This window comes from Butyrivibrio sp. FCS006, assembly GCF_000424525.1.
Classification (GTDB): Bacteria; Bacillota; Clostridia; order Lachnospirales; family Lachnospiraceae; genus Butyrivibrio.
The window spans coordinates 392,468-449,549 of sequence record NZ_KE384203.1 but is presented as its reverse complement, the minus strand read 5'-3'; the positions used below and the strand labels follow the sequence as shown (position 1 = coordinate 449,549).

The following is a 57,082-nucleotide window of genomic DNA, read 5'->3' as shown; positions in this document are numbered from 1 at the left end:
TTAATATAGTAGACTACGAAGGCAAGAGGATTACCAACGCAGCCAAGCTTGAGACAAGGGCTAAGCTTTTGCAGGAAGCAATAGCGCTTACCCTTAGACAGGGCGATACCTTCTGCAAGTACTCGGCATCACAGTACTTACTTCTTCTGGTTGGAACCAACAAGGAGAGTTGCAAGACTGTATACAGAAGGCTGCTTAACAAGTTTAAGCTTATAGCAGGTCCAAGGACAGAGCTTGAGTATAGCGTTGTATCTTTGGCAGATCTGCCGGACAGACTGGCAGAGGCCAAGTAAACAATAGAAATATTGTGGTTTTTTATGAGGAGAAAATTCCGCGTGGCTTTTAGTCATGCGGTTTTTTCTTGAATTCTTAATAGTTCGTTCACATATAACCCGGCGGATTATTGTATAATTCATATTAGTGAAATACCAGAAAGGAAGTGGATGAAGTGACGGTAGATCACCAGAATAGCGGAGATTTAAAATATAAGCCTATACCCGGAAGCGCAGATCCTTTAGACGACGAAGTCACACAGATCGATATAGAGAAACTCCTCAGGAAAAGAGATCTTACAGATGATTTCAAGATCCTTATGATGAAGTACGACTGTGCGCTTACAGAAGTAAGGACAAGACTTGGAATACTCAACAAAGAGCTCTCCCTGAGAAATAAAAGAAACCCCTTTGAGTCCATCAAGATGAGACTCAAGACTCCGGTAAGTATCTTTTACAAGCTGGAGAATAAGGGTGCTGATTTCAACATCGAGAATATCAATAAGTACCTGTCGGATATTGCAGGAATCAGGGTTATCTGTTCCTTTGTAGATGACATCTATATGCTGGCCGACTGCCTTGAGAGACAGGATGATATCAGGATCCTTCAGCGCAAGGATTATATTGAGACTCCCAAGGATACAGGATACAGAAGTCTTCACCTTATCATTGAAGTTCCTATTTACCTCACAGAAGAGAAGGAATACATGAAGGTAGAGGTTCAGTTCAGAACAATAGCAATGGACTTCTGGGCAAGCCTTGAACATGAGATGAAGTATAAAAAAGACATCGAGAACGCCGAGGTCATAACCGAGGATCTTAAGTTCAGTGCAGACCTGATCAATCAGATCGATATGCGAATGCAGCAGATCAGAGATAAGATTGATGAGTCAAAGTAGTATAGAGTTTGTTCTATATAATAATGAAGGATGCGTGAGAAGTTCACGCATCCTTTTGTTATGGATCAGTTTATCTTGCTGTCCATCTTCCGCTGGCTCCGCAGGGGAGGATAAGACCATTGCTCTTTACAGGAAGGCCGATTTCTTCTGCCTCAACTTCACCCTTATGGATTGGATCAAGGACAGTGTGAAGCATATAGGAAAGAACTGCCGGCTGAAGCCCTGTTGTATATGAATTAATAAGGAAGAAGAGCGGATTGTCGGAAAGAAGCTGGGATGAGAGTTTGATAAAAGGGAATACGCTGCTCTCAATCTTCCATATCTCACCCTTTGGCCCTCTTCCATAGGAAGGAGGATCCATGATGATGGCATCGTACTTATTGCCTCTTCTTATTTCTCTTTCCACAAACTTGGTGCAGTCGTCCACCAGATATCTGATGGGTGCTTCTGCCAAACCTGATGAAGCTGCGTTCTCTTTTGCCCAGGCAACCATACCCTTGGAGGCATCAACGTGTGTAACGCTGGCGCCGGCCTTGGCAGCTGATACTGTGGCTCCTCCGGTGTAAGCAAAGAGGTTGAGAACCTTGATTGGACGATCTGCCTTCTTTATTAATGAAGAGAACCAATCCCAGTTGGCTGCCTGTTCAGGGAAAAGACCTGTGTGCTTGAAACTGAAGGGCTTTAAATTAAAAGTAAGATTTCTGTAGGTTATTGACCACTCCTCGGGAAGGTTATGAAACTCCCATTCACCGCCGCCCTTGTTGCTGCGGTGATAATGGCCGTTGGGTTTCTTCCAGCCGATATGTCTTTTGTCCGTATTCCAGATTACCTGGGGGTCGGGACGAACCAGAAAATAATCACCCCATCGCTCAAGCTTCTCACCTGTTGAGGTATCTATGACTTCATAGTCTTTCCAATTGTCTGCTATCCACATATTTTTTCTCCATAGAATAGTTCTTTTCTTTATTAAATATGATATACTAAATCGATTTTTGTGACAAATGCACGAAACATAATACATCTATATATGGTCAGAGGCTATACGGATAGGGTAATAGGTTAAAATACATCAAGAAAAACCGCTATAAAAGGCTGATTTTGTATTAAAAGTGATTAATTTTCAAAAACTTGTTGCATATGCACAAAAAATGTTTTATACTAACAAACGCTGTGACATGATAGCTATGAAGCGTGAGGTTGCTGCTTATCCAGTTGAGCAGGTTTTCCGTGGAGCGAATGTCTAGAGGCCGGAATAATGGCCAAACAAACTGACGACAAGTCACTGTACAGACAATTGTAAGTCTGCCTACTAACCCAAAGGCAGAAACGACGTGTAGATAGTTCCAAGGCCTTACTTTGTGATAAGGGTCAGGACACACACGGGAGAGTGTACAGTCACCGCTTGTCGTACTTAGATCAAAAAGTGCGAAAAGGAGGCGACTTTTTTTATGGCAAATCAGGTAATGAGAATTACTCTTAAGGCTTATGATCATCAGCTTGTTGATGCATCAGCCAAGAAGATCATCGAGACAGTCAAGAAGAACGGATCTCAGGTTAGTGGACCAGTGCCTCTTCCTACTAAGAAGGAAGTTGTTACAATCCTCAGAGCGGTTCACAAGTATAAGGATTCCAGAGAGCAGTTCGAGCAGAGAACTCACAAGAGACTTATCGATATCATCACACCTACATCAAAGACAGTTGAGGCTCTTCAGAGACTCGAGATGCCTGCAGGTGTAAACATCAACATCAAGATGAAATAATTCATCTTTGATAATAGAAACAATCAATTCACCTCTACTAGTATGATGCGAGACGCATGATGCCGTGAAAAACTGGAGAATTGTCAATCGTTGCAGACAATTAAAGCGACATTGCGAATGAAGTAAGCATCCGCTGTAGACGTAATAAGGAGGTAAAAAACATGAAGAAGGCTATTTTAGCTACTAAGGTCGGAATGACCCAGATCTTCAAAGAAGATGGTTCACTGGTTCCTGTAACTGTTCTTCAGGCAGGACCATGCGTAGTAACACAGATCAAGACAGTTGAGAACGATGGTTACAGCGCTGTTCAGGTTGGATTTGTTGACAAGAAAGAAAAGGTTGTTAACAAGGACAAGAACGGAAGCAAGACAATCTACCACCGTCACGGAGCAACAAAGGCTGAGCAGGGACATTTCAAGAAGGCTGGAGTTTCTTGCAAGAGATATGTAAGAGAGTTCAAGTTCGAGAATGCTGCTGATTATGCACTTGGTGCTGAGATCAAGGCTGATATCTTCGCAGAAGGCGACAAGATTGATGCAACAGCTGTTTCAAAGGGAAAAGGATTCCAGGGTGCTATTAAGAAGAACGGTCAGCACAGAGGACCTATGGCACACGGTTCCAAGTTCCACCGTCATCAGGGTTCTAATGGTTCCAGTTCAGATCCCAGCCGCGTATTTAAGGGCAAGGGAATGCCTGGTCACATGGGCAGCGTAAAGGTAACAGTTCAGAATCTTGAGGTTGTAAGAGTAGATGCAGACAAGAATCTTATTCTTGTAAAGGGCGCTATTCCTGGACCTAAGAAGGGACTTGTTGCTATCAAGGAAACCGTAAAGGCTGAAAATTAATTAAGCGCGAAAGGAGGACCATACAGATGGCTAATGTATCTGTTTACAATATGGAAGGCAAAGAAGTTGGCAAGATCGATTTAAACGATGCTATCTTCGGAGTTGAAGTAAATGAACATCTCGTACACATGGCAGTTCTTCAGCAGCTCGCTGACAAGCGCCAGGGTACACAGAAAGCAAAGACACGTTCTGAAGTTTCCGGAGGCGGAAGAAAGCCTTGGAGACAGAAGGGAACAGGTCACGCAAGACAGGGATCTATCAGAGCTCCTCAGTGGAAGGGCGGCGGAGTTGTATTCGCTCCAGTTCCAAGAGATTACTCTTTCAAGATGAACAAGAAGGAGAAGAGAGCTGCACTTAAGTCTGCACTTACAGACAAGGCTCAGAACAACAACCTTATCGTAGTTGACGAGCTTAAGTTCGATGAGATCAAGACTAAGAAGTTTGCAGAGGTTATGAACAACCTCAAGGCTACACGTAAGGCACTTGTAGTACTTGCTGACAACGATCAGAACGTAGTACTTTCAGCAAGAAACCTTGCAGAGGCAAACACAACACTTACAAACACACTTAATGTTTATGATATCGTAAACGCAAGAACACTCGTCCTTACAAAGGATGCAGTAGCAAAGATAGAGGAGGTGTATTGCTAATGGCAGCATTACAGTATTATGACGTAATCCTTAAGCCTGTTCTTACAGAGAAGAGTATGAACGCAATGGCAGATAAGAAGTACACTTTCCTTGTTAATCCTGAAGCTAACAAGACACAGATCAAGGAAGCTGTAGAGAAGATGTTCGAGGGAACAAAGGTTAAGAAGGTTAACACCCTCAACGCTGACGGCAAGATGAAGAGACGTGGCATGACAATTGGTTTCACAGCTAAGACTAAGAAAGCAATCGTTCAGCTCACAGAGGACAGCAAGGACATCGAGATCTTCCAGGGACTCTAATTTAAGAACTGATGAATATACGTGCGAATCCAATTTGAGTCCGGGATTCAGCGCACAGCGCCGGGCACGTGATAAAAACAAAAGGAGAAATAATCATGGGAATTAAGAAATACGGCCCATATACCCCATCCAGAAGAAACATGACTGGATCTGATTTTTCAGAGATCACAAAGAGCACTCCTGAGAAGTCACTCATTGTTTCAAAGAACAGCAAAGCTGGTCGTAACAATCAGGGTAAGATCACAGTAAGACATCGTGGATGCGGCGGCAGAGTTAAGTACAGAATCGTTGATTTCAAGAGAAACAAGGACGATATGCCTGCAAAGGTTATCGGAATTGAGTATGATCCTAACAGATCAGCAAATATCGCACTTATCCAGTACGAGGATGGCACAAAGGCTTATATCCTTGCACCTAACGGATTAACAGATGGCATGACAGTTATGAACGGTGCTAACGCAGAGATCCGTGTTGGTAACTGCCTCCCACTTTCACAGATTCCTGTCGGTGAAAACGTACACAACATCGAGCTTTATCCTGGAAAGGGCGGCCAGATGGTTCGTTCAGCAGGAAACGCTGCACAGCTCATGGCTAAAGAAGGTAAGTACGCAACACTTCGTCTTCCTTCAGGCGAGATGAGAATGGTTCCTATCGAGTGCAGAGCAACAATCGGTGTTGTAGGAAATGGTGATCACAACCTTATCAACTATGGTAAAGCCGGACGTATTCGTCACATGGGCATCCGTCCTACAGTTCGTGGTTCTGTTATGAACCCTAACGACCATCCACACGGTGGTGGAGAAGGAAGAGCTCCTATCGGACGTTCTGGCCCTAGCACACCTTGGGGTAAGCCAGCTCTTGGTTATAAGACACGTAAGGCTAAGAAGGCTTCCAACAAGCTCATCGTAAGAAGAAGAAACGGTAAAGCCATCAAATAAGGAGGAATAAAATGTCTAGATCACTTAAAAAGGGACCTTTTGCAGACGCAAGCCTGCTTAAGAAGATAGATGCTATGAACGCAGAGGGCCAGAAGCAGATTATCAAGACTTGGTCACGTCGTTCTACAATTTTCCCGTCTTTTGTTGGACACACTATCGCTGTTCATGACGGAAGAAAGCATATTCCTGTATATGTTACTGAAGATATGGTTGGACACAAGCTCGGTGAGTTCGTTCCTACCAGAACCTTCAAAGGACATGCTGGAAATTCTCCCGTTGAGAGAAAGAGCAGCATAAACTAATTAGTTATTCAATGAAAGGAGGTCTACTAACGTGGAAAAGGAAATTAAGCATAGATCACAAATTAAAAGAGCAAGAAATCGTGACAATAGAGAGACAAGACCTTTTGCTAAGTTATCTTACGCAAGAATACCAGTTCAGAAGGCATGCTTCGTAATGGACGCTATCAGAGGAAAGGATGTTGAGACTGCACTTGCAATCCTTGCATACAATCCAAGATATGCATCAAGCGTTATCTACAAGCTCCTTAACAGCGCTGTAGCAAACGCTGAGAACAACAAGGGTATGAACAGAGCTAATCTCTATGTTGCTGAGTGTACAGCAAGCAACGGCCCTATCATGAAGAGAATTCAGCCTAGAGCACAGGGCAGAGCTTACAGAATCAACAAGAGAATGAGTCATCTGACTGTTGTATTGGACGAGAGATAATTGAAAGGAGAACCAAGTAATGGGACAGAAAGTTAATCCTCATGGCCTCAGAGTTGGTGTTATCGCTGACTGGGATTCAAAGTGGTATGCTGAGTCATCAGATTTCGCTAACAATCTGGTTGAAGATTACAATATCAGAAAATTTCTGAAGAAGAAGTTATATGCTGCCGGTGTTTCTAAGATTGAGATCGAGAGAGCATCAGACAGAGTAAAGGTTATCGTATACACAGCTAAGCCCGGTGTTGTAATCGGTAAGGGCGGTGCTGAGATCGAAGTAACAAAGAAGGAGCTTTCAAAGCTCACAGACAAGAAAGTTCTTGTTGACATCAAAGAGATCAAGAAGCCTGATAAGGATGCACAGCTTGTTGCAGAGAACATTGCACAGCAGCTTGAGAACCGTGTATCTTTCAGAAGAGCTATGAAGTCTTGCATGAGCAGAACAATGAAGACAGATGCCCTTGGTATCAAGGCTTGCTGCTCAGGACGTCTTGGTGGCGCAGATATCGCTCGTTCAGAGTTCTACAGCGAGGGAACAATTCCTCTTCAGACACTCAGAGCAGATATCGACTATGGTTTTGCTGAGGCTGACACAACTTACGGAAAAGTTGGTGTTAAGGTATGGATCTACAAGGGTGAAGTACTTAAGTCAAAGGCAGTTGAGAATTCAGATAAGGAAGGGAGCGATAAATAATGTTAATGCCAAAGAGAGTTAAGCACCGCAAGCAGTTCCGCGGTTCAATGGCTCATAAAATCACTCGTGGTAACACAATCACTTATGGTGAGTACGGAATTGTTGCGCTTGAGCCTTGCTGGATCAATTCAAACCAGATCGAGGCAGCCCGTGTAGCTATGACACGTTTCATCAAGCGTGGTGGTCAGGTATGGATCAAGATTTTCCCTGACAAGCCAATCACTTTAAAGCCTCTTGGAACACGTATGGGTTCCGGTAAGGGTGCAACTGATAGATGGGTAGCTGTTGTTAAGCCTGGTCGTGTAATGTTCGAAATCGGTGGAGTTGCCGAGGCCGATGCGAGAGAAGCTCTTCGTCTTGCGACACACAAGCTTCCTTGCAAATGCAAGATCGTTTCAAAGGCTGATTTGGAAGGCGGTGTATCTAAATGAAGACAAATAAGTATGTAGAAGAGCTTCTGGCTAAGTCATCAGAAGAGCTCCAGACAGAGCTTGTAACAGCTAAGAAGGAACTTTTCAATCTGAAATTCCAGAACGCTACAAACCAGCTGGATAATACAGCAAGAATTAAAGAAGTAAGAAGAAATATTGCAAGAATCCAGACTGTAATCACACAGAATGCTAAGGCTGCTAACTAAGCCGGTGTTAGCCTAAATCTAAAAGGAGAAATTGATCGTGGAAAGAAATTTAAGAAAAACGCGTGTTGGTAAAGTAACAAGCGATAAGATGGACAAGACCATCACAGTTTCCATTGAGGACCATGTTAAGCACCCTCTTTACAAGAAGATCGTAAAGAGAACCTATAAGCTTAAGGCTCATGACGAGAACAACGAGTGCCGTATCGGTGACACAGTTAAGGTCATGGAGACAAAGCCAATCTCCAAGGATAAGAGATGGAGACTTGTATCCATTATTGAACGTGCAAAGTAATTCGAAAAAAGGAGAAATATCATGATTCAGCAGGAAAGTAGACTTAGAGTCGCTGATAACACAGGTGCTAAAGAGCTTCTTACAATCCGTGTTATGGGTGGATCTACAAGAAGATATGCGAGAATCGGCGACACAATCGTAGCTTCTGTTAAAGAAGCAACACCCGGCGGAGTTGTAAAGAAGGGTGATGTTGTAAAGGCTGTTGTCGTTCGTACTGTTAAAGAGACACGTCGTAAGGACGGTTCCTACATCAGATTTGATGAGAACGCTGCTGTTGTTATCAATGAAGATGGTACGCCTAAGGGAACACGTATTTTTGGACCAGTAGCTAGAGAGCTTCGTGAGAAGAAGTTCATGAAGATTCTTTCTCTTGCTCCTGAAGTATTATAAGGAGGCGCCTAGATGTCAACAAGTAAGATCAAGAAGGGCGATACTGTAAGAGTAATCGCTGGAAAAGAGCTCGGCAAGGAAGGCAAGGTTCTTTCTGTTGATGCTAAGAACGGAAGGGTAGTCGTTGAGGGCCTTAACAAGGCTACAATACACGAGAAGCCTTCAGCAAAGAATCCTAATGGCGGAGTGGTAGAAAGAGAAGCTGCTCTTGATATCTCAAACGTTGTTTATCTTCATAAGGGACAGCCTACCAAGATCGGATTCAAGGTTGAGAAGGACGAGAATGGTAAGGTTGTAAAGAAGAATCGTGTTGCTAAGAAGACTGGCGACATCATCGACTGATAAGGAAAGGAGGTAAATTACGTTGAGTAGATATAAGGATTTATACAAGAATGAGATCGTTGATGCTATGACAAAGAAGTTCGGTTACAAGAATGTAATGGAAGTTCCAAAGCTCGACAAGATCGTTATCAATATGGGTGTTGGAGAAGCAAAGGAGAATGCTAAGCTTCTTGAGAACGCTGCAAATGATATGACCATTATTTCCGGTCAGAAGCCTGTTATCACAAAGGCTAAGAAGTCAATCGCTAACTTCAAGTTAAGAGAGGGTATGCCTATCGGATGCAAGGTAACTCTTCGTGGTGATAAGATGTACGATTTCCTTGATCGTCTCGTAAACCTTGCACTTCCTCGTGTACGTGACTTCAGAGGAATCAATCCTAACTCTTTCGACGGAAGAGGTAACTATGCTCTTGGTATCAAGGAGCAGCTCATCTTCCCTGAGATCGAGTATGACAAGATTGATAAGACAAGAGGTATGGATATCATTTTCACAACAACTGCTAAGACAGACGAAGAGGCTAGAGAGCTTCTTACACTGTTCAATATGCCTTTTGCAAAGTAATTAAGGAGGAAATAAGACACAATGGCTAAATTATCCATGAAGTTGAAACAGCAGATGAAACCAAAGTTCTCTACACGTGCTTATAACCGTTGTAAGATCTGCGGTCGTCCTCATGCTTATCTTAGAAAGTACGGAATCTGCAGAATTTGCTTCCGTGAGCTTGCATATAAGGGCGAGATTCCTGGTGTAAGAAAAGCATCTTGGTAAGCTGCGTTCCGCAGCACTTATTGTGACTCTGGGATGGGAGTCACGTATATTAAAAATAGTATTACTCTTTGTGAAATGAGAAACACATAAGCGCGCATTGCGGCTTCGTGTCTCTGCTCAATTCGGGGAGTAGTAAGGCGAAGCAAAAATAATTAAGGAGGCAAATTTAAAATGGCAATGAACGATCCTATTGCAGATATGCTTACAAGAATTCGTAACGCAAATACTGCAAAGCATGACACAGTTGATGTTCCTTCTTCAAAGATGAAGCTTGCAATTGCAAACATTCTTCTTGAGGAGGGTTATATTAAGAAGCTTGATGTTGTTGAAGATGGCGCTTTCAAGAATCTTCACATCACTCTTAAGTACGGTGCTGACAGAAACGATAAGGTTATCACAGGTCTTAAGAGAATCTCAAAGCCTGGTCTTCGTGTATACGCAGGCAAGGATGAGCTTCCCAGAGTATTAGGTGGTCTTGGTATTGCAATCATTTCTACAAACCAGGGCGTTGTAACTGATAAAAAGGCAAGAGAGCTCCAGGTTGGCGGCGAAGTTCTTGCATTCATTTGGTAAATTGGAGGTACGGGCATGTCACGAATTGGAAAAATGCCAATCGCAGTTCCTGCTGGTGTAACAGTAGAAGTTGCAGAAAATAATAAGGTGACTGTAAAGGGACCTAAGGGAACCCTTACAAGAGTATTCCCTGCAGAGATTTCTTTCGAGCAGGAGAATGGACAGATCGAGGTTAAGAGACCAGACGATCAGAAGAAGACTAGAGCATTACATGGTCTTTCAAGAAGCCTTCTCAACAACATGGTTGTTGGTGTAACAGATGGTTTCGAGAAGAAGCTTGAGGTTAACGGTGTAGGTTACAGAGCTGCTAAAAACGGCAAGACACTCTCTCTGACACTTGGTTATTCACACCCTGTAGAGCTTGTTGATCCTGAAGGAGTTGAGACAGTTGTAGAGGGACAGACAATCACAGTTAAGGGAATTGACAAAGAGGCGGTTGGCCAGCACGCTGCTATCATCAGAGAAAAGAGAGCTCCAGAGCCTTATAAGGGCAAGGGAATCAAGTATGCTGATGAAGTTATCAGACGTAAAGTTGGTAAGACCGGTAAGAAATAATTAAGAAGGAGAGTGCACAATGGTTAGTAAGGAATCAAGATCAAAAGTACGTGCTAAAAAGCACATGAGAATCCGTAATCGTTTCAGCGGCAGTGCTGAGAGACCTAGACTCGCAGTATTCAGAAGCAATAACCACGTATATGCTCAGGTTATTGATGACGTAAATGGCACAACACTTGTATCTGCTTCAACTCTTGAAAAGGATATCAAGGCTGAGCTCAAGAATACAGACGACATCGAAGCAGCAACAAAGATCGGAGATGTTGTAGCAAAGAGAGCATTAGAGAAGGGTATCAAGGCCGTAGTTTTTGATAGAGGCGGTTATATCTATCATGGTAAGGTTAAGGCTCTTGCTGATGCAGCCAGAGAAGCTGGCCTGGAATTCTAAGAAGGGAGAAGTTTACAAATGAAGCGTAATATCGTTGATGCAAGTCAGCTGGAATTAACAGATAAAGTTGTAACCATCAAGCGTGTTACAAAGGTTGTTAAAGGTGGACGTAACATGAAGTTCACAGCCCTTGTAGTTGTTGGTGACAACAACGGACACGTTGGTGTTGGTCTGGGTAAGTCAACAGAAATCCCGGATGCTATCCGTAAGGGTAAGGAAGATGCTACTAAGAACCTTATTACTGTTCCTCTTGATGAGAACAACAGTATCACACATGATTTCATCGGTAAGTTCGGCTCAGCTGAAGTTTTACTGAAGAGATCACCTGAAGGTACCGGTATCATCGCTGGTGGTCCTGCTCGTTCTGTATGTGAGCTTGCAGGTATCAGAAACATCAGAACAAAGTCACTTGGTTCAAACAACAAGCAGAATGTTGTTTATGCTACAATCAATGGTCTTGCTCAGTTAAAGACACCTGAAGAGGTAGCAGCAAAGCGCGGTAAGTCTGTAGCAGAAGTTACTGCATAATAGGAGGAAAAATCAATGGCAAGCGAGAAGAAACTTAAGATCACATTGGTTAAGTCCACAATTGGCGCTGTACCTAAGCAGGTAGCAACAGTAAAATCAATGGGATTTAAGAAGCTTAACAGCAGTGTTGAGCTGCCTGACAACTCTGCAACAAGAGGTCAGATCCAGCAGATCAGACACCTTGTTAAGGTTGAAGAGATCTAATTAACATTACAATCATCCGAAACCGTATCACGATAGCGCGAGTGGCCTATGGCTGCGTATAGCGCTTGGGGTTTCGGCATTAATAAGGAGGAATATCATGGAATTATCCAACTTAAGACCCGCTGAGGGTTCTGTACAGAGCGATAATTTTAGAAGAGGCCGTGGTCATGGTTCAGGAAACGGCAAGACTGCCGGTAAGGGACACAAGGGTCAGAAGGCTCGTTCTGGAGCACCAAGACCTGGTTTCGAAGGTGGTCAGATGCCTCTGTTCAGAAGACTTCCTAAGAGAGGCTTCAAGAACATCAATCACAAGAATATCGTAGGAATCAACGTATGTGCTCTTGACGTATTTGAGGATGGTGCAGTTGTTGATGTACAGGCACTCAAGGATCAGGGTATAATCAAGAAAGAACTTGATGGCGTTAAGATTCTTGGAAACGGCGAGATTACTAAGAAGCTCACGGTTAAGGCTAATGCTTTCAGTGCAGTAGCTAAGCAGAAGATCGAGGCACTTGGTGGAACAACAGAGGTGATCTAATGTTTAAATCCCTAATGAATGCATTAAAGGTCAAAGAAATAAGAATGAAGATTCTTTTTACTTTCTTAATGCTCTGCGTAATCAGACTCGGATCAGCTATTCCCGTACCGGGAATGAACACAGCTGTTTTCCGTAACTGGTTTTCCGGACTTACAGAGAGTGACGCTTTTGGCTTTATGGATCGATTCACCGGTGGATCATTTGAGAACATGTCAATCCTGGCACTCAATATCACACCGTACATCACATCTTCCATTATCATTCAGCTTCTCACAATTGCTATTCCTAAGTTTGAGGAGTGGCAGAGAGACGGAGAGGACGGAAGAAAGAAACTTACAGCGCTTACAAGATACATCACTATCGCATTAGCGCTTATCGAGTCCATCGCAATGGCAATTGGTTTCTACAGGAACACAGGATTCCTCACAGAGCAGAATCCATTCCTCGTAGTTCAGATTGTAGCAGCTCTTACAGCTGGTAGTGCATTCCTGATGTGGGTTGGTGAGAGAATCACCGAGAATGGGGTTGGAAACGGAATTTCTATTGTCCTGACTATTAACATTCTTTCAAGAATGCCGTCAGACATCAGCTCATTATTTGAGCAGTTCGTAAGTGGAAAGCCTATTGCTAGGGGAGTAGTTTCAGCAATTATTATTTTAGCTGTTATTGTTGCAATGGTAGTATTGGTTGTTCTTCTTAACGGCGCTGAGCGCAGGATTCCTGTACAGTATGCCAAGAAGATCCAGGGTAGAAAGACCTATGGCGGACAGCGTTCAGAGATTCCTCTGAAAGTTAACACTGCAGGTGTTATGCCTATCATCTTTGCAATGTCACTCTTCCAGTTCCCAATCATTATCAGCCAGCTGGCTGGTTATCAGGGATCAGGTACCTGGGGTAAGATTCTTGCTTACCTTAACCAGAGTAACTGGTGCAATCCAAACCATTGGAATTATTCAATCGGACTTTTGGTTTATATTTTATTACTTATCTTCTTCGCGTATTTCTATACATCAATTACCTTCAATCCTATTGAGATTGCAGATAATATGAAGAAGCAGGGCGGATTTATACCCGGAATCAGACCCGGTAAGCCTACAAGTGACTACCTTACAGGTATTCTCAATTACATCATTTTCATTGGAGCATGCGGACTGACAATAATCGGTGTACTTCCAATCTTCTTTAATGGTGTATTTGGTGCAAGTGTTTCATTCGGAGGAACATCACTTATCATCGTAGTAAGTGTTATCCTTGAGACAATCAAGCAGATTGAATCACAGATGCTTGTTCGTAATTACAAAGGTTTCCTGGAAGATTAAGCTATGGTACAATAATAAGAGGCGTCAAGGTCTGCATAGTGCAGGTCTTGAAACCTCTTATCTTAATTTTTGAGAAGGGTGAATGAATATGAAAATTATTATGTTAGGTGCACCTGGTGCAGGAAAAGGAACACAGGCTAAGATGATCGCGGAGAAGTTTAACATTCCGCATATCTCAACAGGAGATATCTTCAGAGCCAACATCAAAAACGGTACTGAGCTTGGCAAAAAGGCCAAGGAGTACATGGACAAAGGACAGCTTGTTCCGGATGAGCTCACAGTTGAGATCCTTCTGGACAGAGTAGCTGCAGACGATTGCAAGAACGGATACGTTCTTGACGGATTCCCACGTACAATCCCACAGGCAGATGTTCTTGACAAAGAGCTTACAAAGCTCGGCGATAAGGTTGATTTCGCAATCAACGTTGATGTTCCCGATGAGAATATCGTTCGCAGAATGTCAGGCAGAAGAGCATGCCTTAAGTGTGGTGCAACCTATCATATTGAGCACATTCCTCCAAAGCAGGAGGGAATTTGCGATAAATGTGGAAGCGAGCTTGTTCAGAGAGACGATGATAAGCCTGAGACAGTTCAGAACAGATTATCAGTTTATCATGAGCAGACTCAGCCTCTTATCGACTACTACAACAAGAAGAATATCTTGAAGTCAGTAGACGGAACAAAGGACATGCAGGAAGTATTCAGTGATATTGTAAATATCTTAAACGCATAAGAATATGGCTATTACGATCAAAACTGATGAAGAAATAGAACTTATGCGACAGTCAGGGCATCTTTTAGCAAAGGTTCATGATGAACTACATGCTGCTCTAAGACCCGGAATCTCTACCTTTGAGCTGGATGAGATCGGCGAGAAGGCTATCCGTGCACTTGGTGGAATACCAAACTGCAAAGACTATGAGGGATTTCCTGCCTCTGTTTGCATATCTGTGAATGACGAGGTTGTTCACGGAATACCAAGTAAAGATAGGATCCTTAAGGAGGGCGACATAGTCACCTTCGATACAGGACTTATATATAAAGGCTTTCATTCTGACGCAGCAAGAACATGGGGCGTCGGCAAGATCAGTGACGAAGCTCAAAATCTTATTGATGTGGCCAGGGACAGCTTTTTTGAAGGAATCAAAAAGGCCAGAGCAGGACACAGACTACATGAGATATCAAGAGCGGTTGACAATTACGTTACAACTCACGGATATGGTGTTGTCAGAGAGCTCACAGGCCATGGAATAGGCAAAAGCCTCCATGAAGACCCGATAGTGCCGAACTACAAGAAGTTCTGGCCTGGGCCTAAGCTTAAAAAGGGCATGACAATTTGCGTAGAACCCATGATAACTCTCGGTGAGAGATATGTAGGCTGGTTAGATGACGAATGGACGGTGGTTACCGTTGACGGTAAGCTCTCTGCCCATTATGAAAATACTATAGCCATCACGGATGGTGAACCAGAGATACTGACTATCATTTGACAGTAAGGATTTAAGGAGGATAAAGATGTCAAAGGCTGATGTAATTGAAATTGAAGGAAAGGTTATTGAGAAGTTGCCCAACACAATGTTCCAGGTTGAGCTTGAGAACGGACACGTTGTTCTTGCTCATATCAGCGGCAAACTCAGACAGAACTTCATCAGAATTTTGCCCGGTGACAAGGTGACACTTGAACTGTCACCATACGATCTTACAAAGGGCAGAATTATTTGGAGAGATAAATAATCAGATTGTTTAAACCGGAGTGTATAGCACTCCGGTTTTGTGTTATACTGATGAATTGAAAGGTTTACACAATTTCAGATTGGAGGAGAATATGGGAGAAAAAAGACAGGCTATTTATGATGCCACAACATTGGGGAAACCGAAAATGGCGGTTTTAGGTTTGCAGCATATGTTTGCTATGTTTGGAGCAACCATTCTGGTTCCTATTTTGGTCAACGGCTATTTTAACGGTGAGGGACTTTCAGTCCAGGTAACACTATTCTTTGCAGGACTTGGTACACTTCTGTTTCATCTTTGTTCTAAATTCAAGGTTCCGGCTTTTCTGGGATCATCATTCGCATTTCTCGGCGGCTTTGCCACAATAGCAAATCTTAATACAGGAAAATATGCAAACATGACATACGGAGAAAAGCTCCCTTATGCATGTGGCGGTATTGTTGTCGCAGGACTTCTTTATCTTGTCCTTGCGCTTATTTTCAGACTGGTTGGTGTAAAAAAGGTTATGCACTACCTTCCACCTGTTGTTACAGGACCGATCATTATCTGTATCGGACTTTCACTTGCACCTTCTGCAATCGGAAATGCTTCAGCTAACTGGATTCTTGCAATCATCGCATTTTTGGTTGTAATCATCTTTAATATCTGGGGTAAGGGAATGTGGAAGATCATTCCTATCCTTATGGGCGTAGTAATTTCTTATCTGGTTGCGGTTATTTTCCAGGCTTTTGGAATGACCAATGCTGACGGATCAGCAATCATTGATTATGCACCTATTGCTACAGCTGCATGGGTTGGACTTCCTAAGTTTGTAATCGCTAAATTTGATGTTACAGCAATCCTTGTTATGGCACCTATTGCAATTGCAACCATGATGGAACATGTTGGTGACATCTCAGCAATTTCTGCTACAACATCCAAGAATTTCATAGAAGATCCCGGTCTTAACAGAACACTTCTTGGTGACGGACTTGCAACTGCACTTGCAGGAATGTTTGGCGGACCTGCAAATACAACCTATGGTGAGAACACAGGTGTCCTTGAGCTTTCTAAAGTATATGATCCTAAGGTAGTAAGAATTGCTGCTGTTTATGCAATCATCGTCAGCTTCATTCCTAAGATTGCCGATATCATCGGAACAATGCCAACAGCTATCATCGGCGGAATAAGCTTTGTATTATACGGAATGATCTCAGCTATCGGTGTCAGAAATGTAGTTGAGAACAAGGTAGATTTCACTAAGTCAAGAAACCTTATTGTTGCTGCAGTAATCCTTGTATCAGGTCTTGGATTTACAGATGGCCTCACATTTACAATCGGAAGCACATCAATAACACTTACTTCACTGGCTATCGCAGCTCTTCTCGGAATCATCTTAAATGCTGTTCTTCCGGGTAATGATTACAATTTCGGTGATAATCATAAGGGTGATATCAACAGAGGTGTTAGCTTTAACAATATAGAAGAGGAAAATAACGAAAAATAATCGATTTTTTGTAAAAAACCTGTTGCGTATTGAATTTGTTTGTGTTATATTATAAGTCGGTCTTTTTGTGAGAAGGGCATATTATGCCCTTTTCAAGGCATTTTATCCATGCGTAAGAAAGGAGTAACAATGAAAGTTAGGTCTTCTGTTAAGCCTATGTGCGAGAAGTGCAAGGTTATCAAGAGAAAGGGCGTTATCAGAGTTATCTGTGACAACCCTAAGCACAAACAGAGACAGGGTTAATTCGAGCCAATTCGGATTACTTTTTGATACCAATATAGAACATGCTGATCTATAGCGTATTGGAAAGATCGGACCCGTTTCTGTCCGATTGGGCGTAGCTTAAAAGCCCCAATCAAACAAGTAACTATTTTTATCATTATTATTTATTTTTATGGAGGATTTTTAAATGGCTCGTATTGCAGGTGTTGATTTACCTAGAGATAAGCGAGTAGAGATCGGTTTGACATACATCTACGGTATCGGTAGAACAAGCTCAAACAAGATTCTTGAAGCAGCAAAAGTAAATCCGGACACACGTGTTCGTGATCTTACAGACGATGAAGTTAAGAGAATTGCCGAGGTTATCGGTAATGACTACGAAGTAGAAGGTGACCTTAGAAGAGAAGTTGCCATGAACATCAAGAGACTCACTGAGATCGGATGTTACAGAGGCGTACGTCACAGAAGAGGACTTCCTTGCCGTGGTCAGAGAACTAAGACAAATGCAAGAACAAGAAAAGGACCAAAGAGAACAATCGCTAACAAGAAGAAATAATCTTCATTAGCCTTTGAATATGAACCCGGGCATGGCGAGTTCAGAACAGTAACAAAAAACAAAGATTTATAGGAAGAAAGTAGGTTAGTTTAAAATGGCAAATCAGAAATCATCAGCAGCAAAGAAATCAGCTGCTAAGAAACGTGTCAAGAAAAACGTTGAACACGGACAGGCACACATTCAGTCATCTTTCAATAACACAATCGTTACATTGACAGATGCTGCAGGAAACGCTCTTAGCTGGGCAAGTGCCGGTGGTCTGGGATTTAAGGGTTCAAGGAAATCTACTCCTTATGCTGCACAGGTAGCTGCAGAGACAGCAACTAAGGCTGCACTTATTCACGGCCTTAAGACTGTTGATGTATTCGTTAAGGGACCAGGATCAGGAAGAGAAGCTGCAATCAGAGCTCTTGCTGCAAGCGGCCTTACAGTTACATCTATCACAGACGTAACACCTGTACCACATAACGGATGCAGACCACCTAAGCGTCGTAGAGTATAATCATACTCATTGTTTGCGGGTTACATGTGCAAATATAGATTATATTTTTGACAATTAACTCGTTGGACGAAGGTGCGAATTAAGTTTTAAAGCATTGTAAACAACATCAGATGAAGACATCATCTGAGAAAAAGAAAGGAGCCAAAAATGGCAGTAAACAGAGTTCCCGTTTTAAAGAGATGCAGATCTCTTGATCTTGATCCAACATTCCTTGGATATGACAAGAAGTCAAAGAGAACATCAGCTAGAGCTGGTAAGAAGATGAGTGAGTACGGACTTCAGCTTCGTGAGAAGCAGAAGGCTAAGTTCATTTATGGAGTACTTGAGAAGCCTTTCAGAAACTACTATGACAGGGCTGATAGAATGAAGGGTCAGACAGGTTCAAACCTTATGACAATTCTTGAGACAAGACTTGATAACGTAGTTTTCAGAATGGGATTTGCAAGAACAAGAAGAGAAGCAAGACAGGTTGTTCTTCACAAGTTCATCACTGTAAATGGCAAGGTTATCAACATCCCTTCATACCTCATCAAGGCTGGTGATGTTATCGAAGTAAAAGAGGCTGCAAAGAATATCCAGAGATTTAAGGATATCTCAGAGATCACAGCAGGCAGACTTGTTCCTGAGTGGATCGATGTTAACAAAGAGAGCCTTCAGGGCACAATCAAGGAGCTTCCTTCAAGAGAAGCTATTGACGTTCCTGTAGATGAAATGCTTATCGTCGAGTTGTACTCTAAATAATAATTGCTTAGCAATTCATTATTATTATAAAATGTTAACAAACCACATAAGGAGGGTATATCAGTGTTTGATTTTGAAAGACCAAATATTGAAGTTGCTGAAATCTCAGATGATAAGAAGTATGGTAAATTCGTAGTCGAGCCTCTTGAGAGAGGTTACGGTATTACACTGGGCAATTCCCTTCGTAGGATTATGCTCTCTTCATTACCAGGAGCAGCAGTAAGTCAGGTCAAAATCGAAGGCGTATTACATGAGTTCAGTTCTATTCCCGGAGTTAAGGAAGATGTAACTGAAATCATCATGAACATCAAGAACCTTTCAATCAAGAACAGTTCTGATACAAACGAGCCAAAGACTGCATACATTGAGTTCAATGGTGAGGGCGTTGTAAAGGCTTCTGATATTCAGGTTGACCAGGATATCGAGATCATGAATCCTGATCAGGTTATCGCCACACTTTCCGGTAAGGATGCTAAGCTCTACATGGAGCTCACCATCACAAAGGGAAGAGGATATGTAAGCTCTGACAAGAATAAGACCGGTGATCTTCCTATCGGTGTGATCGCTATCGATTCTATCTATACTCCTGTTGAGAGAGTAAATGTAACTGTAGAGAACACTCGTGTAGGTCAGGTTACAGACTTTGACAAACTTACACTTGATGTTCACACGGATGGAACACTTGGTCCCGACGAGGCTGTAAGCCTTGCAGCTAAGGTTCTCAGTGAGCACTTAAGCCTGTTCATTGATCTTTCCGAGAATGCTAAGACCGCTGAGGTTATGGTAGAGAAGGAAGACGATGAGAAGGGCAAAGTTCTCGAAATGTCAATTGATGAACTTGAGCTTTCAGTTCGTTCATTCAACTGCCTTAAGAGAGCAGGCATCAATACCGTTCAGGAGCTTGCTAACAAGACTTCAGACGATATGATGAAGGTTCGTAATCTTGGACGTAAGTCACTTGAGGAGGTTCTTGCTAAGCTTGATGAGCTCGGACTTTCACTCAGACAGGACGGCGAATAATTTTGTTATATGATTTCCGCTGAAGGTAAATCCGATGCGTACTGAGGTGGATTCTCATAATGGATCATTAACAGCATCTAAGGAGTAAGACCGATGTGCATCCTTTGATGTACCACAGCAGGGGGAACCCTGCAAATGAGAAAGGAAGTAATTTAAGATGGCAATGTACAGAAAGCTTGGAAAAGCAACAAAACCTAGGAGAGCACTTCTTCGTAACCAGGTAACAGCACTTCTTTACAATGGTAAGATCATTACCACAGAGGCAAGAGCTAAGGAAATCAAGAAGATCGTAGAGCCTATGATCACTCTTGCAGCTAAGGAGAAGGACAACTTCGAGACAGTTACTGTTGAAGCTAAGGTTCCTGAGAAGGACAAAGATGGCAAGAGAGTAAAAGAAGTTGTAGATGGCAAGAAGGTTACAAAGTATACAACTGTTAAGAAGGAAATCAAGAAGGATCTTCCTTCACGTATGCATGCAAGACGTCAGCTCCTTAAGACTCTTTACCCTGTAACTGAGGTTCCTACTGAGAAGGCAGGAAGAAAGAAAAACACTAAGGAAGTTGATCTCGTAGCTAAGCTTTTCGATGAGTATGGCCCTAAGTACGCTGGACGTAAGGGTGGTTATACAAGAATCGTTAAGATCGGCCAGAGAAAAGGCGATGCAGCTATGATGGTTGTTCTTGAGCTCGTTTGATAACAAGCCACTTAAAAGGGATACGGCAATAGCCGCATCCCTTTTTTATTTCTTTTTATTTTTTCTCGAAGTGCTGATAGTCTTTCGAATTATTCCAGTCTCCGCCCCATTTAAAGCCATGCTCCTTAAATAGCTTATAAGCCAGATCGTTTTCATCAATCTTGTACGGGAATGAAGCTGATCTGTCTGCATAGGCCTCACTGCCTGCAGGTGATACATTTGTTGTGCCATCCTTGTTATAGGTGATATAAGGATTGTAGAAAGGATTTATGTCTATTGCACGTCCATAAGCATGGTTTGAAAGTCTTGTGGTTCCTTCAACCACTCTGTAGTTGAAACAGGAGGTATTATTTGCCAGCATGGATGCTGTGTCATCTCCTCCGTATTCATCCACCAGCTTTACACTTTCCAATTGATAATTGTTTGAATATAATTCGTAGAAAATCTCTACCATATCCTGGGCGAGAGCTTTATTACATATCAGCTCGCCTTTCTGAGTCTCTCCGTTAAAATCTACATACATAAGGCCGACATACCTAAGCTCATCAAGTGGTACCGTGCAGTCAACTGGATAGGATATTCCTGAGATACGCTTGAATACTTCATTGGTGATTGGCTCATAGTAAAATCCATCCATGTAGGTGATCCTCTCGGGTGACGGTTCAGGTTCCGGTTCGGGTTCAGGCTCTGGCTCTTCGACGATTTTAGGCTCAGGCTCCGCCTCTTCGATAACTTCCGGCTCTTTTGCTGGTACAGATTCCGCCTCTTTTACAGGCTCAGGCTCCGGTTCAGGCTCCTTAACTTCTTCTATAGTTGATGAAACAGCAGCTGCTTCCGGATTCTTTTTTGCATAGTCGGAAAGAGTTTCGCCTCTAGCAAGAAACCTTGCTCCAATGGCGGCAATGATGATAACTCCTGCCAGAAGTGCCAGTTCTTTTAAGTACTTGATGTTCATGTTGTTTGATAACCTCAGCTGTTATATTTTTCATGGTCCAGTAGACCTTCGTTACTTGCGACAATTACCGCAGTAGCCATGTCTCCTGTAGTATTGGACATTGTATCGGCCATGTCAAGAATAGGATTGATGGCTATGATAAGGCCCAGCGCTTCGATTGGAATATTAAGCGATTCTGCTACAACGCCCAGGCAGATGAATGCACATCCGGGAACACCGGGAGCTCCAAGAGAGAGCATTATTATGGTGAATGTGAGGGAAATAAGCGAAGGCAGGTCAACAACGATGCCATAGGCTTTTGCCAAAAACAGACCGATTATGGTCAGGTAAAGACATACACCATCCATGTTAATGGTTGCTCCGAGAGGAATGGAGAAATTTGCAACCTTCGGTGATACGCCCAGTTTCTCGGTGCAGATTCTCATGTTTGTCGGCATGGCTGCAGAGCTGGAGGACAAAGTTAAGCTGGTAAAGATTCCCTCCTTGTCGTTCTTGAAAAACTTAAGAGGATTGAGCCTGCCGATAATAAGGATCAGAAGCCCGTATATGCACATCATGCAAAGAATAGCACCGGTGTGCGTCAGCGTGACGCTGAGTATTGAAAGAAGCGAATCTCCTCCAAGCCTTATTACGAGAAGTGATATTGAAACAAAAGCTGCAAGCGGAATAAATCTGGTTATCAGAGTTGTTATGGTTAAAAACAGTGTGTTAAGGGCATCAAAAAGCTCTTTTAACATAGAAGAGTACTTGCCTACCATTCCGACAGAGATTCCGCAGAGCATAGCCAGGAAGATCAGTTGAAGGGTATCGGATTCAAGGAACGGAGACAGGAAGTTGGAAGGCACTATATTCATAAGCGTTGACATTATGGATGTGTCCACGGAAGTGTCCACGCTTACTGCCTGAGTGGCAATTCCGGAACTTAAAGCGAAGCCGAATTCTCCGGGCTGTACCAGGTGAAAGATACCGATGCCCAAAAGAACAGCGATGACCGTGGTCAGAAGATACATGGATATGACACGGCTGCCTATCTTGCCTACTTCCGAGAGATTTGTAAACTGTGAGAAGCAGGAGACAATGGAGAAAAATACCACCGGAGCGATGATGATCCTTATGGCATGCATGAATACGGTCTTGATGGGCTCTAATACGTAGGTACAGAGCGTGGTGTTAACGGATTCGGGGAAAAGAAATTTCGCAATAAATCCAAATGCAAGACCAAGGAAAAGTGCATAAATAGCGGAGTTGTTGAGCTTTTGCTCCGACTGACCGGCAACTATCCTGACATGGTTAATGTTGTTTTTGTTTCTGTATTTGAAATTTTCGCCGAAGGAGCGTAGAAGGACGGCGCGGATGGCACTGACGCTGGCATCTTCGCTTAGGTCATCTTCATCGGAATAGGGAGAAAATTCTTCGCCCTTCATGGACATGTTCACGCTGGTTTCGCCAAAGAATTGTCTGACCTGGATCTTTAGATCGGTATTGGCAGGAGCGTGCTTTAGAAGGTCTGCTATTATCTCCTCGGAGATAAGTAAGGTTTTTTGAATGAATTTTTTGCCGACAGGCATCTGAATCAGGCTGCTTTCAATAAAGCCCATTACGTCAGACATAAAGGTGCAACTGCCTGAATTATAAAAAGCTGACGTGTTTCTGATCTTTTTCATTAAACCGCAGGTCCTTTCCGTTTAGTCCGTGATCGCAATCACATATAAAAATTATATCATGCAAAAAGCGCTTAAAGTTGTATTATCCCTTGAAATCTAGTAAAATTAGCACTGTTATGAAGAAGATGATTCGCACAGACAAACTGGTATTTGAATATATAAGGCGCGACGAGGAAGGCAACGTTGAGGGCATCACAAGAGCAATTGACGATGTCAATCTTTCTGTGGAGCCCGGGCAGTTTATTGCCATTTTGGGGCACAACGGCTCAGGAAAGTCAACGCTTGCCAAGCATTTCAATGCACTGCTCTACCCGACAGAGGGTGAGGTCTATGTGGATGGAATGCTGACTGAGGATGATGAGCACCTTTGGGATGTCAGACAGGAAGCGGGAATGATATTCCAGAATCCGGACAACCAGATCATCGGCCAGATCGTTGAAGAGGATGTTGGCTTTGGACCTGAGAACATGGGCGTTCCCACAGAGGAAATCTGGGAGAGAGTGGATGAGAGCTTAAAGGCTGTCCGTATGGACAAGTTCAGAAAGTCATCTCCGAACCACTTATCCGGTGGTCAGAAGCAGAGAGTATCCATCGCCGGCGTCATTGCCATGCACCCTAAGTGTATTATCATGGATGAGCCCACGGCCATGCTTGATCCCAACGGCAGAAAGGAAGTAATAAGAGCTGCCAGGGGACTCAACCAGGTAGAGGGCATCACGGTTATTCTTATAACTCACTACATGGAAGAGGTTGTGGATGCGGACAAGGTCTTTGTCATGGACAAGGGCAAGGTTGTCATGGAAGGAACTCCAAGGGAGATTTTTGCTCAGGTGGACAAGCTAAAGGCACTTAAACTGGGCGTTCCGCAGGTCACACTCCTTGCACATGAACTAAGAAAGAGCGGAGTTCCGCTCCCTAATCCTATCCTTACGAGAAAAGAGCTTGTGGAGGCATTAAAAGCATGTCGATAATGCTAAATCATGTCAATTACATATATGACGAAGACACTGCCATGGCCAGCGCAGCTCTTATAGATGTTTCGCTGAAGATCCCGGATGGCCAGTTCATCGGACTTATCGGACACACAGGGTCAGGTAAGTCAACGCTGATACAGCATATGAACGGTCTTGTTAAGCCTTCAAGCGGTCAGGTTTTCTTTAACAATGAAGACATCAATGACAAGGACTACGACAAGAAAAAGCTAAGAGCCAAGGTGGGACTGGTCTTCCAGTATCCGGAGCATCAGCTCTTTGAATCAGACTGCTTTAAGGATGTGTGCTTTGGTCCTAAGAACCTGGGACTTCCCCAGAAGGAAGTTGAGCTGAGGGCTTATGAGGCGCTGAAACAGGTGGGCTTTGATGATGACTATTTCTATCAGTCCCCCTTTGATCTGTCGGGAGGACAAAAGAGAAGAGTTGCTATCGCAGGTGTTCTGGCCATGAAGCCACAGATCCTTATTCTTGATGAACCCACAGCCGGCCTTGATCCCAAGGGGCGTGAAGATATACTCAACCTGATATCGGACCTCCATAAGACCATGGGCATCACCATTATCCTGGTAAGCCACAGTATGGAGGATGTTGCGGATTACGTTGAGAGGATCATCGTAATGAACAAGGGCAGGGTTGCATTTGACGCGGAGCCCAGAGAGGTCTTTTCCCATTATAAAGAACTAGAGGAGATCGGACTTGCTGCGCCTCAGGTGACCTACTGCATGCAGGAACTGAAGGCTGCGGGCTTTGATGTAAGTACCGATATAACAACCCTGGAAGAAGCAAAAAAAGAGATTTTAAAGGCGCTTGGTAAATAATGCTTAGAGATATTACGCTGGGACAATATTATAGGACGGAATCGGTGATCCACTCCCTTGACCCTAGAGTTAAGATCGTGGGAACCTTCTCCTTTATTATTTCCCTGTTTCTGGTGAAAAATTTCATAGGATATGTCATTGCGGCACTTTTTTTGTGCGTGTGCATAAAGCTTTCAAATGTACCTCCAAAATTCATTTTTAGGGGCATGAGAGCGATCTTTTTCCTGCTGCTCATAACTATGGTGTTCAACCTGTTTTTGACGCCGGGAGAGCCTCTGGTGAGCTTTTGGAAGATTAAGATCACGAAAGAGGGAATAAGGCTTGCGATCATGATGGGAGTAAGGCTTGTGTTCCTCATCACCGGATCGTCGCTGATGACGCTGACAACAACGCCCAACTACCTTACGGACGGCCTTGAGGACCTCCTTAAGCCTCTTAAGAAGATCAGGGTTCCGGTCCACGAGATTTCTATGATGATGTCTATTGCCCTCAGATTCATCCCAATCCTCATGGAGGAAACGGACAAGATCATGAAGGCGCAGATGGCAAGAGGAGCGGATTTCGAGAGCGGATCTATCATGAACAGGGCAAAGAGCCTGGTTCCGCTACTGGTACCACTGTTTATTTCGGCCTTCAGAAGAGCCAACGACCTTGCAATGGCCATGGAAGCCAGGTGCTATCGAGGCGGAGAGGGCAGGACCAAGATGAAGCCTCTTGTTTATAAGAGGATTGATATCATCGCACTTGCTGTGATCTTCGGATATGTAGTCTGCTGCTTGGTTTTTGGCAGGATCCTTTTTAGATAACTTTGGAAAAAGAGCTGATGAGCGAAAAAAGACGCGTCATGCTGGTGGTGTCCTACGACGGAACAGCCTACAACGGCTGGGCGCTTCAGACCAGCACACACAATACAATTGAAGAGATGCTTAACCGTGCCATACACGGCCTTACGGGCGAGGAAGTACAGGTGATAGGCGCCAGCAGAACTGATGCAGGAGTCCACGCCTATGGGAACATAGCTGTTTTTGATACTGCCAGTTCCATTCCGGGAGAGAAATTCTCTTTTGCCCTGAATCACATACTTCCGGACGACATACGAGTGGTGGAGTCAAGAAATGTTGCTGCAGACTTTCATCCAAGGCACTGCGATACCGAGAAGACCTATGAGTACCGCGTTCTCAACACCCGGTTTGAGATTCCGGTGAAAAGACATTACACCTATCATTTCAGTATGCCTCTAGATGTGGAGGTGATGCAGGAAGCGGGGAATTACCTGGTGGGAGAGCACGATTTTACGAGCTTTTGCAACGTTCAGTCCCAGGCGCTTTCCCATGTGCGCACCATTAAGGAGGTCAAGGTAAGGCGCGATGGCGACGAGGTCATCATATCGGTGACGGGTAACGGATTCCTCTACAACATGGTGAGGATCATTGCCGGGACACTTCTGCAGATCGGAAGGGGCAAGGGTAAGCCTTCGGATATAGCAGATATGCTTAATGCAAAAGACAGATCGGCAGCAGGACCTACAGCTCCTCCTCAGGGTCTTTTCCTGATGGAGTACAAGTTCCTGGATGGAATCCCGGGGCCTTTGGAAGATTCAAATAATTGTTGACAAATAATGGCAAATAGTCATATAATATCTTACTGTGTGACGTAGTATAACTATGTCCTCATTTAAGCTAAGTGGCATATTGATGTCCCGGTAAGCCTCAATATGTTCATATACTGCACAATCAGGTGAAGGGTTGCGCAGAGGAGTAACAAATTTTAAGTAATTGTTCTAATCTGGTAATGGAGGAAACACAATGAAAACATTTATGCCTAGTGCAACTACAGTAGAGAGAAAGTGGTATGTAGTTGATGCTACTGATATGACACTTGGACGTCTTGCTTCTAACGTTGCAAACGTACTTAGAGGTAAGAACAAGCCTATTTACACACCAAACATCGACACAGGTGATTTCGTAATCGTAATCAATGCTGATAAGATCAAAGTATCAGGTAAGAAGCTTGATCAGAAGATGTATTGGCACCACACAGATTATGTTGGACATCACAAGGAGTTCTCACTTCGTCAGATGCTTGAGACACACCCTGAGAGAGTTGTTGAGCACGCTGTTAAGGGAATGCTTCCTAAGGGATCTCTTGGAAGAGATATGTACAGCAAGCTCCATGTATATGCAGGTGCTGAGCACCCACACGCAGCTCAGAAGCCTGAAGTATTAACATTTTAATCGGGTAGTCGAAAGGAGAATCTAAAATGGCAAAGTCAGCTAATTACTACGGAACAGGTAGAAGAAAAAAGTCAATCGCTAGAGTATACCTTGTATCCGGAAATGGAAATATAACAATCAACAAGAGACCTATCGATGAGTATTTTGGTCTTGAGACTCTTAAGGTTATCGTTCGTCAGCCTCTCGTAGCTACAGAGACAACAGACAAGTTTGACGTTGTTGTAACTGTTAAGGGTGGCGGAACAACAGGCCAGGCTGGTGCTATCAGACACGGCATTTCAAGAGCTCTTCTTCAGGCTGATTCAGATGAGTACAGACCTGTTCTTAAGAAGGCCGGATACCTTACAAGAGATCCTCGTATGAAGGAGAGAAAGAAATACGGTCTCAAGAAGGCTCGTAGAGCTCCTCAGTTCTCAAAGAGATAATCATCTGCTATGGCAGATTACAGAAGACTCGGTACATTGTACCGGGTCTTTTTGTGTAAGTGAAAAATGGTCCCTAACCCCCGTCCCCAGGGACCATTAAATATTTATAAAATCCCTTTTTATTTAACGGTTTTACGGTTATTATTAATATATTCAGGAGGATTATAAAAAGGGATGTATTATTCAGCAGTCGCATTGCTTGCGCTGACAATAAATGTGATCTTGAATCGAAAATCCATAATGAATATATTTGCAAAGACTGATGCACAGGATGCAGAACAGCAGGTGAAAGTGCGCTACAGTCATTTTTTGCATGCAATAAACTTATATTATCTGGTAGAGATAGCCTGGGGTATTCTCTATGAGAATCACAATAATCCCAAGCTGTTTACAATTATCTATATAAACACGGTCTTTTATTTCATTTTTATGCTTCTTACTATGCTGGCATGGGCGCGCTACATCGTTGCATATCTTGAAAGTGACGATATCAGGGCCGAGATTATGACCGGCGGAGCGTGGTTTGCGTTCATAGCCGGGCTGATCTGTCTGATGTTCAATCGGTTTTATCATTTTATCTTTTCCTATAGTGATGATCATGAGTATATTCCGGAATCCGGAAGGCATATCATATATATTTTTTTACTTGTCTTTTATTTGGGAATTGCTATCAGGATGTTCATTGTTTCATGGAAATCTTCAGGACGCCAAAGCGTCAGGTACAGGGCAGTGGCTTATACCAGTGTCGCATTTGGCGTTTTTATGTTCCTGCAGATTCTGGCTTCATTCTATCCTCTATATGTCATTGGGCTTTTGATTGGAACTTGTGTAGTGCATTCTTATGTGGAAGCGGGCGAGAAACAGGAAAAAGAGATCCAGGATAAAATCGCGACAGTAATGGCTGAAGATTATATCGCCATCTATTATATCAACGTAAATAACGGAGAATATCTTGAATACGCCGGAAGGCAGAAAGAGTTTATGAACATGCCTTCATCCGGAAAAGACTTCTTTGCTGCATTCAAGGCAAACATTGAGCAAAATGCTTTTGGCGAGGATAAAGGGGCTGCTGAAAGCTCTTTTACCAAAGAAACTATGATTGCAAATCTTGAGGGTAGACGTTCATTTTCCTGCAAATACAGGTTTATGGTAGGGGAAGAGCCGAGATTCTTCCTCGTTACTTATATGCGCGCAGGTAATGATAAGGAGCACATTATCTTTTACGAAAAAGACATTGAGGATGAACTAAGGGCTGAGAAGAAACGTAAGGAAAGTCAGAAAAAGACCATTACATTTACGCAGATTGCTGAGAGCCTGGCGTCCAACTATGATGAGATCTATTATGTGGATATTGCAACCTCATCCTATGTCGGCTATGAGTCCAACAATATCTATGGCCAATTGGAGATCAGCAATTCGGGAGAGGATTTCTATGCTGAATCTATGTCCAATATTCCTCAGATCATTCATAAACAGGACCGTGACATGCTGATCGAATTCATGGATAAGGACAATATGATCTCTGCTATGGAGAGCCATAAGGTCCGCAGTATCGATTACCGTCTTATGGTGAACGGAAGATCTCGGTATACCAGGATGACTGTACGTAAGAGCAGCGATGGAACGCACTTTATCATAGGTGTCGAGAATATTGATGATGAGATCAAAAAAGAAAAGCAGCATATGAAGGCTCTGAAAACTGAAAAAGAGCTTGCAAGACGCGACGAACTTACCGGTACCAAGAACAAGACGGCATATAAAGAACTTGAAGAATCAGTGCAGAGCAATATTGAAAACGGCATGGACTATCTGCCGTTTGCGCTCATTGTATGTGATGCAAACAACTTAAAAGAGATAAATGATACTCAGGGGCATGTTGTGGGCGATGAATATATCAAGGAATCTGCAAAGCTCTTGTGCAATATATTTAAGCACAGCCCTGTATTCAGGATCGGCGGAGACGAATTTGTAGTGTTCCTTAGAGGTGATGATTACGACAAGAAGCAGGAGCTTATGGATAAGCTAAGGAACCAGGTCCTTAAGAACAAAGAAAGTGGCACCGGGGCGGTTCTTGCTTCAGGCATTGCTGAGTACGAACCGGAGAAAGACAGTCTTGTTTCCGAGATCTTAGACCGTGCCGACAGGGCAATGTATGAGAACAAACAGAAGCTGAAAGCTTAGTATTGGAGTAAACATGCATGGATAAAAAGCCATTTATCTCTCTTAAAGTAAGAATTTCCATAGGCGTTGTTTCTGTGTGCCTTTTACTTGGGTTTTTGGCAGTTCTTTTGATGAACAGGATTGCAAGAGATATTGTTGATGAAGAGTACACCGATGATGCCGAGAGGATATCGAGAGCAGCTGTGAGCGCCCTTGACGTAGGCGATGTCAAAGAGCTTACAGATATTGTAATGGGCATTTATGAAGATGCCGGAGAAGTTGTACCCAGTACTGAGTGGGGGTCAGAAGCCTGGAATAAGTACATGTCAAACTTTGAAGGCGTAGAAAGTCTTCCGGTATTTGGAAAACTAAGAAAGCAGCTCAGAGTATATCAGGAAATATTTGATGTCGAGTGCATATATATCATGCAGTTTAATAAAGCCGGTGATCATGCCATATACATAATAGATGCGGCTTACGAAAATGTATGTCCTCCCGGTGTTGTTGATTCATTTGTGGAAGGCTTCTGGCCGGATTCAACAGGACGTGCCATTCCCACTACCATAACCAATGAGGAAAGGTATGGCTGGCTTGTTACGGCAGCTACGCCTGTTATGCTCGATGATGAAGTAGTTGCTTTTCTTTGCGTTGATATTTCTATGAATGAGATCAAGGCAAACGAGAGGGATTATGTTTTTATGACAGGTATTGCCATGGCCCTCTTTACTTTGATGGTTCTGGTATTCTCCCTGATATATATAAACAGGAATATTTTCGGCCCTGTGGCGCTTCTGTCGGACACGGCCAAAAACTACTGCTCAGAAAGCGGTGAGATCATCCACCATGAGTTTGAGAAGCTGTCTGTCAGGAACAACGATGAGATTTCGGACCTTCTTCTGTCCATGAAGCAGATGGAGGCAGACATGAATGCCAATATCACGGCTCTTATGGATACCAAGGTGGCGCTAAAGGCGACCGAGGAAAAAGCCAGTACCATGGAGGCATTGGCGGTCAAGGATACCCTCACCGGTATTTGGAACAGACTGGCCTACGAAGATGAAATAAAAAAGCTCAACAAGGATATTCGTGAGGGCTTTACCGAGTTTGGAATTGCAATGATAGATCTTAATGATCTTAAGAAGATAAATGATACTTATGGCCACGAAAACGGCAATATCGCCATCAAGAGCTTAAGCGCCATTATCTGCGATGTGTTCAAGCGCTCGAGGGTGTTTAGGATCGGCGGGGATGAGTTTGTGGTCATCTTAAAGAAAAAGGACTTCAGGAACATTGATAAGCGCATGGACGACTTTAATGACAGGCTTGTGAAGATCGCGGCGGACAATCTGCTGATGCCCTGGGAAAAGGTATCTGCGGCGATCGGCTACGCCATGTTTGACGATGATGAAGATGTGATCGCCGAAGATGTTTTCAAAAAGGCCGACAAAGCAATGTACGAGAGAAAGGCGGCTATGAAAGCAGGGCTGACCCTATAGCGTTCTTTCTGTATTCGTTCGGCGTTATGCGTTCTCTTTTCTTAAAGCAGTAGCAGAAGGCACTCTCGTCTATAAAGCCGCAGGAGAGGGCAATCTCCGAGATGGTCATGTTAGAATTGGACAAATTGTATTTAGCCGCAGAGATGCGTGTTGATAAAAGAAACTGGTGTGGTGTCACGCCGGTTTCTTTTTTGTATTTTCTGTTGAAGTGGTAGGGCGATAATCCTGCCATATCTGCCATTTCCTCAAGAGTTATCTTCTTGCTGAAATTCTCTGTGAGATAGGTGGTGACTTTCTTTATTCCATCTTCATCTGCAGCATCTTTTGAAGAAGGGCTGACTGATAACTCCAGCAGCAGATTCCCTATCATAATGCTCATCTGAGCTTCGCTAAGAGACAGGTGCTTCTCCATACCATCAATGAGATCTGAAAGAATGGAGCGGGCGGATTTAAAGTTTGAAAGAGCTATGATATTGCCCCGTTCTCTGACCAGATATTCGTAGTAGCCTCCTGCAAGCTTTCCATCAAAGTGGAGCCAGAGAGTTCTGCATCCGGTGCTTGTTCTATAAGCATGGTGATTGTAGCAGTTGAGCAAAATGGCATCACCTTTGGATGCTGTGACATATTTTCCATCCAGCAATATTTCCATGGTTCCGTTTTCTATCAGGATGATGAGATAGCTGTCATAGCGCTTTCTTTCCAGCGAATAATCCGGCAGATATTCGAATGCTCCAATGACTGTCGGATACAGGAAAAGAGCCTTCGCAGAAGCAGTGGGCGTATATATGAAATACTGAGAATCCTTTGCGATATTTTCTTCTGTTGTGAACATGATGAGCCTCCGGGGATGCATAGCAATTTCTTTATATTATAGAGCAAGTTTATCAATTGAGAAAGTCCCCCTATTATCTTATGCTCAAGATAGATATTAGCTATTACAGCAACTTACCAAAGGGAGAGTGACATGGATACAGTAAAGATATGGGAAGAAAAGCTTAAGATTCCAACCTACGAGATCGGAGAAGCGGACATAAATCCGATGTTCCTCGAAAAGAGAGTATATCAGGGCAGCAGTGGCAAGATATACCCTTATCCTGCGACCTCTAAGATCAGTCGCCAGAAGAAGAACAAGGCATGGAACGTTGTCTTTTTGGAGAACAGATACCTAAAAGTCATGGTAATGCCTGAACTCGGAGGCAGGATCCAGAGAGCACTCGATAAGACTAACGGGTATGACTTTGTCTATTATAACCATGTTATAAAGCCGGCGCTTGTGGGACTTACAGGCCCCTGGATCTCAGGCGGTATAGAGTTTAACTGGCCTCAGCATCACAGACCAACCACATACATGAAGGTTGAGCACAAGATACGTGAGAATGAGGATGGCTCAAAGAGCCTGCTCCTTGGCGATGTTGACAGGATGTACGGAACAAGGGTCATCACGACAATAACTTTATATCCGGACAAGGCATACATTGAAATCGAGGGCCAGCTCTACAACAGAACGCCTCTTCCTCAAACATTCCTCTGGTGGGCCAATCCTGCAGTTTCCGTTAATGACAACACCCAGTCTGTTTTCCCGCCGGATGTCCATTCGGTCTACGACCATGGTAAAAGAGCTGTCTCAAGATTTCCAATCGCAACCGGCACATACTACAAGCACGACTACAGCGCCGGTGTTGATATTTCAAGATATAAAAACATTCCCGTGCCGACTTCCTACATGGCAGAGCATTCCGACTATGACTTCGTTGGTGGATACGACTATGGCAAAGAAGCAGGTCTTTTGCATGTGGCAGATCACCACATATCGCCGGGCAAGAAGCAGTGGACCTGGGGATGCGGTGATTTCGGAAAGGCCTGGGACAGGAACCTTACGGATGAAGATGGCCCGTACATTGAGCTGATGACCGGCATGTACTGTGACAACCAGCCTGACTTTGCGTGGCTTATGCCTTTTGAGGAAAAGAAATTCAAGCAGTACTTCATGCCCTACAAGAAGGTCGGATACGTCAAGAATGCCAGCACTGATGCGGCGGTAAATCTTGAGGTTACGGACAAAGAAATAAAGGCCTGCGTTTATGCTACAGGAGAGCTTTCAGGCGCGCAGGTAGTCATAACAAGCGATGGAAAAGAGATATTGAGCGAGACGGCGGATATCACTCCGGAGAAGGTTTTTGAGAGAAACATTCCAGTAGCCGGTGCTGATAAGTACAAGGTCAGGATCGCAGTGCTCCATGAGGGAAAAGAGCTTGTTTCCTATCAGGAAAAAGACTGCGGAATTCCAAAGCTTGCTGAGCCTGCCAAGGCTGCGAAAGCGCCTGAGGATATCCTTAGTAATGAGGAGCTGTATCTGACGGGACTTCACATCGAGCAGTACAGACATGCTACCTGGCTTCCTGATGATTACTATCTGGAGGGATTAAAGAGGGATGATGGAGACATCCGTATAAATAACGCGTACGGAATGCTGCTTCTTAGAAGGGGAGAGTTTGCCAAGGCAGAAGGGTATTTCAGAAGAGCGATAGAAAGGCTGACCCTTCTTAATCCAAATCCCTATGATAGTGAGGCATACTACGACCTGGGGCTGAGTCTGTTTTATCAGGATAAATTTGATGAGGCCTATGATGCCTTCTACAAGGCAACCTGGACCAGTGCCCAGCAGGAGATGGCTTTCTACTATCTCTCTGTGATCGCCTGCAGGAGAAAAGCCTATGAAGAGGCGCTTTCGTTTGCAGAAAAGAGCCTTATAAAGAACAGCGAAAACATCAAGGCAAGAGGTTTAAAGGCAGCGCTTTTGGTGGCGCTTGGAAGAAATGATGAAGCGCGGGAGTACCTGGAAGAGAATCTCAGGGTGGATGCTTTTGACTTTGTGTCGAGATGTCTTTTGACAAAAACTGGCGATGGCTATGGCGAGGAGAAGATAACCGGGGACATAGAAAATTTCCTGCAGACAGCGAGGGACTTTGCGGAGTATGGCATGTATGATGCAGCGGTGGAAGTGCTGGATTCATGCCCTGTAGAGAGTCCTCTTAAGTTCTATTACAAGGCGTTTTATCTTGATAAACAGGGTGAGGCCGAGGCAGCAAAGAAGGCGCTCAGAGATGCGGAATGTGCTGACTTCAGGTACTGTTTCCCCAATAAGCTCGAGGACCTTAAGGTGCTGGAAAAGTGCATAGAACTGAATCCTGATGGCGCTAAGGCCTATTATTACCTTGGGTGTCTGTACTACGACAAGCTGGGGTATGAGAAGGCTGTTAAGCTCTGGGAGAAGTCAAAAGAGCTTGATGATACCTTCCCGACTGTGTTTAGAAACCTGTCAATTGCGTATTATAATAAGTGTGGTAATAAGGACAGGGCAAAACAGTGCATGGAGAGAGCGTTTGACCTTGACAGGAGCGATGCGAGAGTGTTCCTGGAGCTTGATCAGCTCTATGCAAGACTGGGAGTGGCGCCGAAAGAGAGGCTTTCAAAGTTTGAGGAGAATCTTGAGATTGTTAAGGCGAGAGATGACCTGTACACGGAGTATGTGACTCTTCTTAACATCTGTGGCAGGTATGATGATGCTCATCAGAAGATAACGAGCCGCGATTTCCAGACCTGGGAAGGAGCCGAGGGCAAGATCACTTCGCAGTTTAAGATATCTCTTTTCATGATGGCGAAGGATGCCCTTGATAAAGGAGATGCCAAAGGCGCTGCAAAGCTCATAGAAGAAGCACTGTCCTACCCTGAGAATCTTGGCGAGGGAAGGCTTGAGGGAACCAAGGACAACAACCTTTATTATCTGTTGGGCAAGTGCTACAAGGCGCTTGGAGATGAGGCTGGGGCAAAAGAGTGTTTTGAGAAATCAACGCTTGGCGAGTCAGAGCCTGCGGGAATGATGTATTACTACGATCAGCCTGCGGACATGATCCTGTTTCAGGGTCTTGGCTTTAAAGAGCTTGGTGATGAGATGTCTGCCAATGCCAGGTTCTACAGGCTTTTGGACTTTGGCGAACACCATGTAAACGATAAATTTGTAATGGATTATTTTGCAGTTTCCATGCCGGATATGTCAGTGTTTGATGCGGATATGGATGTTAAGAATAAGGTGCACTGCTACTATCTTATGGGACTTGCAAATATGGGAATAGGTGACGGAAAAAGAGCTGCCGGGTGGTTTGAGAAAGCTCTTTTACTTGATAAGAATCATCAGCTTGCAGCGCTGTATCTGGGGCTGTGTAAGTGACGGAGATCTGTGATGAGAGAATTTAAAAGTCTTGCCGGAAGGTGGGATGTGCGCCTTAAGGATGGTGGCACATACAGTGCGATCCTTCCGGGGACGCTGGATACAAATGAAATAGGACATGAGGATAAGCTGACGGGCAAGCTCCATCAGGGCGAAGACTATGTGGAGAATAAGGCGCTCATGGCGGAAGATGTGATCGCCACAAGGCTTACCAGGAAGCACACCTATGAGGGAAAGGCCTGCTTTTCGCGGACGTGGGAAGATGATGTGACAAGTGGGAAAAGGTACTTTCTTAAGGCCGAGAGGGCAAGAGTGCTGGGACTTCGTGTGGATGGAAAAGAAGTTCCTGCGTTGTCGGGAAGTCTTTCTACGCCTTATGTGTTTGAGGTTACGGATGTTCTTCATAAAGAGGCGCTGATAGAGCTTGTTTCGGATAACAGCTATGAGGGGCTTCCAAGGGATAACATTGTCTATTCTTCGGCTGCAACGGATGAGACCCAGACCAACTGGAACGGGATCATTGGTGAGTTTGGGATAGAGGTTTTAGAGCAGAATTTCATTGAAAGTGTCAGAGTGTATCCGAGAAAGGAAGAAGGCGCAGGCAAGTGGCTTTTGGATGTGCAGGTTACTGCGGACTTTGCGGATGCATTTGATGGGGAGCTGGCGCTTGATTTTGAGGAGCTGGGGATAACAAAGGAGCTGGAAGTTTCCTGCAAGGTGGGCAGGAGCTCTTTTGAAACGCAGATAAGCGTAGAGGTTCCCGATGAGCTGCTCTGGGATGAACTTTGTGGAAATGTTATTCACGTCAGGGCAAGGCTTTTGGAGGATGAGTTTGTAACTGCCTTTGGCGTCAGGAGCTTTGAAGATATTGATGGTCACCTGTGCCTTAACGGCCGCAGGATCTTCCTGCGGAGCGAAGCAAACTGCGCGGTATTTCCTGAGACCGGCCATCCGCCTATGGACAGAGAGTCCTGGAAAGAGATAATAAAGACCTACATTGGCTATGGAGTAAACTGCTTAAGGTTTCATTCGCATTGCCCGCCGGAGGCTGCTTTTTATGCGGCTGATGAGCTGGGTGTGCTGATGCAGCCGGAGCTTTCCCACTGGAATCCAAAGGATGCGTTTTCATCTCCTTTGGCAGCAGCTTATTATGAAAAAGAGCTTGGGGAGATACTTAAGGTTTACGCCAATCATCCATCCTTTGTGATGCTTACATTTGGCAACGAATTGCAGGCAAAAGAAGATGGAATGAAGGTGGCATATAGGCTCCTTGATCTGTGCCATGAGATAGATAAAACCAGGCTCTTTGCCTTTTCTTCCAATGCTTTTTACGGGGAGAAGGGGGCTGATGAGCAGAGCGATTTTTATACTTCGAGCTCGTTTGGGGATGCTCCCATGAGGGCGACTTTTGCCGGTATGAAGGGATATCTGAACAACGACTATCCTGATGCAAAACACGACTACGCAGATACGGTAAAAGAGATCAGGAGAAGTTACAGGAAACCTGTATTTAGCTTTGAAGTGGGGCAGTATGAGGTTCTGCCTGATTTTGGAGAAATCGAGGATTTCCGCGGAGTTACTGCGCCGGGGAACCTTGAACTTATAAAGAAAAAAGTGGAGGAGAAAGGGCTTCTTGATGGTTGGAAGAGACGCGTTGAAGCAACAGGTGAGCTTTCGCTTCTTAGTTATCGTGAGGAGATCGAAGCAGCTCTTAGGACTGAAGGGTACAGCGGAATTTCGCTGCTGGGACTTCAGGACTTTCCAGGGCAGGGTACAGCTCTTGTCGGAATGATGAACTCTCACCTTAAGCCCAAGCCCTACAGCTTCGCTGCGCCGGAGAGATTTAGGAGTTTCTTTAAAGAGGCGCTTCCTCTGGTGCTTCTTGATAAGTACACTTACGTTGATGGCGATAGTCTGAAAGCGGTAGTTAGGTTTGCTAACTACTCTAAGGGAGATATTTCAGGACGGCTTATTGTAAGGATTTCAGAAGGGGAGAAAGCTCTTTTGACAAAAGAGTTTGATGAAGCAACCTGCAGACAGGGAGAGCTTGGTGAGGTTGGAAAAATTGAGACTGAGCTGATGCTTACTGATCCGGAGAAAAGTGCAGAGATTACTGTTTATGTGTCTTTGGCAGGATACGATAACTCTTACAAGATTTACGTCTACACGAGAGAGAGTCAGAAACCTGAGAAACCGGACTGCGTCTACGAGTGCAGGACTTTGGATGATAAGGCAAAAGAGGTTTTGGAAGATGGCGGAATTGTTTTCCTTGCGCCGGATTCCACAAGGCAGGCGCTTCCTGAATCTATCAAGGCCACCTTTACAACGGACTTCTGGTCAGTGGGAACCTTCAGCTCTCAGGAAGGAAGCATGGGGCTTTTGATAGATGATGAGCATCCTTTGTTCAAGAATTATCCGACAAAGTTTTACCCGGGCTATCAGTGGTTTGTGCAAAGCTCGCAGAGAGCTCTTTTGCTCCCGGGGGGTGTAAAGAGCATAGTTACCGTGATGGACAGCTATGCATACCTTCGTAACATGGGAATGCTTGTGGAGTACAGATATGGGAAAGGCAGGTTATTTGTTTCATCCATGGGATTGCATAATCTGCTTGATTACCCCGAGTGCAGAGCTCTTTTGACATCAATATACAGATACCTTGCGTCGGATGAATTTGATCCACAGCAGGAGATGTGAGAAAGAGGGTGAGTCAGTGGGGACGTTTCAGTTTGACTCAAAATGAGTCAAACTGAAACGTCCCCGCTGACTCATTTGTTGACAGGGTCGCCATGCTATAAAAATATTTTAATCTTGCCGCACATTTTATATGATTAATTCGTTATACATTACAGAGGGGAGGAAAAGACGAAGTCCATGGATATTGAAGAACAGTACGACAAAATTTTTCGCTTCTGCTATTACAGAGTTCACAATACAGATACTGCGCAGGATCTGACTCAGGAGACGTTTCTTCGCTTCATGAACAGCAGCTATGAAGAGCGCGGCGAGCAGTTACGTTTTCTTTACACAATAGCCAGAAACCTCTGTATTGATGAAAGCAGGAAAGCCCAAATGGAGGAGCTTCCCGAGGATTATTCCGGCGATGGGGATGAAACCGAGGATCTGATCAGAAAGATAGATGTAAATGCGGCCCTTGATAAAATGCCGGAAGAGGACAGAGAACTTCTCATCTTAAGATATATGAACGAGGTACCTCTTTCAGATATCTGCAAGATAATGGGCATTTCAAGATTCGCCCTCTACAGGAAGTTGAATTCAGTAAAAAGAGATTTCATAAAGCTGATGGAAGGAGGTAATCTCCATGAGTAAAAACATAAAAAGAATGATGACTGATGCAGCGCCAAAGCCTGACCTTGCAAAGAAAGATGCATTTATACGTGAGTTTGGGAAAAAGAGCAGGAGGGAACTTGGCATCTTTGACATCATAAAAAGCCAGATTTCATATATCAGAATGCCGGTGTGGATCGCATCATTTGCAGCGCTGTTTGTTGCAATCTTTGGGATAGCTTCAAACAGGGAAACAGTCTTTATTGTGGCTGCGATAATGCCCTTTGTATCTGCGATTGCGGTATTTGATTCCATGCGCTCAAGAATGTACGGAATGGATGAGCTTGAGGGAGCAACAAGGATCTCCGGAAGGGGAATACTCTTTGCGAGACTCGTCTGCATTGGAACTGTGCATATAGCTCTTTTACTCGCATCATCAGTAGTTGTGGGCAGGAACAGCGGATACGGATTTGCCATGACCGGCGCCATCATTACCATACCATATCTGATATCTTCCATAGCATGCATGATTCTGGAGAGAACGGAAATTGGGAGAAGGAATGCGTTTGGATGCATTCTGGTTTCAGCTGTGACGGCATTTATGATACTTGCAATCAAAGATGAGAAAGTTTTCTTTGCGCAGAATTACAGATGGATATGGTTTGTCGTGCTTGCTGTTTTTGCCATACTTGAGTGCATCGAGATTAAAAAGACATTTCGTTTGGAGGAGTATCAATGGAACTGAAAATTGATCGCTTAACTAAGCAATATAAAAACAAGATTGCGGTGGACAGAGTTTCTTTATCTCTGACCAAGGGAGTTACGGGGCTGCTGGGGGCCAATGGCGCAGGAAAGACCACGCTTATGAGGATGATCTGCGGAATTCTGGTACCGACGAGCGGGGATATCACTTATGATGGTATGCCGGTTTCCGAGGAAAAGTACCGCGACGTGCTGGGGTATCTGCCTCAGGATTTCGGATATTATCCGGAATTTAGCGGAAGGGATTTCCTTATGTATTTCTCTGCGCTTAAGGGACTTGATAAAAAGGCTGCCAAGGTAAGATGTGCGGAACTGCTTGAAATTGTTGGGCTTTCCGATGTGGCTTCCAAAAAGATAAAGACATATTCCGGTGGTATGAAGCAGCGCATCGGGATTGCGCAGGCGCTCATAAACAGACCTGAAGTACTGATTCTGGACGAGCCCACAGCCGGCCTTGATCCCAAGGAGAGAGTGCGATTTCGTAACCTCATTGAGGAGATTGGAAAGGAGAGTATAGTTCTTTTGTCCACGCACATCGTATCTGACATTGAGCACATTGCTGATAAGGTCATCATGATGAGATCCGGCCAGATCATCTGGCAGGGACCGTGGGGAGAGGAAGACGGAAGTTTGGAGGACTTCTACCTGAAGGAGTTCGGAGAGGAGACATGATGGGGAAAAGAGCTTTATTTGGTACGCTTTTCTTTTACGAGATAAAAAAGATATTGAAAAACAGGTTTACTATTGTTCTGCTGATTGTAATGACTGTCTATTCGTTCATGCAGGGAGTGTTCCAGGCTGAACAGATGGGCGATTATGCCGATAGGACCAGAGAGCTGAAGATGGCTATTGACGGCCGGGAGATTGATGATTCGCTTCTTGCGGAGCTCTATGATGCAGCCGATGAATACGGAGTCTTTTGGAATGAGATCAACTGCACTTATGAGGCGCTCTGCGACTGGGTTAGGAAGATTGTGGATTACGGAAGGCCCATTGCTGACTATGATGCGGATGCGATTTATCAGATCAGGCAGGACACTATCTATGAGGGTATGGAGCTGTGTGCTCTTACGGATGGCGAGAGGCAGTACTGGGAAGAGCAGGAAGCAAAGGTTTCCAAGCCGCTCGTGTGGCACTCTTTTGAGGAGATGTATGGGCTGTTTGATATTGTTCAGGCGACGCCACTCATTATGCTGTTTGTGATAACTCTTTTGCTGAGCCAGATCTTTGCAGGTGAGGTAAAAGACAAAACGGATCCGCTTCTGCGCTGTACCAGGGGCGGATGGGGCGTAACCTATGTTGCCAAGATATCGGCAGCAGTCGTAAGTATCTTTTTGCTGACAGTTTTATTTGGCGGAATTTCTGTTGCTACAAGTCTGGCCCTGTGGGGGAACAATGGCTGGGATGCCATGGTGCAGAACCTTATGCCTCTGACTTCTACACCTATGACTATGGGAGGATTCTTTGGAAGACAGGTTCTGGTGGCTTTTGCAGCTTGTCTGTTTTTGACAGTCGCAACCTGCTTTTTGTCAGAGTGCCTGAATAATCCGGTTGTTGTCATGGGGGCAGTCTTTGGCGGATTTCTTCTGATCCTTGCCGGTGCAAGGCAGATACCGATGGTCATTCGTCCTCTATCCCAGTTTCTGTACCTGCTTTCACCAATTGATATGGCATCTCCAAACGTGCTGTATGAATTCAGGCTTGTAGGATTTGGAGGGCACTACCTGACAGCCCTTCAGTTCGCACCGATACTGTATCTGGTGATATCTGTAGTGGCGGTAGTAGTTGGATATTTTATTTACTTGAGAAGAAATAAGGTGTGAGTCAATGGGGACGTTTCAGTTTGACTCATTGATTCCACGGAGTGCATTTTCGAAAATTATGTGATATCATTTTCGCGTAGAAAAAGTTTTGTTTCTAATCGGGGAAAATGGGGTATGAAAAATAGGAAGTGGACTATGCGCCGGGCCGTTATTGGGCTGGTTATAGGTTGTACGCTTTTTGCAATCGTTGCACAGACGGTTGTTTTTGAGGTGATCTCCAGGCAGCAGATAAGGAGAGAATCTCTTCTCAACAATGACGAGACGCTTCAGCGGATTGAGGCGGAGCTCGATTCTTACATTCATGGCAATATCGTCAAAATGCAGACCATATATACCGAGACGGATATGGTCTATGCCATGAGGCATTCCCAGAAAAACAAAAAAAGACTTCTTGATTATTATTTTACTGCGTGGCATTTGTCTGAGCGCAGGTTCGATTCTGATGACCAGCTTCTTGCCATGTATATCTATGACAATGATGATACCCTGGTCAGTTCCTGGAGAAAGCAGCCCTACAATTATCCCCATGATCTTTATAACGCAGAGCAGTACGTAAACGTGGTTCACCTAAAGAACTATCTCCGCTCTGATGATTATTCAGTCCTGTTATCCGGCTACCACAATGAAGCTGCGGACACAGACGTTATCAGGTTTGTGCTAAAACTCCACACCTATGACGGAGACAGGGCACAGTTCGGCTATCTTATCTGTGATTACAGCACCCAGAACATAGCAAATATCATGAGCAAGTACATCTCTTCAAGAGATGTTTATGTCTGGCTACAGCCCCAGGGGGATTCGCCCATCACACAGGTTGGTAACACCACAAAGGAGGAGAGCAAGCTCTTTTCCGATCTCACCAAAATAGTGGCGACTTCATCAGATTCTTTTCCGGAATTTGATGACGAGTACGGCTCTTTTTACTTAAACAGCAGACAGTCGGAGAAGTACAATCTCCACCTTATCATGCTAACGCCACAGTCCCTGATGATGCACACCCAGAGCGCTCTTGCAAGAATGCTTATCGTTATCGCGGTGTTTATCATTCTGGTAACGCTCCTGTTTGGAGCCGCCATTTCAGGATACATCTACCGCCCGGTGGAGCAGCTCTCCAACACCATCATCAAGATCAAAAACGGCGAGACAGACCTCAGGGCCAAGACAGATGGCTGGAGCGAAGAGCTCAAGGTCATGGGCGATGAGTTCAACGAGATGCTTGATCAGATAGGACGCATGGTGCAGGATGAGTATGAGGCCAAGGTCCTGATGGAGCGCACCCAGTACAAGGTCCTTCAGGCCCAGATAAATCCGCACTTCCTCTATAACACCTTAGATACCATGAGCGGAATCGCAGCGTCACAGGACTGCACACTGGTCAGTGGCCTTTGCCAGTCCCTGTCTGCGATATTCAGATACAGCCTTGATATCTCCGACACTCAGTCAACATTGCAGCAGGAGATGGCCCACGTCAGGAACTACCTCTACGTAATGGATGTTAGAAACGGTAATACCATTAAGTACAACTATCAGATCGACTCGGATACACTTGATGACAACATCCCGAGGATCACGCTGCAGCCTATCGTTGAGAATGCGCTTCAGCATGGCCTTCGCAACACACGCAGGAAGGATAAAGAGCTGACGATTTCCGCGACGCACAAAGATGGGCTCTTACAGATAACCATTGAAGACAACGGCGCAGGCATGGATGCTGAGGCCATGAACGAGCAGCTTGCAAAAGCTGATATCGGAAGAATAGAAATGGGGCGTTCCATCGGTGTAATGAACGTAAACGCCAGAGTAAAAAGCGTTTACGGAGAGGGCTTTGGCATTCACTACGAAAGCAATCCCGATAGCGGAACGAAGGCAGTCATTGTGCTGCCCATTGTAAAAGAGGAGGCAAAGGATGAACGCGAAGTACAAGGTTTTGTCAGCTGATGACGAACTGTGGAGTCGTGAAAATATAAGACGAATGCTGTCCTGGGAGGATTACTCAATCGACTTTCTTGAGCCTGCCTGCGACGGCGAAGAAGTCCTTGAGAGGATTCCAAAAGAGAAACCGGACATTGTCATAACGGACATCAACATGCCCTTCCTTGGCGGCCTAGAGCTGCTTGATAAAATCCACCATGACTATCCGGACATCATAACTCTGGCAGTAAGCGGCTATGATGACTTCCAGAAGGTAAAGGGTGTTTTCATGTCAGGCGGAATTGACTATCTCTTAAAGCCCGTCGGAAGGGAACAGCTGGCCCACTCTCTGAGTAAGGCACTTAAGACCCTTGAAGAGCGCGAGATCCAAAAGGCAGAAAAAGAGGACAATATCCTGCGTGATAACTACGTCTCCTCTTTCCTTGAAGACGACGAGTTCTCATCTCTATTAAACGGTAAGCTCTTCAGACCCGGCAAGGAATCCCATGTGCCCAGTACAAAGGTCTTTTCCGAAATATCAACGATACTGGTGAAGTTCCACGACGTAGAGGTCCTCAAGCAGAACTACCAAAAGGATGTCCTTAAGATGTCCTACGACATGAAGAGGCGCTTAAGGGACCTGATAGATGCCGAGAAATCGATTGTCTTTAACTATACCGACAAGGTCAACGAATTCTTAATCGAGCTCAATGCAACGCCTGCAAGGCTTAAGTTTATCGCAGACAGAATACTTGAGGCTTTCCCGGTAGAGAGTCAGGGACCGGTCACGATCGTGATCCACGACCAGGCCAGCTCACTTGATGACATTGCTACCGTCTATCGCGAGATGATAGCAGAGCTGGTGACAAGGCCTTTTGGAAGGCAGCACAGCATAATAACCTGCAGCCCAAGCGGCAAGAAGCAGAAGGTTAACGAGCGCTTTACCGACAGGGTGGAAGCCCAGATCACAAGCAGCCTTAATGCCAGAGATATCAAGCAGGCCAAAAACATCATCATGGAGAGCGCGGGACTTGGCAGGTGCGACAGCGCAGGCTGGAGCCTTTTGGAGGTGACACAGTTCACCACAAGGGCCATCAACGCCATAGCGGACTGTGACAAAAATGCAGACAGCCGCAGTTACGAGGAGGTTCAGGATGCCATAGCCTATGGCCTTCGGACCCTGAGCAAAGACATCATCATGGAGAACATTGACCTGGCGCTGGAAATTGCACAGGGCACGGAGACAACAGAGACTACATCCATCAATAATCAGGTGGAGAGCGTTCATGAATACATCAGCGAGCACTTCGCAGAGCATTTATCGCTATCAGACCTGGCCGAGCAGTTCTTTGTGGAGGCCAGCTATTTGTCCCGCAAGTTCTCGCAGAAATACGGCGAGACCATTACGGCCTATATAACCGGGTGCAGGATGGATAGGGCAAAAGAGCTGATGAAGGAGCCACAAAATAAGCTCGAGGTAATCTCTTTTACCGTAGGATATGATGACTACAACTATTTCAGCCGCGTATTCAGGCGCTTTGAGGGCACAAGTCCCAGCGAGTTCAGAAAAAATGTCGCAGGCATAGAAGATTGACAATTTTGTATTTTTTCAAAAAAGTGATAGTAAGATTTTCTAAAATGTGCTAATTGTCAAAAAACTTAATTGATAAAATAGCTTCGTAAACAGGAATGGGGAAAAACTGTTTACGAAGCTTTTTTTGTTCAAAGGGAGGAGTATCACGGTGTTCAACCATAGAAAAATCACACCTTTCATAACTACATTTGCCTTATCGGCTCTGCTACTGTTTAGCGGCTGTGGAGCCGATGGTAAGGCAGCTATCGACACAACAGATGGCGTGACCAATATCCTTGACTACGTAAGTGTTGACTTCGACGGCAAGAACGGAGAAGGGACTGCTTTTGTAAACGTAGACTACGACGGCATCGAGACCGAGATGGTAGGAGGTGAAGAGAAGATAAAGGAGCTAAGCGATGTTGAAGATCTTGCAGAGCTCACCAAGTACATTAACGCTGTTTCATCAATCTCTTTTACCATTGACAAGAATAAAGAGCTCTCCAACGGCGATCAGGTCATAGTCACAGTCACGTATGACAGCAGCGCTGCAGAGGCAGCAGGAGTAGTGTTCGGGGAACAGAAGAACAAGATATATGTGGTGAAAGGTCTTAAGAATTAAGGTTCCAAATTCGGCCCGCGGATGGCTCGGACCGGTAAAAATACTTACTTTCAAATATACAAAGGAGGGTTACAAAGACTATGAAAAAGAGAATCAAAAGGTTGGGATCACTGCTGATGGCAGGCGTTCTGGCAGCATCACTTGTTACAGGTTGCGGAAGCGCTGCAGGTACAGCATCTTCAGGATCAGCTTCGGGGGGCGGATCTGACAAGATCAAGATCGGTGTTTCAATTTGGAGTTCCACAGACGTTCTTGGAAGCCAGTGCAAAAAGATCGTTGACAAGGCAGCTAAGGCTAACGGCGTTGAGGTTCAGTATGTTGACCAGGCACACGTTTCAGAGCAGGTTACAGCATCAGTTGAGCAGCTCTGCGCAGCAGGATGCCAGGGTATCATCATTTGTAACTCAGCTGATTCCGAGATGACATCAGCAATCAATACCTGTACAGAGCATGGCGTTTACATCGCACAGTTCTTCCGTATCATTTCTCAGGAGAACAGCCCTGAGGTTTACAAGACAGCTTGCAACTCCAAGTACTATGTTGGTGCAGTTCATGAGGACGAAGTAACAAACGGTTACACACTTGTTAATCTCCTTCTTGAGAACGGCGACAGAAACGTTGGACTTGAGGCTTGGACAGTTGGTGATGCTACATTCCAGCTCAGATGGAAGGGCTATCTGCAGGCAATCGATGAGTGGAATGCTTCACATGCAGATGATCCTGCAACAATCACAGAGCCTGTTTACGCTAACACATCTTCAGAAGAAGGTGCTGCAGCAGCTATGTCTTTATACAACTCAAATCCCGGAATGGACGCTCTTATCGTAGCAGGCGGCGGTGGAGATCCTCTTGTAGGTTCAATCGGTGCTTACGCAAATGAAGGCCTCACAGGCAAGATCGACGTTGTATCAACAGACTTCCTTGATGACCTTGCAGATCAGCTTAAGTCAGGCGGAATGTTTGCTGAGTCAGGCGGACACTTCTGCGATCCACTGTTTGCATTCTATCTCGTACTTAACGCAGTTAAGGGTAATTATGTAAAGGAGGAAGGCACATTTGGTTATGAGATCCTGTTCCCGTATCTCTACGTATCATCGCCCGATGATTACGCGAACTATGAGAAGTACTTCGTAAATGACGATCCTTATACAGACGAAGAGCTCGTTGAGATGGCAAGTTACAGCTTCGAAGATCTGAATAAGGCAGCTTCTAATCTTTCTATCAACGACGTTATTTCACGTCACAGCAACTAATAGTTAATTTGCAGCCGTATCCTCCGCCATCCGGAGGGTACGGTTTATGTAAAAGAAATATCTCTTTTCATAAATCAAAAGCACCCTTAGGGAGGAGTGTATGAGTAACTTTAAAAAATTCAGGCAGAGCCACTGGTACGGACTGGTGATGCTGGCCGTTATCACCTTTGTTTTCTGGGCGTTCTTCAAGATCCTTGCGCCACAGACCTTCGGTGATTTTAATAAACTTCAGACTTATCTAAAGACAGCTCTCTACTATGCGGTAGGCGGCTGTGGTCTTTATTTTATCTGCGTAATGGGACCCTTTGATATGAGCGTTGGCGCAAACATCGTACTTTCATCGGTGCTTGCCGTAAATATGAGCGAACGTTTCGGATATGCAGGACTTCTTATAGCGCCTCTTATAAGCGGCACTTTGGTTGGCCTGCTGAACGGACTTGTATATATAAAGCTTAAGATTTCATCACTTATCGTAACCGCCGGACTTTCTCTGGTTTACGAGGCTCTTTCAATTTTTGCAACCAACGGAAAAGAGGCTATCCTCTCCCCAAGTTACAGGGCATTTGGTGATTATCCCGGAAACCTGATCCTGGCGCTCCTCGCGTTCTTTTTCTGCGGATTCATTCTTAAATACACCAAGATCGGAACCTATACCTATGCCATCGGCTCCAACGAAGTTGTAGCCGGAAACATGGGTGTTAACGTTGATAAATACAAGGTTGTTGCATTTGTCCTTTGCGGATTCTTTGTAGGTATCGAGTCAATCCTGACCATCTCCTATGGAACATCCATGACCAGTGCATCAAACCTTGCTTCCATGAGCCGAAACTTCCCACCTCTTATGGGAACGTTCTTTGGCCTTGCTTTTAAAAAGTACGGACATCCTGTCATCGCAATTGTTGTGGGCGAATTCATAATCCAGCTCCTGTTCCAGGGGTTCGTCGCTCTTGGCGCGCCTACAACAGTGCAGAATATCGTAACAGGTATCGTGCTGCTTGCAATCGTAACCATGACCATCAAGCCCGTTAAAGGCGCAGTTGTTAAGTAAGGAGGAGAGATATGAGCGAGGTTATACTTCATGCCGAGAAGATCGACAAGAGCTTCGTTGGCACACATGCCATAGATCATGTCACTCTGGACTTTTACAAGGGTGAGATCCATGCGCTGATCGGAGAGAACGGATCCGGTAAATCCACGTTTACATCGTGCCTTACGGGAATTTACCACAAGGATTCCGGAACGTTTACTCTTTTGGGAAAAGAGGTTAATGCAAAAAATCAGGTTGACGGAAACTATCAGGGTGTTGCCATCATCGTTCAGGAGACAGGCACACTTTCAGGTCTTACCGTTGCCGAGAATATATTCCTCGGAAAAGAGGATGAGTTCACAAAGTTCCATGTAAAGAACACCAAGGCCATGAACAAAAAGGCCCAGGAGCTTTTAAACTCCTACGGTTTTGATTACATCAAGGCTACCGACATCATAGACAAATATAACTTCGAGGACAGAAAGCTCATCGAGATCGTAAAGGCAACATACTTTAAGCCCCAGGTCCTCATCGTTGATGAGACCACCACTGCACTTGGCGAGAAGGGCAGAAAAGAGCTTTTCAAAGTTATGAAGGATGTCAAAGACGACGGAAGATGTGTCATCTTCATATCCCATGACCTCGATGAAGTTCTTGAACAGTCTGATAACGTAAGCGTCCTCAGAGACGGAGAATATATCGATACGGTAAAGAGCAGCGATGTGACTACCGATGACCTCAAAAAGTTAATGGTAGGTCGTGAGATGAGTGGAAATTACTATCGCGCAGATTATGGGGAACCGATTTCTGATGAGGTTGTTCTGCGGGGGGAACACCTTACGGTTCCCGGCGAGATCGAGGACTTTTCCATAGAGCTGCATAAGGGCGAGATCATCGGAATAGGAGGCCTTTCGGAGTGCGGAATGCACGAGGTTGGAAAAGCTCTTTTCGGAGCATCCTATGACAGAGAAGGCACCGTTACCACTGCTGACGGCACACAGATAAAAGACATTAAGACAGCCATTGATCACAGCATAGCCTATGCTTCAAAGGACAGATCCACAGAGTCGCTGGTAATCAACGACACCATTCAGGATAACATCACGCTTCCATCCCTTGAGGACATCAAGAGAAATCACATTCTTCATGCCAAGGATGAGAGGGAATTTGCAGAGAAATATGCAAGACAGATGAGTACCAAGATGGTTGGCGTTCACCAGTTTATGTCAGCTCTTTCCGGAGGAAACAAGCAGAAGGTTGTCCTTGCAAGATGGATTGGTAAGAACTCGGATATCATTATTCTGGATTCACCGACAAGAGGAATTGATATCAGGGTTAAAGCTGATATCTACCAGATGATGGACAAGATGAGAAAGAGCGGAAAGTCCATTATCATGATCTCCGAGGAAATCTCAGAGCTTCTTGGAATGGCTGACAGGATCATCATCATGAAAGACGGTCGTCAGAATGGTGAATTTTTAAGGCATGAAGGTCTTAAGGATACAGACCTTATTGCGAAGATGGTTTAAGGGGGGAGGCCGGTTATGGATACAGAGAAAAAAGTAAAATTATCACTGATGAATCAGCCTCTTTTCAGGACGGTAATGCCATTTGCAGGATTCATCTTTATTGTAGTTTTGTTTGCAATCTTAACAGGGGGTCAGCTCTACACCCCGGGTAACTTAAAGCTTTTGCTGTCACAGTCCTATGTGCTTCTTATAGCATGCGTTGGCGTATTCATGGTAATGACAATGGGAGGCCTTGATTTCTCACAGGGCTCAATGCTGGGTGTTTGCTCCGTTGTGATATGTTTTTTGTCAAACGTAAACATTGTGTTGGCGGTATTATGCGGAGTACTGACGGGCGGACTTATCGGAATTGTAAACGGATTCTTTAACGTAAAGAGAAAGATCACATCCTTCATCGTTACTATCTGTAACATGTATCTGCTTCGCGGAATGGTTGCCTATGCTACCACAAAGAGCCCGGTTTACGGTGTTTCCAATATCACATCTTACAACACCATGGGTTTTAACCTGACATTTACTATTGTGATTCTGCTGGTGGCATTTGCAGTGTTCAGATACACAGGCCTTGGAAACAGACTTAAGGCAATCGGCGCAGGCGAGACTGCAGCCCGTTTTGCAGGTGTTAGAGTTGAAAAGACAAAGATGCTGATCTACATGGCAGCAGGCATGATCACAGGTCTTGCAGCATTCATCAACAGTATCAAGGTTGGTTCTGTTACATCGACAGCAGGAAACCAGCTTGAAACACAGATCATGATCGCGCTGGTACTTGGCGGAATGCCGGTCAATGGCGGTGCTAAGGTAAGGTTCTACAACATTATTCTTGGCGCGCTGACATACAAGATCCTTACAGCAGGACTTGTTATGCTGGGAATCGAGCCAAAGACCCAGCAGCTTATTATGGGTATTGTGTTCCTTGTGATGGTTGCAGTATTTGCAGACAGGGAAACAGGAATGATTGTAAAATAATTTGAAAATTAAGCTGGGGGCGAATGGTCCCTGGGGAATGGTCCCCAGGGACCATTTTGTGATATCATTTTTAGGGGAGGGTTACATATTATGGGACAAACTGATGAAAAAAGTATGATTGCCAGGGCCAGCGGCCTTAAGACGCAGGAGTATATCTGCTACGCATTGGGAGATGCAGGAGGATGTCTGGTGTTTGGACTTGTTACGTCGATTCTTCAGACGTATTACACGGATGTCCTGATTTTAAGTCCGTTCTTTATCATGGTGATGTTTGTGCTTACCAGGGTATGGGACGCTGTAAATGACCCTATTATGGGCAGAATTTGTGATACAGCACCTGTTTCAAAGCATGGAAGATACAGGGTGTGGTTTCTGAGGGTGGCATTTCCTCTGGCCATCGCTTCAATCCTTCTTTTTCTTAAATTCGACGGTTTCGGAACACCGGGTGATAATCTTCCTGCATATATTTATGCAACCATCACATATGTGGCGTGGGGTATGATCTACACTATGCTTCAGATTCCCTATGGCTCTCTTGCCACAGTTATTACCCTTGATGTAAAAGAAAGATCCAAGCTCTCTGTCTTCAGAGCAGTAGGTTCAGCACTGGGCAGCATGCCTGTCATGGTGCTTTCAATGCTCTGCTTTTCCACGGATAAGGCTACGGGAAAGTCTATTGTAAAGTATGATGTTCTTCTGACAGGCGTCATTGTCATGTCTGTGCTGTCTGTGATCTCGCTTCTTCTGGCATTTGCAGGTACAAAAGAAAGAGTAAAAACAGAGCCACAAAAGCATGAAAAAGGTGCTGCGTCAAAGGCCCTTAAGCTTATATTCAGGAACAAGGCCATGCTTTCTATTTCCGTTGTTGCAATGTTGCTCCTTGCAGGACAGATGTTCACTCAGAGCTATTATATTTATCTGATCAGATACTACTTCGGAAAGGGCGGAATCTTTGTATCCCTGCCAACCATTTTGACCTATATCCCAATGGCAATACTTATGCTTTTTACCCCAAAGCTTGCAAGGAAGTTTGGTAAAAAAGAGATTACCTCCGTTGGTATGATCATAGCTGCTGCAGCAAATTTCCTGATGTTTTTCTTGAAATTCCTGGATCCGGGAGCGGCCCTCATGCCTTTTATGGTTTTGTGTCTTATCTCCGGATTTGGTCTTAATCTCTTTGTGCTTCAGCTCTGGGCTATGGCGGGGGATGCCATAGATGAGATTGAAGTCAGCACCGGAAGTAAGGACAACGGTACTGCATATGCCTTCTTAAATTTCTTTAGAAAACTAGGTCAGGTTATTTCGGCGATAGCTGTAAATGCAGCCTTACTTGCAATGGGATATTATGACACTGCAAGCACTCTGGAATTTGTCTTTTCCGAAGGACAGCTTGATCTGATGTATGTTCTTGCAACCCTTATTCCGGCGGTAATGTTTGCGCTGATGGCAATTGCTTTGCTTTTCTGGTATCCACTCTCCAAGGAGAAGGTTGGTGAGCTTCAGAACCGGAAGGAAGACTATTTAAAGGGACAGGTCAGATGAGTAAATACATCGAAATAGACACAGATCTCGGTAGGATCCGGGGAAATGAAAGAGAAGAGTGTCTTGAGTTTTTGGGAATAAAATATGCTAAGGCCAAGAGATTTGAGTACGCAAAGCAGGTAGAGGGTTGGGATGGCACATACGATGCCACAGCTTTTGGAGATGCATGTTCCCAGTACAGGACCTACTTTCCGCATCTGGATGTTCCTGAGCGGAGATTCTATCACAGGGAATTCCGTGAAGGACTCGATTTTACCTACAGCGAGGACTGCTTAAATCTAAATATCTATGCACCCAAGAATGCACATAATGCACCGGTGCTGGTCTTTATACACGGAGGCGGATTTAATTCCATGGCCAACAGCGAGGGATATCTGGATGGCGAAGCCTATGCAAAGAGAGGGCTGATCCTTGTGTGCGTTAACTACCGCGTGGGTGTTTTCGGATATATGACACACAGGCAGATTCAGGATGAGTTTGGAAGAGATGGGAATTTTGGACTTGATGATATATTGGTTTCACTTAAATGGGTAAAGAGTCATATAGGCTCTTTTGGCGGAGACCCTGGTTGCATAACTGCCATGGGACAAAGCGCAGGTGCGATTTCATTGCAGTATCTTTGTCTGTCAGAGAAGGCTAAAGATCTTTTTGAACGAGCAATTATGATCTCAGGAGCAGGTCTTTTCCCAAAGATGGGACGACCGAAGGCATCTGCAGACACCCGTGGCTACTGGGAAGAAGTGATAAAACTCTCCGGTGCGACAAACTTTGATGAGTTTAAAGAGCTTGATGATAAGGCGGTTCTTGGTGCAGTTGAAGAGATTAAGAAAGTCCGAAAAGATAATACCGTCAACACACAGCCTGTTATTGACGGATATCTTCTGACGGAAAGCGTGGAAAAACTGATAGAAAAGCCACTTAAGCTTGATTACATGGCGGGAACTACAAGTAATGATATGTACAATGTTGTTTTGTATAACATGGCACGGAAGTTTATGGGAAAGGCCGGCGGATATCGCTACTATTTTGACATCGATGCCCCCGGCGATGACAATGGAGCATTTCATTCATCAGATTTAAGATACCTGTTCGGAACTCTTGAAAAGAGCTTTAGGCCATATGATGACAAGGATATGGAAATATCAGTTCTTATGATGGATTACATTGCAGATTTTGTGAAAACCGGAAATCCCAATGCTTCAGGGCGTCCTGTATGGAAGAGGGGAAAGAGTTGTCTTGTTATCTCAAAAAAAGGAATAAAGATGAAACGTCCGGACCCTGTAAAGCTGATAGTAAATACCTTCAGAGGAGACCCAAAATGAAATATGACCACAGATTTACTCTTAAAACCCGGGAGGAATCCACATTCCTTTTCAAGGAATCAGATATAAATGCAAGGCTTGATTTTTTCAAGGACATGGTCCGGGTGGCAATCTATAAAGACGGTACAAGGTTTTTTAACACCTTCTCAGTATGCCCGGATGGGGAGATGCCCTATGAGGGAAGGGATAAGTTATCTTGCAAAGGCCTTGCAGGTGAAAAAACACAGATGACTGAAGACGATGGTGGCTGGACATTCACCTTTGGCAGTCACAGGCTCTTTGTCCAAAAAAAGAATTTTCTGATCACCCATTACGAAGGCGGGGAAGCTCTGTTCAAGGACAGGGAATACATGGCATATAACCTTGAAGGCGAGCTGGGAAGAGGAGCCTGTCATTATCTTTCAAGACAGGAGGATGAGTACATCTTCGGGCTTGGAGATAAGTCAGGGGATGTCAACAAAAACGGAAGATGCTTTAAGCTGGGAACCACAGATTCCATGGGATTTGATGCAAGGTCATCGGACCCTTTGTATAAGCATGTTCCGTTCTATATCTGCAGGAATTCTGCAGGTTCATACGGGATTTACTATGACACATATTCTGACGGTGAGTTTAACTTTGGAAGAGAGCATGACAACTATTACTCACCCTTTAAGTCCTTCAGATGTGAGGAAGAGTATCTTGTCTATTATGTCTTTTACGGAAGCGTACCTGAGATACTTAGGAGTTTTGTCCGCTTGTCCGGAGGTACATTCCTTCCTCCGAAGTGGACGCTTAAATATTGCGGAAGTACAATGGCGTATACAGATGCCGATAATGCCGGAGAGCAGCTCGAGGGCTTCCTTGCGCTCTGCGAGAAATACGGCATTTCCCCCGGAGGCTTCTATCTGTCCAGTGGCTATACTCAGATTGGCGACAAGCGATATGTCTTTCATTGGAACACGGATAAGATCCCTTCGCCCGAGGGGCTTAGCAGGACCTTCAGGGATAAGGGTGTTGAGTTTCTGCCCAACATAAAGCCGTGCTTTTTGGATGATCACCCAATGTATGAGATGATCGCTGAGAACGGATGGTTTTTGAAAAACGGTGACGGGTCTCCTGCAAAGTTCCCTTTCTGGGGAGGAATGGGAAGTTATCTGGACTTTACCAATGAAAATGCGGCGAAGTTCTGGACAGAGTGCGTAAAAAAAGAACTGGCAGATAAGGGCTATTACAGCACCTGGAATGACAATAACGAGTATGATGTTCCTGATGAGGACGTATATGCCGATGGCTTTGGCAGGCCCATCAGAGCCAAGCTGATAAAGCCTTTGTTTTCATACCTGATGACAAGAGCAAGTCTAGAAGCGGCACCCGATATATCAAATAAGACAGCCGTATCAAGGTGCGGAATTGTTGGAACTTCAAGGATTGCATCCACCTGGACAGGAGATAACAGAACCAGCTTCGAGGATTTCAGATTTAACCATAAGATGGCAATGAACATGAGCCTTTCCGGCATCTACAACTTTGGTCAGGACATAGGCGGATTTGCCGGTCCCAAACCCTCCAAGGAGCTGTTCCTCAGATGGATCCAGTACGGAATCTTTACACCCAGGTTTGTGCTGCACTCCTGGAATACAGACGGAACTTCGAACATGCCCTGGCTGTATGAAGATGAGGTAGAGACTGTAAAGCGCCTCTTTGACCTGAGGGAAGCTCTCATACCATATCTTTACAGGCAGATGGAGATATCAGTTTCTGAGTGCACTCCGATAATATACCCAGTCTTTTTAGAAGATTCCGATTACGACCCTGAGAGCGATGTCTTTTTCTTTGGAAGAGATGTACTTGCATGCCCTGTGTTTGATGAGGGAGCTTCATCTGTTACCGTGACACTGCCGGGAGGTGAGTGGTGCCTGGTAAAAGAGCTTTCGGACAAGGGAGAAGTTCTTTTGGAATATAAAGGCGGTGATACTGTAGAGGTAGCCTGTACGATCAGGGATATCCCGGTGTTCTTTGTAAGAAAGGGAGCACAGGTTTTTGATAAGTGATATAATACGTGAATATGACGAAAGAAATAGAACTAATAAGAAGTAAACGAAAAACAATTTGCATAGAGATCACACCTGATGCACGAGTAATAGTCCGCGCTCCGAAGTACGCTTCAGTCAGTGAGATCAACCGCCTCATAGGAGAGAAGGCCGACTGGATCGATAAGCATTTGCGCAAGATGCAGGAGAAGCAAAAAGAGAGAGCAGAAGCGCCACAGCCAGAGCTGACCAAACAGGAGATAAAGCTCCTTACAACAAAGGCTAAGCGCATCATCCCTCAGAGAGTAAGGTATTACGCAAATCTAATGGGAGTGGAGTATGGACGGATAACCATAAGGATGCAAAAGAGCCGCTGGGGAAGCTGCTCAGGTAAGGGCAATCTTAATTTCAACTGCCTGCTGATGCGCACCCCGGATGAGATCATCGACTACGTGGTAGTGCACGAGCTCTGTCATTTAAAAGAGATGAACCATTCCCCCAGATTCTGGGCGGAGGTCGAAAAGATCTTTCCCGATTACAAGGAGAGAAGAAAGTGGCTCAAGGACCACGGCAATGAAATAACCACAGGTTGATGAAATAATCAGAGGCTGATGAAATAATCAGAGGTTGATGGAATATCAACAGGATAAAAAAAGGATGCAATGGCTGATCCGGGAGCTTGCTCTCAATCGGCCTGTTGCATCCTTATTTGTTGAACATGTATTTTTTATGTCTCAGCGTTAGTAAAGTAAGTAGTTGCCACAAAAAAATAGGCTATGTTCTTAAATTCGTTCCTTGGATTTGGCAATGAACAGAAATAGGCAAAAGATAGACTAAAGTTGAAATCGGTTTTTGATCCTGAGAGATGGATTTTCATGTGGTACATAAACCTCATTTTGGCTCTTTTAGAAAAGAAACATTCTTCTTTTAGAGTTTCTTAACAATGTTTATGAACTTAACAGAAATTAGGCCTGTTTTGTAATGTTTTTGTAATGCAAAAGGGAGTAGAATTTTATATGTGGTTTGAAACTTGCATTGCAAACGGAATTGCAATGTGTAATAGGTTAAGGAGCATGAAAACCGGTTAGGCTCCTGACCCAATGAAAAGGAGGTCTTTTATAATGAACTTAAAGTACAGATCAGTTTTAGCATTAGGAATGAGTGCTGCTATGATGATGCAGGCACCTATTGTTGCTTTTGCAGTGGACGCAGGGAACGTGCCTACAGATCAGTCCGGAAGTCAGGATACAACATCTACTACTACAATAACAGCAGGTGTTGAGACAAAAGATAATGGATTTGAAGTATATGGCATGGAGGGGGGTACAAAGATCAATTCTACATGCGGTCAAGGCTATCTGACATATCAAGGTGAAGCACCCGAGAGTGGAAGTTCAGGGAATACAATAGATGGTGATAACGCTTTTCAATTTGATACCGCCTACCCAAGTACAGGCAATATTCAGACTAAGATTTCTCATGCTGAAAGTGGTGATGAGGTCAAGATTACATATACTGTAACTAATAATTCAGGCACTGCAGTTAATGGGTTTAAAGTAGGATCAGCTGCTGACGCAAAAATAAATGGTAATGATGCTGCTCAGATAGGTTTCCTTAATGAAGGTGCCGGAATCTATATGCTGGATGATAGAACCGGCAAAGCATTTACTTTGTTACCTGCTGAAGAACAGTCGTTTGATGGTATTTGGTATGGCGATTATTCTGGATATCGCTCTCATGTTTTTGATAACAAAGATAAAAGCGATGCTGAAATGCAGAATAAAGACAGTGCGCTCGCATATTCATGGACTGTGAATTTAGGCACAGAGGATACAAATAAAACAGTAACAAGAACAGCTGTATTTAAAATCGGAAATATTGAGCTTAATCAGATTTCTTATGATCCCAAC

At 44.4% G+C, this 57,082-nt stretch carries 64 protein-coding genes (2 of these 64 cut by a window edge); 60 read left to right on the top strand and 4 right to left on the bottom strand.

The features are described from left to right. Both G633_RS0109225 and G633_RS0109220 read left to right on the top strand, forming a co-directional pair. Positions 1–293, top strand: partial view of an AfsR/SARP family transcriptional regulator gene (locus tag G633_RS0109225; protein ID WP_051200087.1) — the end only. It extends 943 nt beyond the left edge of the window; only the last 293 of its 1,236 coding nucleotides appear in the window; the start codon falls outside the window, past its left edge; its stop codon occupies positions 291–293. A gap of 155 nt (positions 294–448) precedes the next feature. Next, entirely contained in the window at positions 449–1,171 is a 723-nt protein-coding gene (locus tag G633_RS0109220; protein ID WP_242838855.1) for a GTP pyrophosphokinase, read from the top strand. Between the two features lie 70 nt (positions 1,172–1,241). On the opposite strand, the gene G633_RS0109215 is transcribed toward G633_RS0109220, so the two are convergent. Next, positions 1,242–2,105 carry a class I SAM-dependent methyltransferase gene (locus G633_RS0109215; protein ID WP_022769981.1) on the bottom strand — a complete coding sequence of 288 codons (864 nt, stop codon included), beginning with the start codon at positions 2,103–2,105 and terminating at the stop codon, positions 1,242–1,244. Positions 2,106–2,619: 514 nt separating this feature from the next. Between G633_RS0109215 and rpsJ the strand changes: the two genes are divergently transcribed. The 32 genes from rpsJ (at position 2,620) to rplQ (ending at position 20,570) form a co-directional block, all read left to right on the top strand. Continuing rightward, on the top strand, positions 2,620–2,931 hold the full coding sequence (gene rpsJ, locus G633_RS0109210) for a 30S ribosomal protein S10 (RefSeq protein WP_013279995.1): 312 nt from the start codon (positions 2,620–2,622) through the stop codon (positions 2,929–2,931). Between the two features lie 161 nt (positions 2,932–3,092). After that, on the top strand, positions 3,093–3,776 hold the full coding sequence (rplC, locus tag G633_RS0109205) for a 50S ribosomal protein L3 (protein ID WP_022769980.1): 684 nt from the start codon (positions 3,093–3,095) through the stop codon (positions 3,774–3,776). Between the two features lie 26 nt (positions 3,777–3,802). Then, on the top strand, positions 3,803–4,426 hold the full coding sequence (gene rplD / locus G633_RS0109200; protein ID WP_022764353.1) for a 50S ribosomal protein L4: 624 nt from the start codon (positions 3,803–3,805) through the stop codon (positions 4,424–4,426). Next, complete coding sequence (rplW, locus tag G633_RS0109195) at positions 4,426–4,725, top strand: 50S ribosomal protein L23 (protein WP_022764354.1); 300 nt, start codon at positions 4,426–4,428, stop codon at positions 4,723–4,725. Before rplD ends, rplW begins: the two co-directional genes overlap by 1 nt. A 95-nt stretch (positions 4,726–4,820) precedes the next feature. Further along, the gene (gene rplB / locus G633_RS0109190; RefSeq protein ID WP_022764355.1) at positions 4,821–5,663 is read left to right on the top strand and encodes a 50S ribosomal protein L2; all 843 of its coding nucleotides are present in this window, start codon (positions 4,821–4,823) and stop codon (positions 5,661–5,663) included. Between the two features lie 11 nt (positions 5,664–5,674). Next, positions 5,675–5,965, top strand: a complete 291-nt coding sequence (rpsS, locus tag G633_RS0109185; RefSeq protein WP_022764356.1) for a 30S ribosomal protein S19 — start codon at positions 5,675–5,677, stop codon at positions 5,963–5,965. Between the two features lie 31 nt (positions 5,966–5,996). Beyond that, entirely contained in the window at positions 5,997–6,392 is a 396-nt protein-coding gene (gene rplV / locus G633_RS17975) for a 50S ribosomal protein L22 (RefSeq protein WP_022764357.1), read from the top strand. Between the two features lie 19 nt (positions 6,393–6,411). Next, positions 6,412–7,083, top strand: a complete 672-nt coding sequence (gene rpsC / locus G633_RS0109175) for a 30S ribosomal protein S3 (RefSeq protein ID WP_022764358.1) — start codon at positions 6,412–6,414, stop codon at positions 7,081–7,083. Then, positions 7,083–7,514, top strand: coding sequence for a 50S ribosomal protein L16 (gene rplP / locus G633_RS0109170; protein ID WP_022769978.1), 432 nt, complete (start codon positions 7,083–7,085; stop codon positions 7,512–7,514). Before rpsC ends, rplP begins: the two co-directional genes overlap by 1 nt. Next, the gene (gene rpmC / locus G633_RS0109165; protein WP_022764360.1) at positions 7,511–7,720 is read left to right on the top strand and encodes a 50S ribosomal protein L29; all 210 of its coding nucleotides are present in this window, start codon (positions 7,511–7,513) and stop codon (positions 7,718–7,720) included. The genes rplP and rpmC overlap by 4 nt, the downstream gene beginning before the upstream one ends. A 37-nt stretch (positions 7,721–7,757) precedes the next feature. Beyond that, positions 7,758–8,012, top strand: coding sequence for a 30S ribosomal protein S17 (rpsQ, locus tag G633_RS0109160; RefSeq protein ID WP_013280005.1), 255 nt, complete (start codon positions 7,758–7,760; stop codon positions 8,010–8,012). 21 nt (positions 8,013–8,033) lie between these two features. After that, positions 8,034–8,402, top strand: a complete 369-nt coding sequence (gene rplN, locus G633_RS0109155) for a 50S ribosomal protein L14 (protein ID WP_022764361.1) — start codon at positions 8,034–8,036, stop codon at positions 8,400–8,402. 12 nt (positions 8,403–8,414) lie between these two features. Then, positions 8,415–8,744 carry a 50S ribosomal protein L24 gene (gene rplX, locus G633_RS0109150; protein WP_022764362.1) on the top strand — a complete coding sequence of 110 codons (330 nt, stop codon included), beginning with the start codon at positions 8,415–8,417 and terminating at the stop codon, positions 8,742–8,744. A gap of 22 nt (positions 8,745–8,766) precedes the next feature. Beyond that, entirely contained in the window at positions 8,767–9,306 is a 540-nt protein-coding gene (gene rplE / locus G633_RS0109145; protein WP_022764363.1) for a 50S ribosomal protein L5, read from the top strand. 21 nt (positions 9,307–9,327) lie between these two features. Continuing rightward, complete coding sequence (locus tag G633_RS0109140; protein WP_022764364.1) at positions 9,328–9,513, top strand: type Z 30S ribosomal protein S14; 186 nt, start codon at positions 9,328–9,330, stop codon at positions 9,511–9,513. Between the two features lie 171 nt (positions 9,514–9,684). Next, a complete protein-coding gene (rpsH, locus tag G633_RS0109135; RefSeq protein ID WP_013280010.1) occupies positions 9,685–10,086 on the top strand; it encodes a 30S ribosomal protein S8 in 402 nt (133 codons plus the stop codon). A gap of 15 nt (positions 10,087–10,101) precedes the next feature. Continuing rightward, entirely contained in the window at positions 10,102–10,641 is a 540-nt protein-coding gene (gene rplF, locus G633_RS0109130; RefSeq protein WP_022764365.1) for a 50S ribosomal protein L6, read from the top strand. A 19-nt stretch (positions 10,642–10,660) separates the two neighbouring features. Then, the gene (gene rplR / locus G633_RS0109125) at positions 10,661–11,029 is read left to right on the top strand and encodes a 50S ribosomal protein L18 (protein WP_022769976.1); all 369 of its coding nucleotides are present in this window, start codon (positions 10,661–10,663) and stop codon (positions 11,027–11,029) included. Positions 11,030–11,047: 18 nt separating this feature from the next. Further along, the gene (rpsE, locus tag G633_RS0109120; protein ID WP_022764367.1) at positions 11,048–11,557 is read left to right on the top strand and encodes a 30S ribosomal protein S5; all 510 of its coding nucleotides are present in this window, start codon (positions 11,048–11,050) and stop codon (positions 11,555–11,557) included. A gap of 15 nt (positions 11,558–11,572) precedes the next feature. Then, the gene (gene rpmD, locus G633_RS0109115) at positions 11,573–11,761 is read left to right on the top strand and encodes a 50S ribosomal protein L30 (RefSeq protein WP_022764368.1); all 189 of its coding nucleotides are present in this window, start codon (positions 11,573–11,575) and stop codon (positions 11,759–11,761) included. A gap of 97 nt (positions 11,762–11,858) precedes the next feature. After that, complete coding sequence (rplO, locus tag G633_RS0109110; RefSeq protein ID WP_022769975.1) at positions 11,859–12,299, top strand: 50S ribosomal protein L15; 441 nt, start codon at positions 11,859–11,861, stop codon at positions 12,297–12,299. Further along, positions 12,299–13,618 carry a preprotein translocase subunit SecY gene (gene secY, locus G633_RS0109105; RefSeq protein WP_026519733.1) on the top strand — a complete coding sequence of 440 codons (1,320 nt, stop codon included), beginning with the start codon at positions 12,299–12,301 and terminating at the stop codon, positions 13,616–13,618. The genes rplO and secY overlap by 1 nt, the downstream gene beginning before the upstream one ends. Positions 13,619–13,706: 88 nt before the next feature. After that, positions 13,707–14,351, top strand: coding sequence for an adenylate kinase (locus tag G633_RS0109100; protein WP_026512595.1), 645 nt, complete (start codon positions 13,707–13,709; stop codon positions 14,349–14,351). 4 nt (positions 14,352–14,355) lie between these two features. After that, the gene (gene map / locus G633_RS0109095; RefSeq protein ID WP_026519732.1) at positions 14,356–15,108 is read left to right on the top strand and encodes a type I methionyl aminopeptidase; all 753 of its coding nucleotides are present in this window, start codon (positions 14,356–14,358) and stop codon (positions 15,106–15,108) included. A 25-nt stretch (positions 15,109–15,133) separates the two neighbouring features. Continuing rightward, positions 15,134–15,352: a translation initiation factor IF-1 gene (gene infA / locus G633_RS0109090; protein ID WP_013280019.1), complete on the top strand. Its 219-nt coding sequence runs from the start codon at positions 15,134–15,136 to the stop codon at positions 15,350–15,352. Between the two features lie 91 nt (positions 15,353–15,443). Further along, positions 15,444–16,835, top strand: coding sequence for a uracil-xanthine permease family protein (locus G633_RS0109085; RefSeq protein ID WP_026519731.1), 1,392 nt, complete (start codon positions 15,444–15,446; stop codon positions 16,833–16,835). A gap of 129 nt (positions 16,836–16,964) precedes the next feature. Continuing rightward, complete coding sequence (rpmJ, locus tag G633_RS0109080; protein WP_013280022.1) at positions 16,965–17,078, top strand: 50S ribosomal protein L36; 114 nt, start codon at positions 16,965–16,967, stop codon at positions 17,076–17,078. Positions 17,079–17,244: 166 nt separating this feature from the next. After that, positions 17,245–17,613, top strand: a complete 369-nt coding sequence (rpsM, locus tag G633_RS0109075) for a 30S ribosomal protein S13 (protein ID WP_022769967.1) — start codon at positions 17,245–17,247, stop codon at positions 17,611–17,613. Between the two features lie 94 nt (positions 17,614–17,707). After that, positions 17,708–18,115, top strand: a complete 408-nt coding sequence (rpsK, locus tag G633_RS0109070) for a 30S ribosomal protein S11 (RefSeq protein ID WP_022764376.1) — start codon at positions 17,708–17,710, stop codon at positions 18,113–18,115. A 147-nt stretch (positions 18,116–18,262) separates the two neighbouring features. Continuing rightward, positions 18,263–18,856 carry a 30S ribosomal protein S4 gene (gene rpsD / locus G633_RS0109065; protein ID WP_022769966.1) on the top strand — a complete coding sequence of 198 codons (594 nt, stop codon included), beginning with the start codon at positions 18,263–18,265 and terminating at the stop codon, positions 18,854–18,856. 63 nt (positions 18,857–18,919) lie between these two features. After that, on the top strand, positions 18,920–19,876 hold the full coding sequence (locus G633_RS0109060; RefSeq protein ID WP_022764378.1) for a DNA-directed RNA polymerase subunit alpha: 957 nt from the start codon (positions 18,920–18,922) through the stop codon (positions 19,874–19,876). A 157-nt stretch (positions 19,877–20,033) separates the two neighbouring features. Continuing rightward, positions 20,034–20,570, top strand: coding sequence for a 50S ribosomal protein L17 (gene rplQ / locus G633_RS0109055; protein WP_022769964.1), 537 nt, complete (start codon positions 20,034–20,036; stop codon positions 20,568–20,570). A 55-nt stretch (positions 20,571–20,625) separates the two neighbouring features. Here the strand turns inward: rplQ and G633_RS19740 are convergent, their stop codons facing one another. Both G633_RS19740 and G633_RS0109045 read right to left on the bottom strand, forming a co-directional pair. Next, positions 20,626–21,525 (bottom strand): M15 family metallopeptidase, encoded by a 900-nt coding sequence (locus tag G633_RS19740; protein WP_026519730.1) that lies wholly within the window; start codon positions 21,523–21,525, stop codon positions 20,626–20,628. 14 nt (positions 21,526–21,539) lie between these two features. After that, positions 21,540–23,135 (bottom strand): dicarboxylate/amino acid:cation symporter, encoded by a 1,596-nt coding sequence (locus tag G633_RS0109045; protein WP_207638105.1) that lies wholly within the window; start codon positions 23,133–23,135, stop codon positions 21,540–21,542. A gap of 179 nt (positions 23,136–23,314) precedes the next feature. On the opposite strand from G633_RS0109045, the gene G633_RS0109040 reads away from it, so the two are divergent. The 8 genes from G633_RS0109040 to G633_RS0109005 all read left to right on the top strand — a co-directional run bounded on the left by G633_RS0109040 (position 23,315) and on the right by G633_RS0109005 (position 31,314). Continuing rightward, on the top strand, positions 23,315–24,160 hold the full coding sequence (locus G633_RS0109040; protein ID WP_022770578.1) for an energy-coupling factor transporter ATPase: 846 nt from the start codon (positions 23,315–23,317) through the stop codon (positions 24,158–24,160). Continuing rightward, positions 24,151–24,999, top strand: coding sequence for an energy-coupling factor transporter ATPase (locus tag G633_RS0109035; RefSeq protein WP_022770579.1), 849 nt, complete (start codon positions 24,151–24,153; stop codon positions 24,997–24,999). The genes G633_RS0109040 and G633_RS0109035 overlap by 10 nt, the downstream gene beginning before the upstream one ends. Further along, positions 24,999–25,805, top strand: a complete 807-nt coding sequence (locus G633_RS0109030; protein WP_022770581.1) for an energy-coupling factor transporter transmembrane component T family protein — start codon at positions 24,999–25,001, stop codon at positions 25,803–25,805. The genes G633_RS0109035 and G633_RS0109030 overlap by 1 nt, the downstream gene beginning before the upstream one ends. Positions 25,806–25,822: 17 nt before the next feature. Next, positions 25,823–26,611 (top strand): tRNA pseudouridine(38-40) synthase TruA, encoded by a 789-nt coding sequence (truA, locus tag G633_RS0109025; RefSeq protein WP_026519728.1) that lies wholly within the window; start codon positions 25,823–25,825, stop codon positions 26,609–26,611. Between the two features lie 193 nt (positions 26,612–26,804). Beyond that, complete coding sequence (gene rplM, locus G633_RS0109020) at positions 26,805–27,233, top strand: 50S ribosomal protein L13 (RefSeq protein WP_022764386.1); 429 nt, start codon at positions 26,805–26,807, stop codon at positions 27,231–27,233. 26 nt (positions 27,234–27,259) lie between these two features. Further along, positions 27,260–27,658, top strand: a complete 399-nt coding sequence (gene rpsI, locus G633_RS0109015; RefSeq protein WP_022770583.1) for a 30S ribosomal protein S9 — start codon at positions 27,260–27,262, stop codon at positions 27,656–27,658. A 240-nt stretch (positions 27,659–27,898) separates the two neighbouring features. Next, positions 27,899–29,839: a GGDEF domain-containing protein gene (locus G633_RS0109010; protein WP_242838854.1), complete on the top strand. Its 1,941-nt coding sequence runs from the start codon at positions 27,899–27,901 to the stop codon at positions 29,837–29,839. 17 nt (positions 29,840–29,856) lie between these two features. Further along, positions 29,857–31,314, top strand: coding sequence for a GGDEF domain-containing protein (locus G633_RS0109005; protein ID WP_026519726.1), 1,458 nt, complete (start codon positions 29,857–29,859; stop codon positions 31,312–31,314). Here the strand turns inward: G633_RS0109005 and G633_RS0109000 are convergent. Continuing rightward, positions 31,289–32,146, bottom strand: coding sequence for an AraC family transcriptional regulator (locus tag G633_RS0109000; RefSeq protein ID WP_026519725.1), 858 nt, complete (start codon positions 32,144–32,146; stop codon positions 31,289–31,291). The genes G633_RS0109005 and G633_RS0109000 overlap by 26 nt on opposite strands. A gap of 132 nt (positions 32,147–32,278) precedes the next feature. Between G633_RS0109000 and G633_RS0108995 the strand changes: the two genes are divergently transcribed. From G633_RS0108995 to G633_RS0108910, 18 genes are all read left to right on the top strand, one after another. Then, positions 32,279–35,542, top strand: coding sequence for a DUF5107 domain-containing protein (locus G633_RS0108995; RefSeq protein ID WP_026519724.1), 3,264 nt, complete (start codon positions 32,279–32,281; stop codon positions 35,540–35,542). Positions 35,543–35,554: 12 nt separating this feature from the next. Further along, complete coding sequence (locus tag G633_RS0108990) at positions 35,555–38,236, top strand: hypothetical protein (protein WP_026519723.1); 2,682 nt, start codon at positions 35,555–35,557, stop codon at positions 38,234–38,236. 177 nt (positions 38,237–38,413) lie between these two features. Then, complete coding sequence (locus G633_RS0108985) at positions 38,414–38,869, top strand: RNA polymerase sigma factor (RefSeq protein WP_026519722.1); 456 nt, start codon at positions 38,414–38,416, stop codon at positions 38,867–38,869. Beyond that, the gene (locus G633_RS0108980) at positions 38,862–39,572 is read left to right on the top strand and encodes a hypothetical protein (RefSeq protein WP_026519721.1); all 711 of its coding nucleotides are present in this window, start codon (positions 38,862–38,864) and stop codon (positions 39,570–39,572) included. Before G633_RS0108985 ends, G633_RS0108980 begins: the two co-directional genes overlap by 8 nt. Beyond that, positions 39,563–40,261 carry an ABC transporter ATP-binding protein gene (locus G633_RS0108975; protein WP_026519720.1) on the top strand — a complete coding sequence of 233 codons (699 nt, stop codon included), beginning with the start codon at positions 39,563–39,565 and terminating at the stop codon, positions 40,259–40,261. Before G633_RS0108980 ends, G633_RS0108975 begins: the two co-directional genes overlap by 10 nt. Continuing rightward, positions 40,258–41,412: a hypothetical protein gene (locus G633_RS0108970; RefSeq protein WP_155834934.1), complete on the top strand. Its 1,155-nt coding sequence runs from the start codon at positions 40,258–40,260 to the stop codon at positions 41,410–41,412. The genes G633_RS0108975 and G633_RS0108970 overlap by 4 nt, the downstream gene beginning before the upstream one ends. Before the next feature lie 114 nt (positions 41,413–41,526). Beyond that, positions 41,527–43,350: a cache domain-containing sensor histidine kinase gene (locus G633_RS17960; protein ID WP_081664738.1), complete on the top strand. Its 1,824-nt coding sequence runs from the start codon at positions 41,527–41,529 to the stop codon at positions 43,348–43,350. Continuing rightward, the gene (locus G633_RS0108960) at positions 43,319–44,917 is read left to right on the top strand and encodes a response regulator transcription factor (protein WP_026519718.1); all 1,599 of its coding nucleotides are present in this window, start codon (positions 43,319–43,321) and stop codon (positions 44,915–44,917) included. The genes G633_RS17960 and G633_RS0108960 overlap by 32 nt, the downstream gene beginning before the upstream one ends. Before the next feature lie 148 nt (positions 44,918–45,065). After that, positions 45,066–45,518 (top strand): hypothetical protein, encoded by a 453-nt coding sequence (locus G633_RS0108955; protein ID WP_026519717.1) that lies wholly within the window; start codon positions 45,066–45,068, stop codon positions 45,516–45,518. A gap of 80 nt (positions 45,519–45,598) precedes the next feature. Continuing rightward, a complete protein-coding gene (locus G633_RS0108950; protein ID WP_026519716.1) occupies positions 45,599–46,771 on the top strand; it encodes a sugar ABC transporter substrate-binding protein in 1,173 nt (390 codons plus the stop codon). A gap of 100 nt (positions 46,772–46,871) precedes the next feature. Further along, a complete protein-coding gene (locus tag G633_RS0108945) occupies positions 46,872–47,819 on the top strand; it encodes an ABC transporter permease (RefSeq protein ID WP_022770596.1) in 948 nt (315 codons plus the stop codon). An 11-nt stretch (positions 47,820–47,830) separates the two neighbouring features. Further along, positions 47,831–49,327, top strand: coding sequence for a sugar ABC transporter ATP-binding protein (locus tag G633_RS0108940; protein ID WP_026519715.1), 1,497 nt, complete (start codon positions 47,831–47,833; stop codon positions 49,325–49,327). A gap of 15 nt (positions 49,328–49,342) precedes the next feature. Further along, positions 49,343–50,296 carry an ABC transporter permease gene (locus G633_RS0108935; RefSeq protein WP_026519714.1) on the top strand — a complete coding sequence of 318 codons (954 nt, stop codon included), beginning with the start codon at positions 49,343–49,345 and terminating at the stop codon, positions 50,294–50,296. Positions 50,297–50,386: 90 nt separating this feature from the next. Continuing rightward, entirely contained in the window at positions 50,387–51,838 is a 1,452-nt protein-coding gene (locus G633_RS0108930; RefSeq protein ID WP_026519713.1) for an MFS transporter, read from the top strand. Continuing rightward, positions 51,835–53,160, top strand: coding sequence for a carboxylesterase family protein (locus G633_RS17955; RefSeq protein WP_051200084.1), 1,326 nt, complete (start codon positions 51,835–51,837; stop codon positions 53,158–53,160). Before G633_RS0108930 ends, G633_RS17955 begins: the two co-directional genes overlap by 4 nt. After that, positions 53,157–55,193 (top strand): TIM-barrel domain-containing protein, encoded by a 2,037-nt coding sequence (locus G633_RS17950; RefSeq protein ID WP_051200082.1) that lies wholly within the window; start codon positions 53,157–53,159, stop codon positions 55,191–55,193. The genes G633_RS17955 and G633_RS17950 overlap by 4 nt, the downstream gene beginning before the upstream one ends. 14 nt (positions 55,194–55,207) lie before the next feature. Next, positions 55,208–55,765 carry a M48 family metallopeptidase gene (locus G633_RS0108915; RefSeq protein WP_022770605.1) on the top strand — a complete coding sequence of 186 codons (558 nt, stop codon included), beginning with the start codon at positions 55,208–55,210 and terminating at the stop codon, positions 55,763–55,765. A gap of 528 nt (positions 55,766–56,293) precedes the next feature. Next, positions 56,294–57,082 carry the 5' portion of an InlB B-repeat-containing protein gene (locus G633_RS0108910; protein ID WP_026519712.1) on the top strand. The gene runs 705 nt beyond the window's last position, so 789 of the gene's 1,494 nt are visible here — the first part of the coding sequence; the start codon lies at positions 56,294–56,296; its stop codon lies off the right edge, out of view.

Excerpts from the sequence above, each read along its gene's own strand:
- G633_RS0109215 (WP_022769981.1), bottom strand. The coding sequence starts at position 2,105 with ATGTGGATAGCAGACAATTGGAAAGACTATGAAGTCATAGATACCTCA.
- rpsJ (WP_013279995.1), top strand. The coding sequence starts at position 2,620 with ATGGCAAATCAGGTAATGAGAATTACTCTTAAGGCTTATGATCATCAG.
- rplC (WP_022769980.1), top strand. The coding sequence starts at position 3,093 with ATGAAGAAGGCTATTTTAGCTACTAAGGTCGGAATGACCCAGATCTTC.
- rplD (WP_022764353.1), top strand. The coding sequence starts at position 3,803 with ATGGCTAATGTATCTGTTTACAATATGGAAGGCAAAGAAGTTGGCAAG.
- rplW (WP_022764354.1), top strand. The coding sequence starts at position 4,426 with ATGGCAGCATTACAGTATTATGACGTAATCCTTAAGCCTGTTCTTACA.
- rplB (WP_022764355.1), top strand. The coding sequence starts at position 4,821 with ATGGGAATTAAGAAATACGGCCCATATACCCCATCCAGAAGAAACATG.
- rpsS (WP_022764356.1), top strand. The coding sequence starts at position 5,675 with ATGTCTAGATCACTTAAAAAGGGACCTTTTGCAGACGCAAGCCTGCTT.
- rpsC (WP_022764358.1), top strand. The coding sequence starts at position 6,412 with ATGGGACAGAAAGTTAATCCTCATGGCCTCAGAGTTGGTGTTATCGCT.
- rplP (WP_022769978.1), top strand. The coding sequence starts at position 7,083 with ATGTTAATGCCAAAGAGAGTTAAGCACCGCAAGCAGTTCCGCGGTTCA.
- rpmC (WP_022764360.1), top strand. The coding sequence starts at position 7,511 with ATGAAGACAAATAAGTATGTAGAAGAGCTTCTGGCTAAGTCATCAGAA.
- rplN (WP_022764361.1), top strand. The coding sequence starts at position 8,034 with ATGATTCAGCAGGAAAGTAGACTTAGAGTCGCTGATAACACAGGTGCT.
- rplX (WP_022764362.1), top strand. The coding sequence starts at position 8,415 with ATGTCAACAAGTAAGATCAAGAAGGGCGATACTGTAAGAGTAATCGCT.
- G633_RS0109140 (WP_022764364.1), top strand. The coding sequence starts at position 9,328 with ATGGCTAAATTATCCATGAAGTTGAAACAGCAGATGAAACCAAAGTTC.
- rpsH (WP_013280010.1), top strand. The coding sequence starts at position 9,685 with ATGGCAATGAACGATCCTATTGCAGATATGCTTACAAGAATTCGTAAC.
- rplF (WP_022764365.1), top strand. The coding sequence starts at position 10,102 with ATGTCACGAATTGGAAAAATGCCAATCGCAGTTCCTGCTGGTGTAACA.
- rplR (WP_022769976.1), top strand. The coding sequence starts at position 10,661 with ATGGTTAGTAAGGAATCAAGATCAAAAGTACGTGCTAAAAAGCACATG.
- rpsE (WP_022764367.1), top strand. The coding sequence starts at position 11,048 with ATGAAGCGTAATATCGTTGATGCAAGTCAGCTGGAATTAACAGATAAA.
- rpmD (WP_022764368.1), top strand. The coding sequence starts at position 11,573 with ATGGCAAGCGAGAAGAAACTTAAGATCACATTGGTTAAGTCCACAATT.
- rplO (WP_022769975.1), top strand. The coding sequence starts at position 11,859 with ATGGAATTATCCAACTTAAGACCCGCTGAGGGTTCTGTACAGAGCGAT.
- secY (WP_026519733.1), top strand. The coding sequence starts at position 12,299 with ATGTTTAAATCCCTAATGAATGCATTAAAGGTCAAAGAAATAAGAATG.
- G633_RS0109100 (WP_026512595.1), top strand. The coding sequence starts at position 13,707 with ATGAAAATTATTATGTTAGGTGCACCTGGTGCAGGAAAAGGAACACAG.
- map (WP_026519732.1), top strand. The coding sequence starts at position 14,356 with ATGGCTATTACGATCAAAACTGATGAAGAAATAGAACTTATGCGACAG.
- infA (WP_013280019.1), top strand. The coding sequence starts at position 15,134 with ATGTCAAAGGCTGATGTAATTGAAATTGAAGGAAAGGTTATTGAGAAG.
- G633_RS0109085 (WP_026519731.1), top strand. The coding sequence starts at position 15,444 with ATGGGAGAAAAAAGACAGGCTATTTATGATGCCACAACATTGGGGAAA.
- rpmJ (WP_013280022.1), top strand. The coding sequence starts at position 16,965 with ATGAAAGTTAGGTCTTCTGTTAAGCCTATGTGCGAGAAGTGCAAGGTT.
- rpsM (WP_022769967.1), top strand. The coding sequence starts at position 17,245 with ATGGCTCGTATTGCAGGTGTTGATTTACCTAGAGATAAGCGAGTAGAG.
- rpsK (WP_022764376.1), top strand. The coding sequence starts at position 17,708 with ATGGCAAATCAGAAATCATCAGCAGCAAAGAAATCAGCTGCTAAGAAA.
- rpsD (WP_022769966.1), top strand. The coding sequence starts at position 18,263 with ATGGCAGTAAACAGAGTTCCCGTTTTAAAGAGATGCAGATCTCTTGAT.
- rplQ (WP_022769964.1), top strand. The coding sequence starts at position 20,034 with ATGGCAATGTACAGAAAGCTTGGAAAAGCAACAAAACCTAGGAGAGCA.
- G633_RS19740 (WP_026519730.1), bottom strand. The coding sequence starts at position 21,525 with ATGAACATCAAGTACTTAAAAGAACTGGCACTTCTGGCAGGAGTTATC.
- G633_RS0109045 (WP_207638105.1), bottom strand. The coding sequence starts at position 23,135 with ATGTCTGACGTAATGGGCTTTATTGAAAGCAGCCTGATTCAGATGCCT.
- G633_RS0109040 (WP_022770578.1), top strand. The coding sequence starts at position 23,315 with ATGATTCGCACAGACAAACTGGTATTTGAATATATAAGGCGCGACGAG.
- G633_RS0109035 (WP_022770579.1), top strand. The coding sequence starts at position 24,151 with ATGTCGATAATGCTAAATCATGTCAATTACATATATGACGAAGACACT.
- G633_RS0109030 (WP_022770581.1), top strand. The coding sequence starts at position 24,999 with ATGCTTAGAGATATTACGCTGGGACAATATTATAGGACGGAATCGGTG.
- truA (WP_026519728.1), top strand. The coding sequence starts at position 25,823 with ATGAGCGAAAAAAGACGCGTCATGCTGGTGGTGTCCTACGACGGAACA.
- rplM (WP_022764386.1), top strand. The coding sequence starts at position 26,805 with ATGAAAACATTTATGCCTAGTGCAACTACAGTAGAGAGAAAGTGGTAT.
- rpsI (WP_022770583.1), top strand. The coding sequence starts at position 27,260 with ATGGCAAAGTCAGCTAATTACTACGGAACAGGTAGAAGAAAAAAGTCA.
- G633_RS0109010 (WP_242838854.1), top strand. The coding sequence starts at position 27,899 with ATGAATATATTTGCAAAGACTGATGCACAGGATGCAGAACAGCAGGTG.
- G633_RS0109005 (WP_026519726.1), top strand. The coding sequence starts at position 29,857 with ATGGATAAAAAGCCATTTATCTCTCTTAAAGTAAGAATTTCCATAGGC.
- G633_RS0109000 (WP_026519725.1), bottom strand. The coding sequence starts at position 32,146 with ATGTTCACAACAGAAGAAAATATCGCAAAGGATTCTCAGTATTTCATA.
- G633_RS0108995 (WP_026519724.1), top strand. The coding sequence starts at position 32,279 with ATGGATACAGTAAAGATATGGGAAGAAAAGCTTAAGATTCCAACCTAC.
- G633_RS0108990 (WP_026519723.1), top strand. The coding sequence starts at position 35,555 with ATGAGAGAATTTAAAAGTCTTGCCGGAAGGTGGGATGTGCGCCTTAAG.
- G633_RS0108985 (WP_026519722.1), top strand. The coding sequence starts at position 38,414 with ATGGATATTGAAGAACAGTACGACAAAATTTTTCGCTTCTGCTATTAC.
- G633_RS0108980 (WP_026519721.1), top strand. The coding sequence starts at position 38,862 with ATGAGTAAAAACATAAAAAGAATGATGACTGATGCAGCGCCAAAGCCT.
- G633_RS0108975 (WP_026519720.1), top strand. The coding sequence starts at position 39,563 with ATGGAACTGAAAATTGATCGCTTAACTAAGCAATATAAAAACAAGATT.
- G633_RS0108970 (WP_155834934.1), top strand. The coding sequence starts at position 40,258 with ATGATGGGGAAAAGAGCTTTATTTGGTACGCTTTTCTTTTACGAGATA.
- G633_RS17960 (WP_081664738.1), top strand. The coding sequence starts at position 41,527 with ATGAAAAATAGGAAGTGGACTATGCGCCGGGCCGTTATTGGGCTGGTT.
- G633_RS0108960 (WP_026519718.1), top strand. The coding sequence starts at position 43,319 with ATGAACGCGAAGTACAAGGTTTTGTCAGCTGATGACGAACTGTGGAGT.
- G633_RS0108950 (WP_026519716.1), top strand. The coding sequence starts at position 45,599 with ATGAAAAAGAGAATCAAAAGGTTGGGATCACTGCTGATGGCAGGCGTT.
- G633_RS0108945 (WP_022770596.1), top strand. The coding sequence starts at position 46,872 with ATGAGTAACTTTAAAAAATTCAGGCAGAGCCACTGGTACGGACTGGTG.
- G633_RS0108940 (WP_026519715.1), top strand. The coding sequence starts at position 47,831 with ATGAGCGAGGTTATACTTCATGCCGAGAAGATCGACAAGAGCTTCGTT.
- G633_RS0108935 (WP_026519714.1), top strand. The coding sequence starts at position 49,343 with ATGGATACAGAGAAAAAAGTAAAATTATCACTGATGAATCAGCCTCTT.
- G633_RS0108930 (WP_026519713.1), top strand. The coding sequence starts at position 50,387 with ATGGGACAAACTGATGAAAAAAGTATGATTGCCAGGGCCAGCGGCCTT.
- G633_RS17955 (WP_051200084.1), top strand. The coding sequence starts at position 51,835 with ATGAGTAAATACATCGAAATAGACACAGATCTCGGTAGGATCCGGGGA.
- G633_RS17950 (WP_051200082.1), top strand. The coding sequence starts at position 53,157 with ATGAAATATGACCACAGATTTACTCTTAAAACCCGGGAGGAATCCACA.
- G633_RS0108915 (WP_022770605.1), top strand. The coding sequence starts at position 55,208 with ATGACGAAAGAAATAGAACTAATAAGAAGTAAACGAAAAACAATTTGC.